Source organism: Pontivivens marinum (genome assembly GCF_900231835.1).
Lineage (GTDB): Bacteria > Pseudomonadota > Alphaproteobacteria > Rhodobacterales > Rhodobacteraceae > Pontivivens > Pontivivens marinum.
This window is the reverse complement of sequence record NZ_OCTN01000007.1, coordinates 1-57,671: the sequence shown is the minus strand read 5'-3', so window position 1 is coordinate 57,671 and position 57,671 is coordinate 1. Positions and strand designations below refer to the sequence as shown.

General features: G+C 59.3%; 56 protein-coding genes (1 of these 56 running past the window's edge). 13 read left to right on the top strand and 43 right to left on the bottom strand.

Annotation, left to right across the window (positions count from 1 at the left end; genetic code table 11):
• The 3 genes in view from CR254_RS14375 to CR254_RS14365 are tightly spaced (at most 12 nt apart) and all read left to right on the top strand, a layout consistent with a single transcriptional unit that may run on beyond the window.
• Positions 1-3,345 carry the 3' portion of an AAA family ATPase gene (locus tag CR254_RS14375; protein WP_097931172.1) on the top strand. 300 nt of this gene lie to the left of the window's left edge, so the window shows 3,345 of its 3,645 coding nt (coding positions 301-3,645); the start codon falls outside the window, past its left edge; the stop codon is at positions 3,343-3,345.
• 11 nt (positions 3,346-3,356) lie between these two features.
• Positions 3,357-5,315: an NAD(P)-binding protein gene (locus CR254_RS14370; RefSeq protein WP_097931170.1), complete on the top strand. Its 1,959-nt coding sequence runs from the start codon at positions 3,357-3,359 to the stop codon at positions 5,313-5,315.
• A gap of 12 nt (positions 5,316-5,327) precedes the next feature.
• Positions 5,328-6,320 (top strand): hypothetical protein, encoded by a 993-nt coding sequence (locus CR254_RS14365; protein ID WP_097931169.1) that lies wholly within the window; start codon positions 5,328-5,330, stop codon positions 6,318-6,320.
• Positions 6,321-6,365: 45 nt separating this feature from the next.
• Here CR254_RS14365 and CR254_RS14360 read toward each other — a convergent pair whose 3' ends face one another.
• Positions 6,366-8,294 carry an FAD-dependent oxidoreductase gene (locus CR254_RS14360; protein ID WP_180956024.1) on the bottom strand — a complete coding sequence of 643 codons (1,929 nt, stop codon included), beginning with the start codon at positions 8,292-8,294 and terminating at the stop codon, positions 6,366-6,368.
• Positions 8,295-8,376: 82 nt separating this feature from the next.
• Between CR254_RS14360 and CR254_RS14355 the strand changes: the two genes are divergently transcribed.
• The gene (locus tag CR254_RS14355) at positions 8,377-9,087 is read left to right on the top strand and encodes a Crp/Fnr family transcriptional regulator (RefSeq protein WP_097931165.1); all 711 of its coding nucleotides are present in this window, start codon (positions 8,377-8,379) and stop codon (positions 9,085-9,087) included.
• A 273-nt stretch (positions 9,088-9,360) separates the two neighbouring features.
• Here CR254_RS14355 and CR254_RS14350 read toward each other — a convergent pair whose 3' ends face one another.
• The 17 genes from CR254_RS14350 to CR254_RS14270 form a co-directional block, all read right to left on the bottom strand.
• Entirely contained in the window at positions 9,361-9,765 is a 405-nt protein-coding gene (locus tag CR254_RS14350; RefSeq protein WP_097931163.1) for a hypothetical protein, read from the bottom strand.
• Between the two features lie 30 nt (positions 9,766-9,795).
• Complete coding sequence (locus tag CR254_RS14345) at positions 9,796-10,485, bottom strand: ABC transporter ATP-binding protein (protein ID WP_097931161.1); 690 nt, start codon at positions 10,483-10,485, stop codon at positions 9,796-9,798.
• Positions 10,482-11,231, bottom strand: coding sequence for an ABC transporter ATP-binding protein (locus CR254_RS14340; RefSeq protein ID WP_097931159.1), 750 nt, complete (start codon positions 11,229-11,231; stop codon positions 10,482-10,484). Before CR254_RS14340 ends, CR254_RS14345 begins: the two co-directional genes overlap by 4 nt.
• The gene (locus CR254_RS14335) at positions 11,224-12,207 is read right to left on the bottom strand and encodes a branched-chain amino acid ABC transporter permease (RefSeq protein WP_097931157.1); all 984 of its coding nucleotides are present in this window, start codon (positions 12,205-12,207) and stop codon (positions 11,224-11,226) included. Before CR254_RS14335 ends, CR254_RS14340 begins: the two co-directional genes overlap by 8 nt.
• Positions 12,204-13,124: a branched-chain amino acid ABC transporter permease gene (locus CR254_RS14330; RefSeq protein ID WP_097931155.1), complete on the bottom strand. Its 921-nt coding sequence runs from the start codon at positions 13,122-13,124 to the stop codon at positions 12,204-12,206. Before CR254_RS14330 ends, CR254_RS14335 begins: the two co-directional genes overlap by 4 nt.
• 50 nt (positions 13,125-13,174) lie before the next feature.
• Positions 13,175-14,311 (bottom strand): ABC transporter substrate-binding protein, encoded by a 1,137-nt coding sequence (locus CR254_RS14325; RefSeq protein ID WP_097931153.1) that lies wholly within the window; start codon positions 14,309-14,311, stop codon positions 13,175-13,177.
• Positions 14,312-14,387: 76 nt separating this feature from the next.
• Positions 14,388-15,083 carry an urea ABC transporter ATP-binding subunit UrtE gene (gene urtE / locus CR254_RS14320; RefSeq protein ID WP_097931151.1) on the bottom strand — a complete coding sequence of 232 codons (696 nt, stop codon included), beginning with the start codon at positions 15,081-15,083 and terminating at the stop codon, positions 14,388-14,390.
• A 3-nt stretch (positions 15,084-15,086) separates the two neighbouring features.
• Entirely contained in the window at positions 15,087-15,824 is a 738-nt protein-coding gene (urtD, locus tag CR254_RS14315; protein ID WP_097931150.1) for an urea ABC transporter ATP-binding protein UrtD, read from the bottom strand.
• The gene (gene urtC, locus CR254_RS14310; RefSeq protein WP_097931148.1) at positions 15,821-16,921 is read right to left on the bottom strand and encodes an urea ABC transporter permease subunit UrtC; all 1,101 of its coding nucleotides are present in this window, start codon (positions 16,919-16,921) and stop codon (positions 15,821-15,823) included. The genes urtD and urtC overlap by 4 nt, the downstream gene beginning before the upstream one ends.
• The gene (gene urtB / locus CR254_RS14305) at positions 16,918-18,513 is read right to left on the bottom strand and encodes an urea ABC transporter permease subunit UrtB (protein WP_097931146.1); all 1,596 of its coding nucleotides are present in this window, start codon (positions 18,511-18,513) and stop codon (positions 16,918-16,920) included. Before urtB ends, urtC begins: the two co-directional genes overlap by 4 nt.
• An 83-nt stretch (positions 18,514-18,596) precedes the next feature.
• Positions 18,597-19,898 carry an urea ABC transporter substrate-binding protein gene (urtA, locus tag CR254_RS14300; protein WP_097931144.1) on the bottom strand — a complete coding sequence of 434 codons (1,302 nt, stop codon included), beginning with the start codon at positions 19,896-19,898 and terminating at the stop codon, positions 18,597-18,599.
• 417 nt (positions 19,899-20,315) lie between these two features.
• Positions 20,316-21,368: an ABC transporter ATP-binding protein gene (locus CR254_RS14295; RefSeq protein WP_097931143.1), complete on the bottom strand. Its 1,053-nt coding sequence runs from the start codon at positions 21,366-21,368 to the stop codon at positions 20,316-20,318.
• Positions 21,368-22,633, bottom strand: coding sequence for an MGH1-like glycoside hydrolase domain-containing protein (locus tag CR254_RS14290; RefSeq protein ID WP_097931141.1), 1,266 nt, complete (start codon positions 22,631-22,633; stop codon positions 21,368-21,370). The genes CR254_RS14295 and CR254_RS14290 overlap by 1 nt, the downstream gene beginning before the upstream one ends.
• 2 nt (positions 22,634-22,635) lie before the next feature.
• Entirely contained in the window at positions 22,636-23,844 is a 1,209-nt protein-coding gene (locus CR254_RS14285; RefSeq protein ID WP_097931139.1) for a carbohydrate ABC transporter permease, read from the bottom strand.
• A complete protein-coding gene (locus CR254_RS14280) occupies positions 23,844-25,088 on the bottom strand; it encodes a carbohydrate ABC transporter permease (protein WP_097931137.1) in 1,245 nt (414 codons plus the stop codon). Before CR254_RS14280 ends, CR254_RS14285 begins: the two co-directional genes overlap by 1 nt.
• 76 nt (positions 25,089-25,164) lie before the next feature.
• Positions 25,165-26,511, bottom strand: coding sequence for an ABC transporter substrate-binding protein (locus CR254_RS14275; RefSeq protein ID WP_097931135.1), 1,347 nt, complete (start codon positions 26,509-26,511; stop codon positions 25,165-25,167).
• Positions 26,512-26,565: 54 nt separating this feature from the next.
• Entirely contained in the window at positions 26,566-27,639 is a 1,074-nt protein-coding gene (locus CR254_RS14270; RefSeq protein WP_097931133.1) for a LacI family DNA-binding transcriptional regulator, read from the bottom strand.
• A gap of 280 nt (positions 27,640-27,919) precedes the next feature.
• On the opposite strand from CR254_RS14270, the gene CR254_RS14265 reads away from it, so the two are divergent.
• Genes CR254_RS14265 through CR254_RS14250 form a run of 4 tightly spaced genes read left to right on the top strand, consistent with a single transcriptional unit; the run spans position 27,920 to position 31,041 of the window.
• Positions 27,920-28,564, top strand: a complete 645-nt coding sequence (locus CR254_RS14265) for a GntR family transcriptional regulator (RefSeq protein WP_097931131.1) — start codon at positions 27,920-27,922, stop codon at positions 28,562-28,564.
• Positions 28,561-29,577, top strand: a complete 1,017-nt coding sequence (locus CR254_RS14260) for an AbrB family transcriptional regulator (RefSeq protein ID WP_097931129.1) — start codon at positions 28,561-28,563, stop codon at positions 29,575-29,577. The genes CR254_RS14265 and CR254_RS14260 overlap by 4 nt, the downstream gene beginning before the upstream one ends.
• Positions 29,578-29,621: 44 nt before the next feature.
• A complete protein-coding gene (locus tag CR254_RS14255) occupies positions 29,622-29,936 on the top strand; it encodes an ArsR/SmtB family transcription factor (RefSeq protein ID WP_097931127.1) in 315 nt (104 codons plus the stop codon).
• Positions 29,937-29,988: 52 nt separating this feature from the next.
• Positions 29,989-31,041 carry a permease gene (locus tag CR254_RS14250; RefSeq protein WP_097931341.1) on the top strand — a complete coding sequence of 351 codons (1,053 nt, stop codon included), beginning with the start codon at positions 29,989-29,991 and terminating at the stop codon, positions 31,039-31,041.
• Here the strand turns inward: CR254_RS14250 and CR254_RS14245 are convergent, their stop codons facing one another.
• Positions 31,042-31,647, bottom strand: a complete 606-nt coding sequence (locus tag CR254_RS14245) for a glutathione S-transferase family protein (protein WP_097931125.1) — start codon at positions 31,645-31,647, stop codon at positions 31,042-31,044.
• A 79-nt stretch (positions 31,648-31,726) separates the two neighbouring features.
• A complete protein-coding gene (locus CR254_RS14240) occupies positions 31,727-32,905 on the bottom strand; it encodes a winged helix-turn-helix domain-containing protein (RefSeq protein ID WP_097931123.1) in 1,179 nt (392 codons plus the stop codon).
• A gap of 169 nt (positions 32,906-33,074) precedes the next feature.
• Here CR254_RS14240 and CR254_RS14235 point away from each other — a divergent pair, with 169 nt between their 5' ends.
• Positions 33,075-34,235 (top strand): hypothetical protein, encoded by a 1,161-nt coding sequence (locus tag CR254_RS14235; RefSeq protein ID WP_145996752.1) that lies wholly within the window; start codon positions 33,075-33,077, stop codon positions 34,233-34,235.
• A gap of 3 nt (positions 34,236-34,238) precedes the next feature.
• On the opposite strand, the gene CR254_RS14230 is transcribed toward CR254_RS14235, so the two are convergent.
• The 23 genes from CR254_RS14230 to CR254_RS14120 all read right to left on the bottom strand — a co-directional run bounded on the left by CR254_RS14230 (position 34,239) and on the right by CR254_RS14120 (position 54,954).
• Complete coding sequence (locus tag CR254_RS14230) at positions 34,239-35,048, bottom strand: 4'-phosphopantetheinyl transferase family protein (RefSeq protein ID WP_097931119.1); 810 nt, start codon at positions 35,046-35,048, stop codon at positions 34,239-34,241.
• A 25-nt stretch (positions 35,049-35,073) separates the two neighbouring features.
• Positions 35,074-35,859, bottom strand: coding sequence for an outer membrane lipoprotein-sorting protein (locus tag CR254_RS14225; RefSeq protein ID WP_097931117.1), 786 nt, complete (start codon positions 35,857-35,859; stop codon positions 35,074-35,076).
• 60 nt (positions 35,860-35,919) lie between these two features.
• On the bottom strand, positions 35,920-38,244 hold the full coding sequence (locus CR254_RS14220; protein WP_097931115.1) for an efflux RND transporter permease subunit: 2,325 nt from the start codon (positions 38,242-38,244) through the stop codon (positions 35,920-35,922).
• A 37-nt stretch (positions 38,245-38,281) separates the two neighbouring features.
• Positions 38,282-38,707: a hypothetical protein gene (locus CR254_RS14215; RefSeq protein WP_097931113.1), complete on the bottom strand. Its 426-nt coding sequence runs from the start codon at positions 38,705-38,707 to the stop codon at positions 38,282-38,284.
• An 11-nt stretch (positions 38,708-38,718) separates the two neighbouring features.
• The gene (locus CR254_RS14210; RefSeq protein ID WP_097931112.1) at positions 38,719-39,147 is read right to left on the bottom strand and encodes a hypothetical protein; all 429 of its coding nucleotides are present in this window, start codon (positions 39,145-39,147) and stop codon (positions 38,719-38,721) included.
• A gap of 12 nt (positions 39,148-39,159) precedes the next feature.
• Positions 39,160-41,772, bottom strand: a complete 2,613-nt coding sequence (locus CR254_RS14205; protein WP_180956023.1) for a lipopolysaccharide core heptose(II) kinase RfaY — start codon at positions 41,770-41,772, stop codon at positions 39,160-39,162.
• Between the two features lie 19 nt (positions 41,773-41,791).
• A complete protein-coding gene (locus CR254_RS14200; protein ID WP_180956022.1) occupies positions 41,792-42,205 on the bottom strand; it encodes a DsrE family protein in 414 nt (137 codons plus the stop codon).
• A gap of 13 nt (positions 42,206-42,218) precedes the next feature.
• On the bottom strand, positions 42,219-42,545 hold the full coding sequence (locus CR254_RS14195; RefSeq protein WP_145996751.1) for a hypothetical protein: 327 nt from the start codon (positions 42,543-42,545) through the stop codon (positions 42,219-42,221).
• 11 nt (positions 42,546-42,556) lie between these two features.
• Positions 42,557-43,594: a beta-ketoacyl-[acyl-carrier-protein] synthase family protein gene (locus tag CR254_RS14190; protein ID WP_097931105.1), complete on the bottom strand. Its 1,038-nt coding sequence runs from the start codon at positions 43,592-43,594 to the stop codon at positions 42,557-42,559.
• Positions 43,591-44,070 (bottom strand): 3-hydroxyacyl-ACP dehydratase FabZ family protein, encoded by a 480-nt coding sequence (locus tag CR254_RS14185; protein ID WP_097931103.1) that lies wholly within the window; start codon positions 44,068-44,070, stop codon positions 43,591-43,593. The genes CR254_RS14190 and CR254_RS14185 overlap by 4 nt, the downstream gene beginning before the upstream one ends.
• The gene (gene fabG, locus CR254_RS14180) at positions 44,067-44,813 is read right to left on the bottom strand and encodes a 3-oxoacyl-[acyl-carrier-protein] reductase (protein ID WP_097931102.1); all 747 of its coding nucleotides are present in this window, start codon (positions 44,811-44,813) and stop codon (positions 44,067-44,069) included. The genes CR254_RS14185 and fabG overlap by 4 nt, the downstream gene beginning before the upstream one ends.
• An 11-nt stretch (positions 44,814-44,824) precedes the next feature.
• A complete protein-coding gene (locus tag CR254_RS14175) occupies positions 44,825-45,184 on the bottom strand; it encodes an ApeI family dehydratase (RefSeq protein WP_097931100.1) in 360 nt (119 codons plus the stop codon).
• A gap of 12 nt (positions 45,185-45,196) precedes the next feature.
• Positions 45,197-45,880 carry a DsbA family protein gene (locus CR254_RS14170; protein WP_180956021.1) on the bottom strand — a complete coding sequence of 228 codons (684 nt, stop codon included), beginning with the start codon at positions 45,878-45,880 and terminating at the stop codon, positions 45,197-45,199.
• A 4-nt stretch (positions 45,881-45,884) separates the two neighbouring features.
• Entirely contained in the window at positions 45,885-46,901 is a 1,017-nt protein-coding gene (locus CR254_RS14165) for a thioesterase family protein (protein WP_097931098.1), read from the bottom strand.
• Positions 46,902-46,903: 2 nt separating this feature from the next.
• Positions 46,904-47,728 carry an alpha/beta fold hydrolase gene (locus tag CR254_RS14160; RefSeq protein WP_097931096.1) on the bottom strand — a complete coding sequence of 275 codons (825 nt, stop codon included), beginning with the start codon at positions 47,726-47,728 and terminating at the stop codon, positions 46,904-46,906.
• Positions 47,725-48,510 carry a beta-ketoacyl synthase N-terminal-like domain-containing protein gene (locus CR254_RS14155; protein ID WP_180956020.1) on the bottom strand — a complete coding sequence of 262 codons (786 nt, stop codon included), beginning with the start codon at positions 48,508-48,510 and terminating at the stop codon, positions 47,725-47,727. The genes CR254_RS14160 and CR254_RS14155 overlap by 4 nt, the downstream gene beginning before the upstream one ends.
• The gene (locus CR254_RS14150; protein ID WP_097931092.1) at positions 48,500-49,657 is read right to left on the bottom strand and encodes a beta-ketoacyl-[acyl-carrier-protein] synthase family protein; all 1,158 of its coding nucleotides are present in this window, start codon (positions 49,655-49,657) and stop codon (positions 48,500-48,502) included. Before CR254_RS14150 ends, CR254_RS14155 begins: the two co-directional genes overlap by 11 nt.
• A complete protein-coding gene (locus CR254_RS14145; RefSeq protein ID WP_097931090.1) occupies positions 49,654-50,649 on the bottom strand; it encodes a beta-ketoacyl synthase N-terminal-like domain-containing protein in 996 nt (331 codons plus the stop codon). The genes CR254_RS14150 and CR254_RS14145 overlap by 4 nt, the downstream gene beginning before the upstream one ends.
• A gap of 1 nt (position 50,650) precedes the next feature.
• Entirely contained in the window at positions 50,651-51,865 is a 1,215-nt protein-coding gene (locus CR254_RS14140; RefSeq protein WP_219618024.1) for a beta-ketoacyl-[acyl-carrier-protein] synthase family protein, read from the bottom strand.
• A 75-nt stretch (positions 51,866-51,940) separates the two neighbouring features.
• Positions 51,941-52,192, bottom strand: a complete 252-nt coding sequence (locus tag CR254_RS14135; protein WP_097931087.1) for an acyl carrier protein — start codon at positions 52,190-52,192, stop codon at positions 51,941-51,943.
• The gene (locus tag CR254_RS14130) at positions 52,185-53,084 is read right to left on the bottom strand and encodes a beta-ketoacyl synthase N-terminal-like domain-containing protein (protein WP_097931085.1); all 900 of its coding nucleotides are present in this window, start codon (positions 53,082-53,084) and stop codon (positions 52,185-52,187) included. The genes CR254_RS14135 and CR254_RS14130 overlap by 8 nt, the downstream gene beginning before the upstream one ends.
• Complete coding sequence (locus CR254_RS14125; protein ID WP_097931083.1) at positions 53,081-54,106, bottom strand: beta-ketoacyl synthase N-terminal-like domain-containing protein; 1,026 nt, start codon at positions 54,104-54,106, stop codon at positions 53,081-53,083. The genes CR254_RS14130 and CR254_RS14125 overlap by 4 nt, the downstream gene beginning before the upstream one ends.
• The gene (locus tag CR254_RS14120; protein ID WP_097931081.1) at positions 54,103-54,954 is read right to left on the bottom strand and encodes an ApeI family dehydratase; all 852 of its coding nucleotides are present in this window, start codon (positions 54,952-54,954) and stop codon (positions 54,103-54,105) included. Before CR254_RS14120 ends, CR254_RS14125 begins: the two co-directional genes overlap by 4 nt.
• A 220-nt stretch (positions 54,955-55,174) precedes the next feature.
• Here CR254_RS14120 and CR254_RS14115 point away from each other — a divergent pair, with 220 nt between their 5' ends.
• From CR254_RS14115 to CR254_RS14100, 4 genes are all read left to right on the top strand, one after another.
• Positions 55,175-55,789, top strand: a complete 615-nt coding sequence (locus CR254_RS14115) for an acyl-homoserine-lactone synthase (protein ID WP_180956019.1) — start codon at positions 55,175-55,177, stop codon at positions 55,787-55,789.
• Complete coding sequence (locus CR254_RS14110; protein ID WP_097931077.1) at positions 55,782-55,964, top strand: hypothetical protein; 183 nt, start codon at positions 55,782-55,784, stop codon at positions 55,962-55,964. The genes CR254_RS14115 and CR254_RS14110 overlap by 8 nt, the downstream gene beginning before the upstream one ends.
• Before the next feature lie 275 nt (positions 55,965-56,239).
• The gene (locus CR254_RS18090) at positions 56,240-56,989 is read left to right on the top strand and encodes an autoinducer binding domain-containing protein (protein ID WP_219618023.1); all 750 of its coding nucleotides are present in this window, start codon (positions 56,240-56,242) and stop codon (positions 56,987-56,989) included.
• A 269-nt stretch (positions 56,990-57,258) separates the two neighbouring features.
• Complete coding sequence (locus CR254_RS14100) at positions 57,259-57,564, top strand: hypothetical protein (RefSeq protein WP_145996750.1); 306 nt, start codon at positions 57,259-57,261, stop codon at positions 57,562-57,564.
• The last annotated feature ends 107 nt before the right edge of the window (positions 57,565-57,671 follow it).

Genomic DNA, 57,671 nt, shown 5'->3' with positions numbered 1-57,671 from the left:
CATCACACCCTGCCAAAACCGCTACAATGCCGGATTAGCGTCGCCATTGGGGGCGCAGGCATTGACCGCTACACCCATGCGGGACGCGACGAGATCTGGCTGGCCACTGGACCGGCAGCAGAGCTGGCCGCCAAAATCAACGGCGATGCGGCCCCCGGCGCAACGGTTCTGGCCCGTGTAAGTCATACGACCGCCCGTGCCGGTGATGCGGAGCAGGCACGTCTGGTCCCCCGCCATGATCGCACACCGCTAACACGCGCATGGGGCGAAATCTCGGGCGAGGCAGACGCGCCTGCCTTTCGGGATGTGACGGTTCTATCCTGTGATCTGTCCGGCAGCGGCCTATCGAGCGACCTAACCGCGCAACAAGTTGCCGATAGGTTGAGCCGTATCTACCACCACATCATCCCTTGGGGCGGATTGCCGGTAAATATGGTGTCCGAGGAAAAGGGAATGGTCCTGCACGTCGTGTTCGGCCTTCCGCCGTTCGGCCCCGCCGGCCGCGAATTGCGAGCCATGCGTGCCGCATCTGCCATAACGCTGGACCCCCTGCTACGCTGCCCCGTCGGGGTGGTGGATGGCCGCATGTTTGTCAGCCCCCACGGGACACAGGCGATCCGCACGGTGTCCGCCATGGGCTGGCCCAGCTCGCTTGCCACACGGCTGATGCAGGCTTCGACCGATGCTCCGCTCGTGGATGCGCGCACGGCGGAACGTGCCGGCGGCAATATCGCGACGGAACTGGTTGGCCCAATGACGATCAAGGGCTGGACCGCCCCTGTTTCGGTCCTGCGCATTAACGAGCAATTCTCCGAATCCGAGGCCTCGTTAACCTCACCGGTGGCGCATTGGCTGGAAAACCCGCTGCATCCGCACCCGCTGCGCATTCTCAGCGGACCGCGTGGTATCGGGCGTTCACAGCACCTGCGCACATTGTGCACAATCGCCCATGCAGACGGGTGGAAGGTCATCCAACCCGCCCTGCGACCCGATGGCAGCCAGCTGGCATATGATGGAATTGCACGCGTCGCAGCGGAGGTAGCAGCCAGCCATTCCAGAAAAACGACCGCATTCACATCTGTCGAAACACGATTGCTACGCAATCTGAACCCGCTGCGCGATGTAATCCCTGCGATTAAAAACGCGGGGGATGATCCCTTGCCGACGGGTGAAGCACAGCGGGAATCGTTGGAGAATGCGCTGCATCGGATGATTATCGACACTGTCGGCACCGCACGCCCGACGCTGATCGCGCTGGACGATGCCCAATATCTGGACCGCAGTTCCGAGGCGATGCTGGAACGTCTCGCACGTGACGGGCTGCGCATCATTCTGGCAGTTCGCACGACAAGGGGGACAGAGCATCCAAACCCCGACTATGTCGTCGCGCCCCTGGATCTGCACGCAACCGAACGGATGATATGTGAACTGACCGGCGCCCCGATATGTGAGCCGGACACCGCGCAGGATCTGTTCAAGCGAACAGGCGGCAACCCCCTATTCCTCAAGGATCTGGTCCGTGACCTTACGATCAGCGGGCGGTTGGCTATGGCGGGGGGCGCATTGCGCCTGCCCACAGCGGAACCTGCTGATCCACAGCGTCGCACCATTGCACCTGTCACGCTCAGGGAACTGGCCGCAACACGTCTGGACAGTTGCAGCCCGACGGAACGGCACGTTTTGTCCATTGCCAGTGTGCTTGGCGCGCAATTCTCGCCTGTAATCCTGACCCGCCTGCCCGATGCGCCGCCGCCCGCGCAGATCGACGCGGCGTTGGGCACATTGGTTGAGCAGGAATTGCTGATCGACAATCAATTGGGCCTACTGAACTTTCGCGATGATTTGATCCGTGAGGCATCCTACGACGCACTGCCCTTTGCCGCGCGCCGAAAGCTTCACCACTACCTTGCCGAAGTATGCGGACCCGGCGATTTGGCGGATGAAGCCCGCCACTGGGCCGGTGCCGAACATCCCGAGCGTGCCTTTTCCTGCCACGAAAAACTCGCCAAAAACGCCAGCGCATTGTTTGCGCAGGATGAGGCGATTGCCCATGCATCACAGGCCCGACTGCTTGCCCAGAAACACAGCCTGCTATTGCATACGGAGCAACATGCCGAACTGCTGATGACCGAGGGCTCCGCCGCGCTAGAGGCCGTTGAGCTGCGTATGGCCGAGGCCCGCCTGAACGAGGCGCTCGCCACGATTGGCCGTCCACAATCCACGAACGCGCTGGCGCGGGCCGCACAGGTTTTGCCCGCATTGGGCCGCCAAGCATGGCACCGAACGCGCAGGCATGTGGCCCGCCACAACATCCCATATGCCGCGATGGCCGCAACCGCGCACCGAAATCTAGCCGAAATCGCCTATTTCGAGGGCCGCTTGGGCGAGGTTTTGCTACACACATTGAAATCACTGAACATCGCCGAGCAGGTTGGCCTGACTAGTGAGATGGTTGCCGGTTATTCCGCCCTGTCCATCGGGTTTGAAACCTCGGGAATTGCCAAACTCGCCGAGACTTACGCCAATCGCGCCCGTGAAACCGCGCTGGCCGGTGGTGACCCCCTGGACCGTGCATTTGCGTCACTCGTTGCGCTCGTCCTTTATGCAGGGCGGGGCGATTGGAAGCAGGTTGACCCCTCAGCAACGGAGGCGAAACGTCTTTACGCCGAGCTAGGTTCGGGTGGCCGCTGGCGGCAAAGCAGCGCAACGCATATCCACACACGTATGGCGCGTGGGCAGCTATTCGATGATGATGAGGAACTGGCGCAGCTTGAGGCGGGCCTCGATAGTCGTGTCAGTGCGCAAATCCGCGTCTGGGTCAAAACGGCCCGTATCGGCGCCGCACTCTCCAGCGGCAAATCTGTTCCTGATGAAGCATATCACACGCTGATCGGACTTGCCGGTCATCCGCAATTGAATGCGGCGGATGCGCTATTTGCATATTGCGCGCTGGCCTTGGCAGAACTGCTGAACGGTGATGAAAAATCCGCCCGCGCTCACACAAGACAGGCACTGGATTTGGCCAACAAGCACACCCCCGCTGCATGGCACCTGTGCACGGCGTTACGCTGGCTATGTTGCACGGCAACACTTCTGGGCGACGACCGCGAAATCCGTCAGGCCCGCCGGATTTTACATCAGTTTGGACGCAAAATGCCGGTCGCGGCGGCCGCTGCATCGTTTCATCGCGCATTCGATCAACGCAGCGTATCAAAACGCACTGAAATGTTGAGGATCGCTGCCAGATTGGCGCAGCACAATAACCTCGTCAATGACGCCGAGGTCTTCACCAAATTCGCCTATGCTGTTGGCCAGCCCTTGCCGGATTGGTTGAATGCATCCTGACGGAGCCTCGAATGGAAAAAGAGAAAATCGCGATCCTTGGGGGAGGATTCGGCGCACTGACCGCAGCATGGCACTTAACCGCAACGCCAAAGCTGCGCGCGCGTTACGAGGTTGAAATTTGGCAAATGGGATGGCGGCTGGGCGGCAAATGCGCCACTGGCCGCGACGATCGAAACCGGATTCTGGAACACGGCCTGCATTTCTGGTTCGGTTGCTACGACAATGCATGGGCCATGCTGCGCGATGTTTACGAGGAATGGGACAGGCCCGAAAACTGCCCATTCAAAACCGGTCTGGATGCGTTCGAGCCGCAAAACTACACGCCGCTCTGGACCCAAACGCAGGATGACGACTGGGGTTTTTGGGACATTACATGGCCGACAAATGTTGATGAACGTGGCTCCGGCGATGTGAACCTGTCCATTCGCGGTATGCTCAGCCAATTGGCGTCTCTGCTCAAGGAGCTGCTGCATTTCGCCTTTGACGATGATGATGACGAGGACCACAAGGCCGTTGGCCATCAGGACAGCGACCTGAAATCCGCACAGAAAAAAATCATTACGCCTGAAGGGTCCGACACCGAGGCACTGGAACATTTGCGACATGTGCGCGAGGCCTTCGCCCCCAAACGGCAAGAGGGGTTGCCCATCGGGGGTCTGTTCAAGGACCTGCTGCATCTGGGCGCAACCTTTGCCGCCGGCATCACATGGGATGTGCTGATCTGCGGCAAAAGCCTCGACGATCTGAACGCTATTGAGTTTCGCCACTGGCTGAAAAAGCATGGCGGCGATCCCGAAATTATCGACAACACCGCCGTGGTGCGTGCAATTTACGATTGCTGCTTTTGGTATCTGGAGGGGGATCACAAGCGGCCCTCGGTCGGTACAGGCACCGCGCTGCGCGTTATTCTGCGCATCCTGACCACCTATAAGGGGTCCGTAATGTACACAGTAAAGGCCGGCATGGCCGAGGCCGTGGTCGCCCCGCTATACGATGTGTTGCAGGCGCGCGGGGTGAAGTTCAACTTCTTCCACAAAACGACCGGTCTGCATCTGGACGCAGCAGAAAACTCCATTGCCAAAATCACCATCGCACAACAGGCGAAAACCAAGGGGCCCTATCAGGCGACCAAGGTTATCGACGGCGTTCCTACATGGCCCGCCCATCCCTATTGGGATCAGTTGGAAAACGGTGAGGCATTGCGCGACGCCGGTGTTGATTTTGAAAACCACTGGTCCCCGCCCTATCCGACCAAGGAGCTGACGCTAAAACGCGGCCGCGATTTCGATCATGTGATCCTTGGCATTGCGATGGGCGGCTACAAACCCGTCAACAACAGTGAGCCAAGCATCGCGCAGGAGCTGATCGATCAGGCGGGCCCCTTTGCCGATATGGTTCACAATATCGGACTGGTGCCGACATTGGCCGCGCAGGTCTGGCTACCGGAAACCACGCATGAGCTGGGCTGGGATGACCGGCCTGCCACTGTCTCCGGGCCAGAGCGGTTCGATATCTGGAGCGATATGAGCCAGCTTTTGCCTGTAGAGGGCGGAACAGGGTCTATCCATTATTTCTGCGGGGCCTATGCCTCCACCGCGTTCAAGGAACCTGCCCATAGCAACGCGCAGGAAAAGGCACTGGCCGATGTCACCGCGCAGTTCGAGGCTTGGGTCGCCGACTATGGCACCGTCGCGTGGTGCGCCCGCGCCCCTGCGCCGCTATTGCCTGAGCAAACCTATATCCGCGCCAATATCGACCCCGCCGAATGCTGCGTTGGTGCCGCCGCCGGTGAGGTGCAGTTCCGGCTGCCTGCTGATGGCAGCGGCTTTGATAATTTGACACTTGCCGGTTGCCATATCCGCACCGGCCTTAACACAACCTGCGTCGAATCCGCTGTGATGAGCGGTATGCAAGCCAGCCGTGCGATCAGCGGTCAGCCACGCAAAGTCGTTGGTGAACATTACCTCTGAAGGGGATTTAGCATGACTGATACCAGTCACTTGCCAAACTACATCGATCGCCTGGGCCATGGTGAAATCTGTTTTCCGCAACCGCTGCGATTGCAGGGCACAACTTCCTACGCCTTCGCGCTGGAGGCAAAGCAGGCCAATGTGCAAGCCTTTGTGGACAGCCAGCTAAACGCCGCCTGTGCGCCTGAATTGCGCTACGAAACCGTGGGCGACACGGTTCTGCTGACCTTTCTGGAGGTGGAATCCGCAACATCCCTCAGCCAGTCCATCGGCGTGCAGGGCGACCGCGAGGCGATGTTTTGGGTGCCATTGTGGGAATACCGCAAGGGGCACATCTTTCCACGGCTGACCTTCTGGGTACCGTATCTGCTGATCAACGTGGATACCGGTCTGGTCGTCGGACGTGAGATTTGGGGCTATCGCAAGACGATAGGCGACATTCAGTTGATGACCGACCCGGGAAACAAATTCGTTGCCCGCACCACGATCTTTCCCACCCTGTCCGACACCACCCGCGCGGTTGAAAACGCGGAGCTGATTACCGTCACAGGGACTGAGGTTGATGGCGTGCTAAAGGACGACTTCCACGACATTGCCGGTATGATGAGCGCGATTTGTGGCCAGATGCGCACACCAAATGGCATGATCGAAACCGTTGTCGAGGGCGCCGCCTTTGCATGGGATCTGGGTAAATTGGCGCTCGATTTTGTCATTCCGGTCGTGAACCTGAAGCAGTTCCGCGCATCCGAGGATTGGACCAAGGCGTGCTATCAATCCATCACCGAAAGCCCCGCCCATCTGGACAAGGTGCATGGCGGCGGCCTGTTGCCCGGTGAATGGTCCTGCACGATCCGCGATTGTGAAAGCCACCAGATCGCCAATGATCTTGGCCTAACCGGCACAAAGGATGGCGACCTGCTTACCGCTGATGTGCGTTTCGCGTTCTGGGTGAATTTCGACTTTACCACCCGCAATGGCAAAACATTGTGGCAGGCAATGTCCTGACGATATCCCCCGCTGGATGGTGGCATCCGGCGGGGATCATAGGTTTCAATGAACTCCCATCGCCTGCGCCAACGCATCGGCTGCGGTTTTACCTGATTCTAGCGCCGCCTCAGCCGAGCCACCATTGATAGATGTGATCGTCCAATCACCAGCGAGGCTCATATTTTGCACGCCATCCCAATCGGGAGGCAAACGATCAACGACGGTGCCCGGTGGCGTGCGGACATAGCGCTCGCTGGGCGACAGGTTGACGTGATCGAACGCGCTGACAATCGTATTCTGGTCGAAAACACCCGGTGCGGCTATATTGGGCCATAGAGAATGCGCATTCGCCTGCAACCATTCATGCGTAAATGCCTGACCTGCAAGGTTCGCCTGCCCCTGCAATTGCGGCGCATGGGTTGAGGTTGGGGGCAGGTTGGGCGGTAGCTCGGTCACGCTGACCAAGTATTGGCAGCTCTTCGCCTCCGCATTCGGCCAAACCTCATGCTCGATCAGGTGGGTCATATCAGCCCACGTCCCCAGCGGCGGCATATAGGCACCGGAAACCGGATCAGTGGTTTCAGTCCACCCTGCATCAGCCGTAGTACGATCCAGCCATAGCTGCACGGAATGCGTGGCGACAGATGCACGACCAACGGTGCGCAACATCTGCGCCCAATCCTCATTCTGTGCGGTCAATCCTGTGGTCAGCGCCGCAGAGGCCGCCGGCGGAATGGCAAGGATCACATGATCGAAATCACGGCCAACCTCCAGAACCTCCTCACCCACGCTAACATGGGTCCAAGCATCCTCGAAATTCGCATGGGGGGTGTCAGGTGCGAGCTGATCCCATAACGGCTCGCTCGGCCAGCAATCCAGCCCGTTTACGCGCACATAGGGATCGTAACGATCCGTGGCCAAGGCAGCCTGAACAGCCATGCGAACCCGCACAACCCTGTCCCTGTCAAATTCGATATCGCTAACCCTGCGGAACAGGCGGATTTCGCCGCCCTGCTGCTCAATACACTTGGCGAGGGGCGTGAACACGGTGTCGCCCATGCCGGCATTCATCCGCCACATCGGCGCACAGCGATAGCCCGCAACCAGATCGAGGATCAGCTTCAGACATGCACCCGCAGCAATATCCGCATCGGTAATATCGTCGCCGTCGCCATGGCGATAGGCAAATGCCAGATCATAGATCACGCGGATCGTTTCGGACCACGCCGCAGATTCACCCGCGCCATGCGACATCAGCCACGCACGAAAATCGAGGTGGTTGATCCGGTCCCATGCGTTCCAGCCGTGGGGCAGGATGTCTGCAAAATAGCCGCGCAGCACCGCGCCGCCAATCTCCAGCAGATCCTTGAACACATGCCAGCCCAGTGACCAATCCATGTCGCGCAATTCGTCCAGGAACCACGCCATCAGGCTCTCACGCTCCGCCGGTTCTGCGGGGGCGTGGCGCGCGGCATCTAGGGGCTCGGCCAGACGCTCGGGTCCGATCTCCCTGGATTTGACCTGCATCATCGCGGCCAGACGGTCAGGCGCGTGGCGCAGATCTTCCTCATCCCCGTCCCACGGCATGCCGGGCCAACGGGGGGCGGTCAGGGTATAATCCTTCCACCCGCGCCCGCCACCATCGCCCGGTGCGGCCCACAGAGTGACATGATGCTGGGGGGTAAAGGCGTCCTCGACCGACGCAAACACGCCATCATTTACCCCATCCAATTGGGCATAGGCATCGCGTAACAGGCCAAATGCAGTTCGGTAAAACCCTAGGAACAGATGCAGGCCGTGCTCCTCAATCCGTTGATGATCCTTTGCGTTACGGCCGCTGGCGCCCTTGCCGCCGATCCGCCAGCCCTGTGAGCATAGCGTCACATCAAATGCGGCGCGGCGTTCGGCCGTTGCGCCCAATGCGTAGGCCGCCGCAACCCCGCCGCATCCGCCACCCAGGATCAAAACTTTCGTTTTACTTGCCACAGTCATATTGTTTGTCCTATCTGAGCCACTTACAGCAGATAAACGTGTTAAGGGCAGTAGCACCAGTCTGCGGGCGGCAAGAAGGGCCATGACGATGATAAAGCGCAACGATCTTCCGGCGCATCTGGCAGAGTTTTCGATATTTGCATCACTCAGCGATGAGGCACTAACCGAACTTGCCAATCGAACAGATATTGTTCGGGCAGAGCGCGGCGAACTGGTGGTGCAGCATCTGGACAAGTCTGATGATTTCTACCTGATGCTTTCGGGCAAGATGATGGCCATTCTTATTTCCGGTCGCGGGCGAGAAGTCTCTCTGGGCGAAATGGAACGAGGTCACTACTTCGGTGAAATCGCTGCAATAGGCGGCGGCGACCGGTCCGCCAGCATTTTTGCCCGCACACCGGCTGAACTGGCCCGTATTCCCGGTCGCACCTTGCGCACGCTATTGGATGAGGAACCCACCGTTGCGCGCGTCCTGCTGGACGATATGGTGCAGCGCGTGCGCCAGTTAACCCAGCGCAGCTTTGAACTGACCGCGCTAAAGCTTGCTGACCGGCTGACACTGTTCCTCGTGCGTACGGGGCTAGAGCGTGGCGTTCTGACCGTTGGGGGTGAATTACGCCCCGCGCCGACCCATGCCGAAATCGCCGCGCGCGTGGGTGCCAATCGTGAGGCAGTCAGCCGCGAGCTTAGCTCGCTGGTACAGGTTGGCATCATCCAAACCCGTCGTGGGTGCATCACATTTGTCGATCCGGACCGGTTGTTGCAGGATGCCAAGGACATGGGCGACCTGTAAGGCGCGCCAGCAAATCAGGGATGCCGGAACATAAGCGGGGGGCGTGCTTATGCTCCGGCGAAACTGCACCAAGGGACGTCTCCGGTGCTGTTCCATGTATCAACGCGGCTGGCGTACAAGTCGGATCTGCGATTCAGACGCGCTGAGCCGTAGAACTGACAGGTATTGGGACAGCCGAATATAATCACCGCGTGATAAGCCACGTATATCTGACGCGCATATTTGCATCCGTGTCAAAACACACACCGGCAAAACTTCCCTTGCGCATGCAGGCTAAACGCCGGCACCGTCCACGGCGCAATGCAGTCGGGTGCGGGAAATTCTGCTGACGATCTGCACAGCTTCACTGACATCAGTGCTGCGCACGCTCAGTTCATTCCCATCGAGTCTAGGCACCCAGCAGTAGGTCTGATCGGAACTGTCTTCATAGGTAAAGCAGATTTCAGCGTCCTGCACTGTGATCTGCCCCTGCGTGCACGACCCGTCCCGACGCAGCCATCTGGTCGTGCCATCGCCGTTGAAATGCTCGATCCCGACCAGCCCGCTGGGTGCGGAAAACCACGCAGTTTGACCTGTCACAAGATCCAGAAAATCACGCGGGCTGATATTTTCCTGCGCCAGCACTGATCCTGCGCTCAGCATCATTCCTGTCAGAATTCCGATATATTTCAGCATCATCGAGCATTCCTCCGATCCAAAATTACGATGTCACACGCCCAGATATTTCTGCGCGATTGCGCCTTCGACCTGATGGATAGCACCGTCAAAAACCGTGTGACCACGCTCAAGTATAACAGCACGATTGGCCACGCGGGACAATTCCGCCAGCGATTTATCCACCACCAGAATGGACAGGCCGCTTTGCCCTGTTAGCTGCGCAATCGCCGCCCAAATTTCCTGCCGAACGATGGGGGCCAGCCCCTCCGTCGCCTCATCCAGGATCAACAGGCGGGGATTGGTCATCAGCGCCCGTCCGATGGCGAGCATCTGCTGCTCACCACCCGATAGGGTTGCGGCGCTTTGCCCTGCCCGCTCGGCCAAGCGGGGGAACAGGGCTGCAACACGGGCCTGATCCCATGGACCGGGACGGGCCGCAGCGATCAGGTTCTCATGCACGGTAAGATTGGGAAAACAGCGCCGCCCCTCTGGCACCAACCCGATGCCCAATTGCGCGGCGGCGTGGGATGGCAATGTGGCCAAATCCTGCCCTACAAACCGCAATGTGCCACTGCTTGCCGCCATCATGCGGCAGATGCAGCGGATTGTCGTGCTCTTGCCCATGCCATTACGGCCCATCAGGGCGACAACCTCGCCCTCTGCCACGGTTAGATTCACGCCGAACAGGGCGGGTGAAGCCCCATAGGCGGCGTGCAGGTCCTGTACCTCAAGCAAGCTCATGCTTCATCCCCCAGATAGGCGCGCCGAACCTCAGGATCATTACGGATTTCGGCAACGGAGCCACTGGCGATGATCCGGCCATAAACCAGCACGCTGATCCGGTCAGCCAGCGCAAAGACCGCTTGCATGTCATGCTCCACCAACAGGATCGGCGCCTCGTGCCGCAAGGGGTCCAGCAATTGGGTCATCACGGCCACGCCCTCCGCGCCCATGCCCGCCATGGGTTCGTCCAGAACAAACACTTTGGGCCGCATGGCGAGGGCCATTGCAATCTCCAGCCGCCGCCGTTCGCCGTGGGCGATGTCCGATGCCTCCACATCCAAGCGTTCGGCCAACCCGACACGCTGCGCATATTCCGTCACCTGCTGCATAGCATCGTTATCACGCGCGGCACGGCGCAGCATCGCATATGCCCGTCCTGCACGCGCCTGAACCGCCAGCAGGATGTTTTGTCGCACAGTGAAGCCCGCAATCACCTGGCTAATCTGAAACGATCGACCAAGGCCACGCCGTGCCCGTGCGCTTGGCCCTAGCCGCGTCACATCCTGCCCCGCAAACCGGATCGTGCCGCTATCGGGTCGCAGGCTGCCCGCGATTTGAGCAATCAGCGTTGATTTACCCGCGCCATTCGGACCGATCAGCGCATGGATTTCACCTGCACGCAAATCCAGTGACACGCCGTCGCTGGCCTTGAGCACGCCAAAGGTTTTCGAGACCTCGCGCAGGGACAGAACCGGTTCATCCATGGCCTGCCTCCTTACGCGTCAACACGCCGATAACACCGCCGCGCGCGAACAGAACAACGCCCAGCAGCAATAGGCCGAGGAACAGTTGCCAATATTCGCTAACCCCGCCCAACCAATGTTCCAGCAGGATAAACAGGCACGCCCCGATCACCGGACCGTACAACCGCCCAACACCGCCAAGGATCACAAAGATCATGATCTCGCCACTGGTGTGCCAGCTAAACATCGTAGGACTGACAAAGCGGCTAAGATCCGCAAACAGCGCACCGGCCAGCGCCGTGATTGCGCCCGAAATGACAAAGGCCGTCAGCCGCAACCGCAGCGGCGACAGGCCCACCGTCTCAACCCGCGGCGCGCTTTGCCGGACCGCGTTCAGCGCAAGGCCAAAGGGTGACGCCCCCAGCCGTGCACACAGCAACAGCACCGCGATCAACAACACATAGCACAGCGCGAAATACTGGATCGGTTGCAAGGTATTCAGGCCCGGAAACCCGTTGCGCACATAGATGCTCAGCCCATCCTCACCACCATAGGCGGGCCATGAAATCGCGAAATAGTAGAACATCTGACCAAAGGCGAGCGTGATCATGATGAAATAAACGCCAGAGGTTCGCAGGCTCAGCGCACCAATCGCCAATGCGGACAGCCCGCCCGCGATGATGGCAACCAGCCAGATGACCGGCATCGACTTGGTGCCCTCAATCAAAAATGGTTCGGTCAGGATCGGATCATAGTTTTGCCCATGACTGGCCAGAATGCCCATCGCATAACCGCCCACACCAAAGAACGCGGCATGGCCCAGACTGACCAGCCCCCCTGCCCCCAGCGCAAGGTTCAGGCCAACGCCCGCCAGCGCCAGAACCACCACGCGGGTTGCCAGCGTGACGGTGTAAATCTCACCAAACCACCACGCGCAAACGGGGACAGCCAGCAGCAGCGCGGCGATCAGCCAGTTCAGGTGCTTTTCCGCAATCATGACCGCACTCCAAACAGGCCGGAGGGACGGACGATCAGCACCACAGCCATCAAAATATAGATCAGCATCGAGGCCAGCGCCGACCCCAGCAGCATCGCATTGGCCGGTTCCATCACCTGCGCGAAGGCTATCGGAAGCAGAAATCCACCCATCGTGTCAGTCAGCCCAACCAGCAGAGACGCCACCAGTGCCCCCTTGATCGAGCCGATGCCACCGATCACAATCACCACAAAGGCGAGGATCAGCACCGGTTCCCCCATCCCGACCTGCACCGACTGGATCGCCCCGACCAAGGCCCCAGCCAATCCGGCCAGCGCAGCCCCCAGTGCAAAAACCAACGTGTACAGCTTGGAGATATCGACCCCCAGCGCGGCAATCATCTCACGGTCGCTTTCCCCCGCACGGATACGAATACCCAACCGCGTGCGTGAGATCAGCAGATACAGCCCCAGCGCCACCGCCAGTCCAACGCCAATAATGCCAAGGCGATAGGCCGGATACAGAATACCGCCGGGCAGCTCAACCGGCCCGCTCAGCCAATCAGGCGTGTCCAGAAACAGGGGAAAGGACCCGAACAGCCAGCGTGTGCCCTCGGAAAAAATCAGGATCAACGCGAATGTCGCCAGAACTTGGTCTAGGTGGTCGCGCGCGTACAGACGGCGGATCACCGCAATCTCAACAATCGCGCCTGCCGCCGCAGCCGCCGCCAGACTGGCCGCCAGGGCCAACAGGAACGATCCCGTCAGGCCCGCAACAGTGGCCGCCGCAAATGCCCCGATCATATAGAGCGACCCGTGGGCCAGATTTATCAGTCCCATCACCCCGAAAACCAGCGTCAGGCCCGCCGCCATGACAAACAGCATTACCCCGAACTGAAGCCCGTTCAGAGCTTGTTCGATCAACAGGATCATCGACATGGTGTAACCTCGGCTGTCGGGCCCGCGATCAGGCCCGACGCAGTATCAGATCAGAATTGGCATTCAGCGGCGTAAACGTCGGAATGATCGGTCAGTGCCGTTGCGATGATGGCATTGGTGTAAACATCACCCTCCAAAATCACCTCACGCACGTAGATATCCTGAATCGGGTGGTGGTTCGATGCGAAGGCGAAATCACCACGGGTACTGTCGAAATCGGCGGCCTCCAGTGCTGTACGGAACGCATCCTGATCGTCCACATCGGCAACGTCCATGGCCGAGATCAGCAGGTTCGCGGTATCAAACCCTTGGCTGGCATAGAGCGACGGCAGGCGGCCAAATTCGGCCTGAAAACTCTCAACAAAGGCGACGTTCGCCGCGTTATCGAGGTCTTTGCTCCACTGCGAAGTGTTGCGCACGCCCAATGCTGCCTCACCGACAGCCTGCAACACGCCTTGGTCAAAGCTGAAGGCAGGACCGACAACGGGGATATCAACGCCGCTATCTGCATATTGCTTGAGGAACGAAATCCCCATGCCGCCGGGCAGGAAGAAGTAAACGCTATCCGCACCCGAGGCACGGATCTGCGCGATTTCAGCCGCGTAATCGGTCTGACCCAGTTGGGTGAAAACCTCGCCCGACAGATCGCCCTCATATAGACGCTTGTACCCTGTCAGCGCATCCTGGCCCGCCGGATAGTTCGGCGCGAGGATAAAGGAGTTTGTGTAACCCGCATCGTTGGCATATGCGCCGGCGGCCTCATGCAGGTTATCGTTCTGCCATGCGACGTTGAAGTAGTTCTGGTCACACCCACGACCGGCCAGTGCGGATGGGCCCGCATTTGGCGACAGGTAGAATTTGCCCTGCGCAACCGCCGATGGCACCACCGCCATGGCAAGGTTGGACCAGACGATACCAGTCAGCACATCCACATCATCGGATTGGATCATACGGTCTGCCAGTTGTACGGCAACATCAGGGCGACGCTGGTCATCCTCGATCACCACCTCGATATCATCGCGACCCGACTGTTCCACAGCCAGCATAAATCCATCACGCACGTCGATGCCAAGACCAGCGCCGCCCCCGGATAGGGTTGTGATCATGCCAACCTTGACGTCTGCCAGCGCGGTTGTTGCACCCAATGCAGTTAGCACGCCAGCGGTCACAATAGTTTTCAACGTCATGGTCTGTCCTCACGGTGGTTTATCTTTTCGCCACTGTGACGACCTGCAAACGCTTTGTCAGCCCGCTTGTGCACGATCAGACGGCGATACGGCGCAGAACTTCGTCTTCGTCCATCTCGGCAGCGGTTCCGGATAGGGTAATTTCGCCGCGATCCATCACGACATAGTCGTCGGCCAGATCACGCGCGAATTCGAAATATTGCTCGACCAGAACAATCGCCATATCACCCCGATTGCGTAGGAAGGTAATAGCACGGCCGATATCCTTGATGATCGAGGGCTGAATACCCTCCGTCGGTTCGTCCAGCACCAGTAAATCGGGCCGCATGACCAAGGCCCGCCCGATGGCAAGCTGCTGCTGCTGCCCCCCCGACAGATCGCCACCACGACGGCTCAGCATATCCTTGAGGACGGGAAACAGCTCGAAAACCTCCGCCGGAATAGTGCGTTCGCGGCGGGGTAACCGTGCAAAGCCTGTTTCGAGGTTTTCCTTCACGCTCAATAACGGGAATATCTCGCGGCCCTGCGGAACCATAGCAATACCGCCACGCGCTCGCGCCTCGGATCGGGTGCGGGTCACGTCCTGCCCCTGAAAGCTGATCGTACCGGCGGAAACCGGATTGCGCCCTGCAATTGCGCGCAGCAGCGTGGTTTTGCCTACGCCGTTGCGCCCCAGAACCGTCATCACCTTACCCGGTTGCGCCGTCAGGCTGACCCCGCGCAAAGCCTGCGCGGCACCGTAATGCAGCTCGATATTATCCACGTTCAACATTTCTCAGCGCCCCAGATAAACTTCGACGACTTCGGGATTGGCCGAAACGTGGTCGATGGACCCCTCGGCCAGCACACGGCCCTGATGCAGCACCGTTACCTTGCAATTCAGGGCGCGCACGAACTCCATGTCATGTTCCACCACGATGACAGTATGCGTACCGGCCAGATCGCGCAGCAATTCCGCCGTGCGCATGGTTTCATCATCGGTCATGCCCGCCGCCGGTTCATCGACCAGCAACAACTCCGGCTCCTGCGCCAATAGCATCCCGATTTCCAACCATTGCTTCTGCCCATGGCTCAGATCAGCCGAGGGGCGCGCACGTTCGTCCGCCAAGCGGACCAGATGCAGCAATTCCGTAATCCGATCCGCATGCGCCGGTGTTTGGCGCGCAAACAATGTGGCAAAAACCGAGCGGTCGGTTTTCAGTGCGAGGCCGATATTATCCTCGACACTCAGACTCTCAATTACCGTCGGTTTCTGGAATTTCCGTCCGATGCCCAGACGGGCAGAGCCAGCCTCATCGGTTTTGGTCAGATCGACCTTCTCATTCCAGAACACCTCCCCCTTATCGGGGCGGGTTTTGCCGGTGATGATGTCCATCATCGTCGTTTTGCCCGCTCCGTTCGGCCCAATAATCGCGCGCAGCTCGCCTTTACGCACATGCAGGGACAGGCCGGTGATTGCCTTGAACCCGTCAAAGCTGCGCTCAACCCCGTCCAAGTATAACTGCGCGGTCATGGCGTCACCTCCTTGACCGGCTCGGTTCGTCGCAGCTTGGCCCAGCTTTCCTCGATCACGCCCAGCACGCCGCGTGGCATGAACAGGGTGACAAATACGAACAGGCCGCCCAGTGCGAACAACCACATCTCAGGAATCCAGCCTGTCAGCAGCGTCTTGGCCAAGGCGACAAAGATCGCCCCAATCGCCGCACCGACCAAGGTGCCGCGCCCGCCCAGTGCAACCCAGATCACAATCTCGATCGAGTTTGCCGGCGAAAACTCACCCGGATTGATGATACCAACCTGCGGCGTGTACAGCGCCCCCGCAACGCCGGCCATCATGGCCGACACAACAAAAACGAACAGCTTATACCCCTCAACACGGTAGCCCAGAAACCGCGTGCGGCTTTCCGCATCCCGAATACCGATCAGCACTTTACCAAGCTGGCTCAAGGCTATTGCCTTCGCAATCATCAGACCCGCAACCAAGGCAACCGCGCTGGCGATAAACAAACCGGCCCGTGTTGCATCGGATTGCAGGTCAAAGCCCAGCACATCCTTGAAATCCGTCAGGCCGTTATTGCCGCCAAATCCCATCTCATTGCGGAAAAAGGATAACATCAACGCATAGGTCATCGCCTGCGTGATGATCGACAGATACACCCCCGACACACGCGACCGGAACGCGAACCACCCGAAAACAAAGGCCAGCGCACCCGGCACCAGCATGCACATCAGCGCCGCAAACCAGAATTGATCGAAGCCCAACCAGAACCATGGCAGCTGCTCATAGCTCAAAAATACCATGAAATCGGGCAGAACCGGATCGCCATAAACGCCCCGCGTGCCGATTTCGCGCATCAGGTGCATGCCCATCGCATAGCCGCCCAGCGCGAAGAACGCACCGTGCCCTAGGCTGAGGATACCGCAATATCCCCACACCAGATCCAGCGCCACGGCCAGCAAGGCATAGCACAGATACTTGCCTGACAACTGCACCACATAGGATGCAACGGGTTTGCCCTCGATCGCCAGATTGCCCACCGGAATCGCAACAACGGCTATGAACAGCGCGATCAGGAAAAACCCCATGCGCCTGTCGATTAGTTTGGTCATGAATCCACCGCACGGCCCTTGAGCGCGAACAAGCCGCGCGGCCGCTTCTGAATGAAAAGGATAATCGCAACGAGGATCAGGATTTTTGCCAGCACAGCACCGACCCACGGCTCCATGAATTTATTCGCAATGCCCAGTGAGAATGCGCCCGCAAACGCACCCCACAGGTTTCCGGCACCGCCAAAGACGACGACCATAAAGCTGTCTACGATGTAGCTTTGCCCCAAATTCGGTGACACGTTGTCGATCTGGCTCAACGCTACGCCCGCCAAGCCAGCAACACCTGCGCCCAGCCCGAATGTCATCGCATCGACCCAACCGGTGCGAATACCGACGCTGGCCGCCATCGCGCGGTTCTGCGTCACAGCCCGCATTTGCAGGCCAATCGGCGTGCGCTTCAACACCAGCATCAGCGCGGCAAACACCGCCAGCGCAAATACCAGGATCCAGATCCGGTTCCACGTCATGGCCATCTGCCCGATATCCACAGCGCCCGACATCCATTCGGGATTACCGACCTCACGGTTGTTCGGGCCGAAAATCGAGCGGACCGCCTGTTGCAGGATCAGGCTGATGCCCCATGTCGCCAGCAATGTTTCCAGCGGACGACCGTACAGATAGCGCACAACCCCCCGCTCAATCGCCACACCAACCGCACCCGCCGTGACAAAGGCCAGCGGCACCGCAATGGCCAGCGACCAGCCGAACATCTCGGGGAAGGAATTTCGGATCGTCTCCTGCACCAGATAGGTCGTATATGCGCCGATCATCACCAGCTCACCATGGGCCATGTTGATGACGCCCATCACGCCGAACGTAATCGCCAACCCAATCGCAGCCAGCATCAGGACTGAACCCAGCGAGATGCCGTACCACAGGTTTTGCGCCAAGCCCCATGAGGCGATGGACCGCTCAATCTTATCCGTTGCCGCTTGGGCCTCACCCGCCAAAACGGGGTCCGTTAGTGCGGGCGACAATGCGGATAGCGCATCACGATCCCCACGGGCGGCCAGCGCTGCAATCGCGATCCGTTTATCAGCCTCGCCCGCGTCAGACCGCAGGACAGCCGCCGCGAGTGCTTGCTCAAAAACTGTCGTGACTTCTGGGTCGGTTTCAGCGGCCAGTGCGGCGCGCAGGGCGTCGATTTGCTCGGGGTCACGGGCGCGGAAGGCACGTTCGGCAGCATCCAACCGCACAGCCGGATCGACATTTTGCAGCCCCATCCGCCCGATGGCCGCTGCGATATCGCGGCGCAGGCCGTTATTGACGCGCACGTCGCGGGCATCGCGCCGTCCGACAACGCCGATACGCTCCTCGCTCAGCACATCATAGGCAACATCGTCATCGCCCTCATCCCGCACCGTTACGATGCGGCCGTCCTCACGCAGATAGCTAAGCTGACCGTCAGAGAGCAGTTCCAGCACGTTCAACGCACGGGGATCACCGCTGAGCGCGATGGCGTTCACCACCTGTGCACGATCATCGAAATCGCCATCAGGTAACGAGGTTACGAGGTCCTCCAGCCCCTGCGCCATCACGGATGCGGGCAGCAGGAACAGGATCGTCAATGTTCGACGCAACAGGCGGAGCATATGAAATTCCGGGAATGAAGTTCAGGTGCCGCAGCACCGAAAACCGGGGGCGCAAATGGCGCGCCCCCGAATTCTGCGCTGGCTTACTCAGCCGCACCGCCGCATGTGCCTGTCTCAACATTGAAGTTGCCGCAGGACATTGGCGCGCGCCAGTCGGAGATCAGGTTCGCACTATCAGGCAGGTAGTCGGACCATGCATCGCCAGCGACCAGACCGGATGTTTCCCAAACGATGGAGAACTGACCGTCATCCTGAATCTCACCCACCAGAACAGGCTTGGTGATGTGGTGGTTCGGCATCATCGCGGAATAGCCACCGGACAGGTTTGGAACGGTTTGACCGATCAGCGAGTCAATGACGGTATCGACATCGGTGGTGCCAGCAGCCTCAACCGCCTGAACCCACATGTTAAAGCCGATATAGTGTGCCTCCATCGGGTCATTGGTTACGCGATCTTCGTCGCCGATGAACTCAATCCAGTCATCGATGAAGTCGTAGTTGGCATCGGTATCGACAGACATGAAGTAGTTCCATGCTGCAAGGTGACCGACCAGCGGGGCTGTATCCAGACCGGCCAACTCTTCCTCACCAACCGAGAATGCGACGACGGGAATATCCTCGGCCGAGATACCCTGGTTGCCCAGCTCACGGTAGAATGGAACGTTCGCGTCGCCATTGATGGTGGACACCACCGCAGTTTTCATACCCTCGGAACCGAAGGCCGCAATGTCGCTAACGATGGTCTGCCAGTCGGAGTGACCGAATGGCGTGTAGTTGACCATAATATCTTCCTGCGCGACGCCCAGCGACAGCAGGTACGCCTCCAGAATACGGTTGGTTGTGCGCGGATAAACGTAATCGGTTCCGGCCAGAACCCAACGCTCGATGCCTTCCTCGGCGATCAGGTAATCAACAGCGGGGATTGCCTGCTGGTTTGGCGCAGCACCGGTGTAGAATACGTTACGCTGGGACTCTTCGCCCTCGTACTGAACCGGGTAGAACAGGATGCCGTTCAGCTCCTCGAATACTGGCAGTACCGATTTACGACTAACGGATGTCCAGTTGCCGAATACGGCGGAGACTTCCTCAACTTCCAGCAATTCACGCGCACGCTCGGCAAAGAGAGGCCAGTCGGATGCGGGATCAACGACAACAGCTTCGAGCGGACGGCCCAAAACGCCACCGGCGGCGTTCTGACGCTCAATCAGCATCAGCATTACGTCCTTCAACGTGGTTTCGGAAATAGCCATCGTTCCCGACAGCGAGTGAAGAATACCGACCTTGATCGGCTCACCGGACGGTGCGTCCTGTGCGAATGCCGGCGCCGCAATGCTGAGCGTGGTGGCGCACAGGGCAGCCTTGGCGGCGGAGGAGAATTTCATCATGTGTTTGTCTCACGATAGGACGCGCGCCTACCCGACCAGACCCGCATATTGCCGTAGCAAACAACAAGTCCTACCTATGGCAGGCAACGTCACGTTGCACCCGTGTGATGGCGAGCTCGGTTCCAAGCGTCTCGTCATCACACATCCCTTGCAATCACAGGTGGGCCTGCTCTTGCGTGAACTATCAGGGGGCTGTTCCTGAGATGCGGCAAGGATTTTTGCTCACACAATTGTCATAAATCGACATGTGATGAATTTTTAGGCGAGCAATTCGTGCGTTGTGCGAATTCTAGTCAAAAACTTCGTTCAAATGATTGCTGAATAGCGATGCTTGCGCTGCCTTAATGCAAAATGATGCTGAAACAAAAAACGGCACCGCATAAATACGGTGCCGTTTCTATGGTCGTACAGAATCGCTCAGTTAAGAACGGCTTGCCCTTGATCATCAAAGAAATGTAGGTGATCCGCACGGAATTGCAGTGCACATGCCTGACCCGGACGCAAATCGGTGTCACCATTAATACGCACAGTCACCTTTCCAGCATCGCCACATTCAACAATTACAAAAGTATCGGAGCCCAGATACTCCAACACATCCACAACTCCGTCCAAATGGCCGTCGCCCGCAGTGGTCATGTCGATATGTTCAGGCCGGATACCCAGTGAGGTTGCGGACCGTGAGCGCCCGTAGGCACCACCGCCCTGCCCAGGCAGAACGAATTGCGCACCCTCGGCCGTGCACGGCATCACATTCATGCGGGGGCTGCCGATGAACTGCGCCACAAACAGGTTCGCGGGCCGCTCATACAACTCACGGGGGGAACCGACCTGCGCGATATGGCCCCCATCCAGAACCACGATACGGTCGGCGAGTGTCATCGCCTCAACCTGATCGTGGGTCACATAGATCATCGTGGATTTCAGCGACTGGTGCAGCTTTGCAATCTCGTACCGCATCTCAACCCGCAGCGAGGCATCTAGGTTCGAGAGTGGTTCATCGAACAGGAACGCCGTTGGTTCGCGCACGATGGACCGCCCGATAGCCACACGCTGACGCTGTCCGCCCGACAGATCCTTGGGACGGCGATCCAGAAACGGCTCCAGCTTCAACACACGCGCCGCGTCGTTGACCTGCCGGTCCAGCTCCGCCTTGGGCACGCCTGCCGCCTTTAGCGAGAAGCCCATATTGTCACGCACCGACATATGCGGGTACAGCGCGTAGGACTGGAACACCATGGCCAGACCGCGTTTCGAAGGCGGCTCCGCCGTGGCATCACGCCCTGCAATCATGATCTGACCGCGACTGGTTTCCTCCAACCCTGCAATCATGCGCAGCAAGGTGGATTTACCGCAACCCGACGGCCCGACGAAGATGATGAACTCACCCTCGTCGATGCTCAGATCAACGCCCTTGATGACCTGAGCGTTGCCGAACCACTTCTCAACGGATTTCAGCTCGATTGATGACATTACGCAGCCCCCCTTACGGCATCAGCTTCGGCGCCTTGCCCTGCCCATGTTAGCCAGATTGCAGCCGTCCATGTGAAGTCAGCGCCGCCGCAGGGCGTCGCGTCATTCGGATCGAAATATTCGTAGAAGCCATGCTGCCGGATCAGGCTCTCCGTCTCTGCACGCAGCCGCTCTGCCAGATCGGTGCGACCGGAATCGCGCAATCCAACGGCAAGCAATGCGTTCAGCACCGGCCATGTCGGGCCACGCCAGTATTTGCGTGGGTTAAAGATAGCTGCCTCTGGATCAGCCGACGGAATGCCATAGCTGACGCTGTCCCAAACCCGCATTAACTGCGCGTCCAGCGTCGGATTTCCAGCATCGGCCAGATAGGCGAGGAACGCGCCTGATCCCAGAACATTCGCAAACTGTCCGGTGCGCAGATCGCGGGCATCATAGGCGCCCAGCTCCTCGTTCCAGATCAGGGGCAGTGCATCGCGCAGCGCCTTGGCCCAGCCCTCCAACTCAGTCACATCATGGCCAAGGGCGCGGCCCATCACGGCCAGATCCTCATCCGCGCGCAGCAGCATAAAGGTGATCCCCGGATCGGCCATCAGGAACGGACCGTCCGCAACGACTTGTGCCTGATCCCAGCCTGCATTCCGCCCGAAATTCACCATGGTGATATAACGGTCGTAATCTTCCTTGGTCGGACGCATCTCCGGATCAACATGACCGGTATCGCGGCGCTCATAAGGCCCGGCATCGGCGCCGTTCACGCCCGCCATGCCGATATCCCAATCGGGGCAATTGTCACGGCCCGACTCCCACGGATGGGTGATCGCAGCGGGACCGTGGGTGCAGCGCACCTCATGCCACCAACGGTGCCAAGCCAGCAGTTTGGGATACAAAGCTGCCATACGGTCGTGGCCTGCCTCCGGGTCCATCTCCCACACCAAACGGGCCATGGTTGCCGCAACGGGCGGCTGGGTGATGCCAGATGTCGGGGGCGTTTGCCCCGTGCGCCAAATCTCCGGTCCGGGGAAATAGCCCGGATCGGGCGTGTGGAAAATGATGTGAGGCACCATGCCAGTATCCCACTGGCTGGCCATCAGCGTATCCAGCTCATCCCATGCGCGTGGATTGTCAAAGGTCGCAAACCCCCACGCAGCAAAGGCGGAATCCCAGTTCCACTGGTATGGATACAGCCCGCGGGTCGGCAACGTGTAGCCGCCCCGATCGTTACCACGGATAATTGCGCGTGCCTGATCGTCTAAAGAAGACATATTCAGCCCTTAACCGACCCTGCGGTCAGCCCTTTCGTCATAAAACGTTCCAATCCCAAAAACAGCGCCATGATCGGCACAGTCGCAATGACCGAGCCCGCCATCAGGTGCTGTCGCGGAATTTCAGAGGAGTTGAGCGACGCGATCCCTCGCGTCAGCGTAAATTTCGATGGATCGTCCAGCAGCATGAAGGCCAGCAGGAATTCGTTCCACGCGATCATGAAGACATATAGCGACACACTAGCCATCGCCGGCAGGCTGAGCGGCAAGGTGATTTTCCAGATCACGGCGAGGCGGCTTAGCCCGTCCATCAGACCTGCTTCCTCAATCTCCGCCGGTAGTCCGCGGAAATACCCTTGCAGCATGTACAGCGCGACGGGGATCGTTGTGACCGGATAAATCATGATGATCCCGCCCAGCGAGTTGCGCAGCCCCGTCATCGAAAATGCGATGTAGATAGGCAGCGCCAGAACGATCATCGGCACCATGTAGATCATCAGGATCGAGCGTGAAAACGCCGCCCGCCCCCGAAACCGCAACCGCGCCACGGCATAGGCACCGGGCACCGCAAATAGCAGCGTGATGAACACCGTCAGCACTGAGATCACAAAGGAGTTGAACAGATAGGTGCCGAAATTGAACTGCGTGAACAGCTCATCATAGGACCGGAACAGCTCCATCCCCTTGCTAAGATCGATGGAGAAATCCAGTGGGTTCTGGATCAGCTCCGACTGGTTTTTCAAGCTGGTCAGGACCATCACATAGAACGGGATGATCACGATCGCGGTAAAGAAGATATAGCCGAAACCGGTCATGAACCGGATCACCGCCGCCTCGAACAAGTGCCGGTTATTATCGCCCGGCTGAACCTCATCCAGCATCAACCATAGGCCATATGCCGCAAAGCCAGCCGCCGCGACCGCGCCCAATAGGGCCGAGAACATCGAAACGCCCTCGCCCGTGACCAAGGGACCAAAGCCGATCAGGCTGGCAACAACCGTCACCACACCCGCCACAACTGGCCGCCAGACCGCGCCACGCAGGCAGCTCAACCCGATGACAACGCCCCAGATCAGCGATCCCAGCAGCGAGGGGCGAAATGCCGACCCCGTTGCGAACGACATCGCGATAGCAACCGTCGTTGCAATCACAAACACCCACAACACACCCAGCAATGGTGCAGTGATATATCCACGTCGCAGCATGTTCATCACAGCCCCTCCTCTTGCGAAATGAAGCGTAAAAACAGCAGCGAGAACGCCAGAAGACATCCAAAGATCACCACAGCCACAGCAGCGCCTGCGCCGATGTTCGAGATGGCAAAGGCTTGCTCATACACATTCACCGTCAGCGTCCGCGTGCCCGCATTACCGCCGGTCAGCAGGAAGATGTCGTCGAACTTGTTGAACGTCCAAATGAACCGCAGCAGGAATAGCACGCTAAGAATACCCAGCAATTGCGGTACGCTGAGATACCAGAACTTCTGAAACGGCGAGGCCCCGTCCATATCCGCCGCCTCAAACATATCGGTGTCGATGCTCTGCATTCGCGCCAAAATGAACAGGAAGCTCAGCGGGAAATAGCGCCAGATCTCGAACAAAGTCACCATGATCAGCGCCAATGGCTTCTCACCAAAGAAGTTGATGCTGGTCTGCGTCACGCCCATTTGCAGCAGCAACGCATTGGCCGAACCGGAAAACGGATCGAACAGCAATATCCACGCAAAAGCGACCGCAATCACAGGTGAGACATAGGGGAACAGATACAGCCCCCGCATAATCCCCTGCCCCTTGAACGACTTGTTCAACAGCAATGCAGCAAACAGGCCAAATAGCAGCGCCCCTACAGTGCCGAACACCGTGTAGAAAACCGTGACGCCCAGCACGCCCCAAAACTCGTCGCCGCTAAAGATGCGGGTGAAGTTGTCTAGGGTGAAGGTTCCATCGGTCAGCACGCTGGACGCAGAACCCTGTGTCAGTGCCGTACTGTCCTGTGGCCTACCGCCCGCATCCAGAAACGCCTGTTCGACAATCACGGGGATCATCAGGTTTTCGCGGTAGCCACCCTGCCAATCGCCCATCTCACAGCTCAGCGCCGAACCGTCCAAGGTACAGCGTGGGTCCAGCTCCGTGATGATCAGTCCATCCGGCACCACATCGGTGAAGCTAACGTCCGTAATAACCGTGTCCTGTGACGAATTGCGCAGGCGGTAGCGGATCGTCGCCTCATCACCGGCCTGTTCTGGGCCGCCGCGCAGGTCCTCACGCAACACCACCTCGGGCGCGCGCAGATCGGCGAGGCCAACCGGCTTCACACTGATCCAGAAAATGGCCAGCAGGGGCAGCACCACGACAAGCGCAACTGCGGTAATTGTGGGCAACAGCAATCCCCATGCCAGACGCGCTTCACGTCGGGCCAGGGGACCTGTGCCCTTTGGGGGGGCTAGGTCAGTCATTTGGGCAAAGTGCTCCGATCAGGATCACGCAGGGGAAAACGGGGCCGGCATAGGCGGCCCCGTTTCCGGTTTAGGCTTACTCGACGGAGGCGATAGCCTCGTTCAGCGCAACAACAGTTGCGGCTGCGTCACGCTCACCATCAATATATTCGCGGACCAAGCGGTTGATGACCTGCGAGTTGATGATCTTGGATGCCGCAGCAAGCTGCCCATCCTCAACACCCCAACGCTGTGCCACATCCAGACCACCGACGATTTCGTCGATCATCTCTTGGGCATACAGATCACCCAACGGCGCGCGGCGATCTACGCCAACGTCCAGTGTAGCCCACAGGTCCGTGAACTCGGTCGGGTTGTCCGCTGTACCACGACGTACCGGGAACTTGCCCTCAGGCGCGATGGCCAGAGTGGAGCCGTAGCCCTCACCCAGCGAATATTCCACGAACTCCATCGCCGCATCGGTGGATGCATCGGAGGTTACGCCGAAGTAACGGATATCACCCCATGCAGCGCCATCAGGGTTCGATGGACCTGCAAAGTTGGTCACAATACCCGTCGCCGCCGCCAGATCGGAGGAGGTAGGATCGTCGTTGATCGTGGGTGGAGCGCTGTCGCGTAGACCGGCCAGTTCATCAAGGATGAATGGCGACCAGATGATCATCGCCGCATTGCCCGAGAAGTACAGCGAGCGCGACTGATCCCAGTAAAGATCACCGGGAGGGGATGCCTCAGCGATGGCCTTGTAGAATTCCAGAACCTCGATCGTCGCTGTTTCATCCAGCGGCTGAACGCCATCCGGCCCAACAGGCGACACGCCATTGGCGAGGAACACGTGCTCCAGAACCTGGCTCATGAACCCCTCGTCAATCTTGGTCGCAGCAACAAATCCGTACATCTCTGGCGGGTTGTGCAGGGCATCAACAGCGGCCAGAACGTTGGCATAGGTGGTTGGTGCCTCTAGCCCGTTCGCCTCGAACAGATCAGCGCGGTACACGACCATCTGCGTCCAGCCATCCGCCGGAACCGAGGCAAAGCCATCAGCCGTCGCCGCCATGCCCAGCGCACCGGATGCGAAGGTATCAGCGCCCAGCGCCTCGATAATGTCGGTCGCGGCATCTGTATCCAGAATGCCGGCATCGGCCCATGGCAGGGCGTATTGCAGCGTGTGGTAGATCACGTCAGGCAGATCGCCCGCAGCATAGGCCGCAGTGGCGCGTGTGCCCAAATCGGACTCAGTCACGGGGATCACCTCAACCGTGTGGCCGGATGCAGCGGCGAAATCGGCGGCCATCTGTTCCTGACGGGCCAAACGCTCTGGCTGTTCCTCAGTTGTCCAGAACCGCAGTTCCTCAGCACTTGCAGCCGCACATGATAGGATCAGCGCAGTGGCCGCCCCTGACATCATTAGGGTCTTATGTTTCATTTGGTAGTCCTCCCGTTGAAATTGTTGGTCTAATTTGCACGCTGATATCTTTGTTCAGTCGTGCGAATGCTGTGGTGGCGGGCCCGCAGACCCGCGATCCAGAAATTGCGCATGGACGGTTTCACGCAGGTTCTCGACCGGCTCACCCATGATGCGGCGGATCAGCAGCGCGCTAAGCCGTTTACCCGCCTGTGTAAAATCGACCGAAAATGTTGACAGTGGCGGCGTCAAATACGAGCCATCCGGCGTGCCGTCATAGGCGATAACCGACAGGTCCCGCCCGATGGACAGCCCCTGCCCCGCCGCCGCGCGGTAAACGCCCAGCGCGGACATATCGACGGCACAAATAATCGCGGTCGGTGGCGTTTCACTGGACAGGATTTCCAACGCGGCAACCTCACCCTGTCCGATGGTCACGGCGTCCTCGCACATATGCGCGGGATCAATCGGCAGCCCCTCCTGCGCCATAGCGCTCAGGAAACCATCGCGCCGCAACGGGGCATAGGTGTATTGCATACCGCCATTGATAAACCCGATACGCCGATGTCCCAGCGCAGCCAGATGGCGCACGGCGTCATGCATCGCATCCTCGCCCAACACATCGAACCACGCGCACCCCGTCGGATCATCCGCGCGGCCAAACAGAACAAAGGGCACATCGGCAGCGCGCAGCAGCTCAACCCTAGGATCCTTGCTCAGCGTGCGAGGCAGGATAAAGCCGTCCGCCTTGCGATCCGAAATCATGGAGCGGAACGTTTCAAGCGCGGCGTCCTGACTGTCACTTGCAGCGATGGTCAGGGTCCACCCCTCCTGACTGGCGCCCTGTGACAGACCGGCCAGGAACTCTGCTAGAAATGGGCGTTGCGCATCGTGATCGGAAAGCTGGATCACCAAGCCCAGCGATTTGGTCCGACCGGTACGAATTGCCTGTGCGTGGCTCAACGGGCGATAACCCATCTTATCCGCCATCCGCCGCACCCGCAGGCGGGTCGCCTCGGAGATATCGGAATAGCCGTTCAGTGCCCGCGATACAGTCGATTTGGTCACGCCCAAGGCGTCGGAAACATCCGAAATGGTCACACGCAGACGCTGTGATCGCAGGTCATCATGATGTCGCTCAACCGCCAACTGGTATCCTCCTGCGACTCAAGCTCAACAACGAAACCGGTTTCGGCAAGCAATATCTCGCAAGAATTGCACGAGGCCAAAATCACATAGCACCTGACCACTCATGCGCTTGAGGTTGCCAAATCCTAGATAATCCAATCTTTTCAGTAAGTAGCGTGGCGGAGCCCAAGCAGCCTCATAGCGCTTTGAAATATGCACGAAACGCTGACCCGACCCAGCTTTGACTCCGATCAGCAATGGGTATAGCAAGCGTGTATCCAACTGGATACAAGGATTGACCATGCCCGAGACCACAGATATGTCACAGGGTGAGCTGGCCTACTCCCAGCTTTACGACGCCATTTCCCGTGGTGACTTTCACCCCGGCGAACGTCTGCGCGAAACCGATATCGCCGACCGGTTGAGCATATCACGCACCCCCATCCGAGAAGCCCTGCGACGGCTTGAGGCGGACGGTATTATCGAGCACCGCCCCCGCATCGGCGCCGTCATCCGGCAGCTCAGCCATACCGAGGTCGTGGAGCTATACGAGATGCGCGCTGTCCTGGAACGCACCGCTGCCGAGATGGCCGCAAAACATGCGCTTGAGGCTGAAACGGATGAGATGGCCGCGCTCAACACTGCGATTGAGGCCGCAGCACTGGACCCGCATCGTGCCGCGACGATCAACCAGCAATTCCACAGGTGTCTATATCTGGCGACCCGCAACCGTTTTCTGCTGGGGTCAACGCGCACTTTGACCAATGCAATGCTGCTGCTCGGCCCGACAACATTGGGCGATGATGAAAGGCTCGCGGTGGTTTGCGCCCAACATGCACAGATTATCGACGCAATCCGGCAGGGCGATGCCCAACGTGCAGGGGCGGCTGCGCAGGAGCACCTGCAAACATCCCTGAGGCACCGGTTAATGGCGATGCGCACATGATCCGCATCCTCGCAACTTTCACCATCGCTGGCGCTGGCGTTGCCACGTTTATCGCGCTTGATTTACCGCTGCCATGGCTGCTCGGCCCGATTTTGGCCTGCCTCGTGGCGGCATTACTAGGCGCGAAGTTGAAAACAATCGGCACGCTGACCACAGCGATGCGGGGCATTTTGGGCGTTGCGGTGGGGGCAACTTTCACGACGGCGCTGCTGGCATCCATGGCCGGCATGTGGCCGACGCTGCTTTTGATCCCTGTCATGACCGCGCTGATCGGTGCGATCGGGGTTCCCTATTTCCAGCGATTGTGGGGCTTCGATTTCCCAACGGCTTACTACTCTGCCATGCCCGGTGGCCTGCAAGATATGCTGATCTTTGGCGAGGAAGCAGGCGGTGACGTGCGCGCCATGTCACTGGTCCATGCAACCCGTGTTCTGTTCATCGTGGCCACCCTGCCCTTTATCCTGCGTGCCTATTGGGATGTTGATCTAAGCGTCCCGCCCGGTGCGCCTGCCTCCTCTATCGCGCTGTCGCAACTGGGGCTGATGGTGATCTGCGGGCTGGTCGGATGGAAGGTAGCGGAGCGGGTTGGCCTGTTCGGAGCCTCGATCCTCGGCCCGATGATCCTCGCCGCGATCTGCGCGCTGAGCGGCCTGTTGCAACATCGCCCGCCGGTGGAGGCGATCTATGCCGCGCAATTTTTCATCGGCATGACGGTGGGCGTAAAATATGCAGGCATCACCCTGAGGGAGATCCGCATCGACCTGACCGCCGCATTGGGTTTCTGCGTGATCCTGCTGGTGCTGACAGTCATCTTTGCCGAAGGAATCTACTTCTTCAACCTCGCCCCACCGCTGGAAACCCTGCTGGCCTTTGCGCCCGGTGGACAGGCAGAGATGGCGATTTTGGCGTTGATCGTGGGGGCCGATATGGCCTTTGTCATTGCACACCATGTTTTGCGCATCCTGATTGTCATTATCGGTGCGCCGCTTTTCGGACGGATTTTCGGGCGATAGCGCTGCCCGTTGACTAAACGAATAAACTAGTTATATTGATTCCTATGACAACACATTCAACCGCTGCCTTATCGCTTGCCGCCCTTGGCCATGACACCCGCCTCGCGATCTTTCGCCTGTTGGTTCGTGCCGGTCAGGATGGCCTGAATGTTGGGGAAATCGGTCATCATCTGGATATGGCCCCCTCAACACTCGCCCATCACCTGCGCGCATTAGTCGATGCCGGACTGGTCCTACAGGAACGGCACGGTCGGCAGATCGTGAACAGTGTGGATTACGACGCCATGCGACAGGTTGTGTCCTTCCTGACCGCAGAATGCTGCGTTGGCGTGACTCTGACACAGGAGGATGCAGCGTGACGAGGCGCTGTTTTCTCACATCAAATATAACTATATATCTAAGGATATCGAAATGAGTGACATCCCGCATCCCCAACGTACATCCCTGTCGGATATCATCCGCACAATCTGGGCAAAGGAAAAGGTCTGGCTGTTCGCCGCCGTTCTTCTAGCCGCCCTGCTCATCTTCGAGCCGGCCCAAGGGGTCAGCAGCGCCCAATTCACAGCAATCAACCTACGCGATGTTGCGCCATTCCTGCTGCTATCCATCGGGATTGCGGCCTATGCAGGGGCGACGGGGGCGGATGGGTTGATTGCGCGGGCCTTTACCGGATCGCCTGCGGTGATGATCGTAATCGCGGCGATTGCTGGCGGGCTCTCGCCCTTTTGCTCGTGCGGAGTCATTCCGTTGATTGCGGCATTGCTGGCCATGGGCGTTCCGCTATCGGCGGTGATGGCGTTCTGGCTGGCCTCTCCGGTCATGGACCCGTCAATGTTTGTACTAACCACTGGCGTTTTGGGGGTAGAGTTCGCGATAGCCAAGACGGTGGCAGCGGTCAGTCTGGGTGTCCTCGGCGGGGTTGTGGTGCACACCATGTCACGCGCCGGTGCGCTGTCCGACCCGCTGCGCGATGGCGTCGGCAATGGCGGCTGTGGTGGTGCATCTGCCCGCTCGCCCAAGCCTGTTGTCTGGGCATTCTGGCACGATGAAACACGGGTTCAGAAGTTCCTGCGTGAGGCGCTCAAAACCACGCTGTTCCTGGCCAAATGGCTAACCGTAGCATTTCTGTTGGAAAGCCTGATGCTGGCATGGTTGCCCGCCGATCTGGTCGCACGCTCGTTAGGCGGTACAGGTATTGCCCCCATCGGAATTGCGACTGTGGTCGGGGTGCCCGCCTATCTGAACGGCTATGCCGCACTGCCACTGGTTGGTGGACTGATTGGACAGGGAATGGCACCGGGCGCGGGCCTCGCCTTCCTTGTGGCTGGGGGCGTGACATCCCTGCCCGCCGCGATTGCTGTTTGGGCCTTGGTGAAACGGCCAGTGTTTTTCCTGTATATCGGAATCGCACTGGCCGGGTCATTCACCGCCGGGGTCGTCTTTCAACTGTGGACGACCTTGTGATCACACAGCGACAGCACGTTGCACGGCCGGACGCGCAAGCATCCGGTCGAAATATGCGTTCAGGTTTGCACCGCGATCAATCTCCAGACCGGGCATCCAGCTCAGCAGATAGAACGCTGCTGCATCCGCCGCGGTAAAGGTATCGCCCAGCAGGTATTCGTTATCGCCCAAGCGTCCGTCCAGCTCCGCCAAACCCTTGACCAAGGCGGCACGCCCTGCGGTCTGAACCTCGGCCTGACCCTCGGGTGTTTCGGCAAACAGGCTGGGGCGGATCACCAGCGTCGCGCCGCGCATGTGCAGGCTGGCGACGATATAGTCGAGTAATTCCAGAACCCGCGCCTGACCGGAAACATCCTCGGGCATCAGCTTTGCGTCGGGATATGTGCGGCTCAGCCAGAAAGCGATGGTCTGAAATTCGGTCAGCACACCCTCATCATCACGCACGATCGTAGGCACCTTACCCAGCGGGTTGATCGCCAGATATTCGGGGCGGCGCTGCTCACCCTCCCGGACATTTACGATGTTCAGATCGTACTCAATGCCCAGCTCCTCCAGTATGATGTGGATGCCTAGCGAGCAGGAACGGGGAGAGTGGAAAAACTTCATTGGAAACTCCAAGGGGCAAATTACATGCCCATACTCATCGCAATGCGCGCGCCGTTTGCCCAGATGTTTTCGCGCAACTTCACGTTTGCGCGATTTCAGCGTCCCAAATTACAGCATCAACCCCGACGAAGCGGCGCATCCGGTCCAGTTCCGCCCGCAATTTCTGATGCTTGCTATCAGGCCAGCGCACGCCCTGCTCGGGCCAGAAATTCAGAACGGTCAGCGTAGATTTCTTACGATCCGCCTTCACCTCGATCCGACCGACAAAGCGTTGCCCCTCCAGAATGGGAAACACATAGTAGCCCCAGATACGTTTGGCGGCAGGCACGAACATCTCAACCCGATACTCGAACCCGAACAGGCGGCTTAGCCGGTTGCGATCCCGAATGACCGGATCAAACGGGTTGAGGATACGCAGGCGTGAGGTGACGGGCTGCATCTCTGCCAAGCGATCCTCGATATTTTCAGAGGCAAGGGCGCTGACCCAATCGCCCTGCGCGGTCTGCACCTGCACGGGGCGCAGCGTGGCATGCATGCGATCCAGCCAGCCCTGCACATCCTCACGACTGACGGCATCCCAGTATCGCTTTACATCCCCGGCACTGCCAAAACCCATTCGGTGCAACGCCCCATTGCACAGCCAATCGACCTGCTGCTGATCAGTTGGCGCATCCAGCGGTGCTGTTGGGAAAATCCGGTCGGCCAGATCATAATACTTCTTGAAGTTTTGCCGGTGGCTGGTTGCCAGCTCGCCCGTGTACCACATGTAATCCAGCGCCAGCTTATGCGGCGGACGCGACCACATCTGTTTAGGCCCCGCAATTTTTGTATCGAAGGCGTGTGTGGACAGCGCGCCCTCACGCCGGATGCGATCCTTTATCACCTGACGCGCTGCCGCATCGGGTAAGCCGCGAAACCAGCCAGCGCGGTCCAGCATATCCTTTTTACGCTGAAACTGCCGCTGCCACATTGGCAAGTAGTCCATGGGAATGACGGATGCATCATGAGTGAAGTGCTCGAAAACAGCTCGATCCGTCGCCAACACGCGATCCAGCATCGGCTCGCGGTAATTCTGGTTACGGCTCCACAGGATATGGTGATGCGCGCGGGCGACAATCTGAATGGAATCCAGTTGCACAAACCCCAAATCACGAATGGTGCCCAGTACATCAACCGGTCCGGTTGGCGATGCCGCCAATCCCTGCGCGTTCAACCATAGCTGGCGTGCTTGCTTGTTATGAATACGAAGAGCCTGCATGCGTCCCTACCCAGTTGCGAACACATAGTGAACGGCATCTATCCCGCCAAGTCTAGCCGCGTCATGCTGTTTTGACTTCAAAACCAACATCCCCCCCAATGCAGGTAGTAGCCGCATCACGCAGGGTCCGTAGGGTTGGGCGCATCTGTATCAGGTGCGCGAGGCGATTATGTCCATTGCTCGAATTCTTATCGTGGCCTGCGCAACTGCGCCCACGGCCCTGTTCGCACAGGACATCACATATTCGCTGGGCACCGAGGTTTTCGGAACATTTGACGGCAGCGATACCAACCAGAAATCGGAATTTCAGCCCCGTTTGAGCTTTGGCCTGAACGCCGAGCATCGGTTTGCGAACGGTCTTGAGGCATCATTGCATGTGCAGGCACTGGCTCGCATCGGCGGGGGGGGCGGCGACCTGTACGTGCCAGAGGCGACGCTGGACTACACGACCGGCGGCTATGACCTGATGGTTGGGACGGATATTGAAAGCTGGGGCGTGACCGAGGCGGCGGAGCTAACGGACATCCTGAACCAAGTTGATCTGGACCGAAATCTGGCAGGCGACACCCGATTGGGCCAACCGACGCTGCGGGTCTCGCATCTGTCCGACTGGGGCTGGGTTGCGGCATATTACCTGCCCTACACGCCAGAGCGTCCCTATGCCGGCGTGTTTGGCCTCGACGCACTGCCTGTGACCTATGAAACCTCGCAGGAGGAATGGGAGCCCGGATTTGCCCTACGCTATGCGCACAATATGGGGGATTACGACTTTGGCGGCTTCGTGTTTCACGGGCTGGACCGTAGCCCTTCGGTGATCGCGGGCGCAGGCGGGCCGGAACTGCTTTACCCTATTACCACCCAAATCGGGGCCTACGGACAAATCTCGCTCGGCTCTACGTTCCTGCGGGCTGAGGTGCTGCATAACTCGGATCGTGTCGGGTTTGATGGCACCATACGGGCAGAGCTGGGCTATACTGTCGAGGTGGAGCACGAGATTTACGGCCTGCTGGACGGGCAAACCGATCTGGCGCTGCTGGCCGCCTATACCGGTAATTCACGCGATGACAGCGTGCAGTTATTGCAGGACGATTTCAGCCTTGGCGCGAAACTGACATGGAACACCATCGCCTCGCCCGAACTGACGTTACTGGCCACGATGGATGCCGGCAACGGGACGAGCTTTGTGACATTGGGGTATGAACGACGCATAAACGACGCCATGACGGTGGAGCTGGAAGCAGTGACATTCTTTAACGTCGATGACACCGACACGCTAAGCCCGCTGGACGATGCGGGATATATACGCGCCGCGATGACCTATCGGTTCTGACCGTCAGGCCACTGGCGCCATAAAGGGTTGGGTCTGGCAATAACGCAGAGCGTGCAATAGATGCGCCCCCCCATCCGGACCCATTTGGTGGACCCTAACCGCTGATTTGCGGATCGCACCCATCGGACTGCACAGGGCCATGAACATCGCGTCGGGCAGTTCCAGATGGGCAAAGGACCAGCGGCGTTGATCACAATCCCCACCGGGCAGCGCGTCAAACCGGATGCAGCCGGTGCGATTCACTGAAAATCCGATTTGATCCAGATGGGTGCGAAACCCCTCGCCCGTTGCCTTGATATACGCCTCCTTCAGCGTCCAGCTTAGAAAGAAATGCCGTGCCTGCTCATGGGGCTGCGCACCGCACAGGGTTGCGCGCTCATAGGCAGTAAAAAAGCGGTCGGCCACCATGTCGCGATTGCACCGACGCACAGTGGTTTCCAGATCAAGCCCCACAATCGCATCACGACACAGCGCCAGCCCGATATGCCCGTCGCAATGCGACAGGCTGAGATGCAGCGGCGCCCGCCCGTCGGCAGTGGCCAGCTCAACCTTGCCGTTATCGCCACGAACAAACTGCAAATCCTGCGCGGCCTGATCGACATATTGCCCGATGATCCGGCGCATCAACACGCGACCCGCGCTAAAGCGTTGGCGTTGCAGGGCGTTGCCCATTCCGGCCAGTCGCGTCCTCTCCTCACCCGACAGCAGGGACAGGCTGTCGGGGCATGGCACGCAAGCATCCAGCGAGGATAGCCAGACATGAACACCGCCCCCGCTCAGGGGCTGCGCTGTAAATCGTGTCCAGTCATCCATGATGCACTCTCCTGCCTAAGATGCGTCAGCCCAGTCGGGTCGGACTGAACTGCGACGGGTCCAAACCAACGCCGAACGCGATCTGGTCAAAGCGCATCGTCGTTTCGCGCCCATTGGTCAGGTTGGCCATTGCCGCAGTATGCGCCCGCCAGAATTGCCCCTGATACAGGGTGTAATCGGTGAAGGTCAGCGTCTTGAAGTGCACACCGGCGCGGTTCGTGAACTCCGCCTTGAGCGGGCGCAAATGCTCCGTATCCAGCCAGACATTCACCGCGCTATAGCCCGTATGATCGTATACAGGCACCTGCCGGATTACATGGCAGGGCTGATCGGCAAAGGCTTCCTCACGCGCATATTCATAGGTGTATTTCCCGACCTTAAAGCTGGTCAAATCCTCATAGGTGAATTCACTGCCCAGAAACGCGCCGGACTTGTTGCGCGATGAAATCCGCCGGACCTGACCGCTGGAGGGCAGGTATAGCCACTGGTCATCAGGCTGCACGGCAAAGGAATGCGATAGGAACTTGGTGCCATCCAGATCGCGGGGCAGATCGAATTCGGTCAGGGACATATCGCCGTCGCCATCTGTCTCTAACGCGCTGATACTCATCTGGCGCACGCTTTCGCCGCGTCCCGGAACCATCAGGGTCATCGTGGCGACCGACACGCTGTCACGCCAGCCACGGTCACGGTCATAGCGTTGCTGGGACAGGTCCAGCCCCCGTTCCTGCGCGCACGCCATTGTTGGCAGCATTGCGGTCAGGGTTGTTCCGCCCATCAGGCCCAGCATGGTCCGTCTGTTATAGGTCATCGTTCAGGTCCTTTCCGTTGCAGGTCACGGGTCGGCGCGGATGCCCCGACCCTGTCAGTGTCATTCAGCGGCGTGAGGAACGGCGGGTGCACGTGGCGCGGGTCGGGTATCCGCCCCGAACAACGCGCGGCGCAGAACTGCGGGCAGCAGCAGCAGATCACATGCCAGTGCCAGCGCCATGACCAGCGCGGTCAAAATCCCCAACCCCTCGTTCAAGCGGAAGCTAGAGAACGCCAGTAACGAAAACCCAGCCACCAGAATGATCGTGGTGTTGATGACCGGCCGCCCCGTATCGCGCAGCGTGCGGATCAGCGTGCCGCGAAAATCGCCGGGTCGCATATGTTCGCGGAACCGCGTCATCAGGAACACGGTATCGTCCACCACGATGCCAAAGGTCATGACCGTCACAATCGACACCGCCAACCCGACCTGCCCGTCCATCATGCCCCAGATGCCAAAGGCCAGCAGAGCGGGCAACGTGTTGGGGATCAGCGAAATCAAGCCCAGCTTCACACTGCGCAGCGCAATCATCAGCAGTACCGACACGGCGGCAAAAGCCAGAAGTGTGCTCCACAACAGAGCGCGCGCATTGCTTTGCCCGATATGCGCAAACATCGACATCGGGCCGGTGGGCCGACCATAGGCGACGGTGCTGGCATTCGTGTCGATCCAGCCCTGAATGGCATCCTCCAGTATCAGCAGGTCCGAGCTGTCCAGATTATCCAACACAATCGTCACCTTGGCCGCATCACGGTCAAAGCTCAGCATGCTTTCCGTGCTTTGACCAAAGGGCAGCGACAGCTCGTGCAGCAGGTTCAGTTCCACCGCTTGTGTCCGCGTATCGGGCAGCGCATATGCGGCTGCATCATCAGCGTTCAGCGCCATATTCAGCCGCTTTAGCGTATCGGCATAGGTCGTGACGTGCCGCACATTGGGCTGTGTTTCCAGCCAAGCTCCGAACTCGTCCAACTCCGCCAGAAAACCCGGATCAAAGACCGAACCGGAGATCGCGTCAGCGCGGATATAGGCGTGGTGCACACCGGTCAGATCGGCATTGATCGCCATCGCATCGGTCCGAATGATATGACCCGCGCTGAAATACTCGATGAAATTGTCGTTGATCCGGTTCAACGGCAACGCCGCCAGCGCACATAGCGACAGCGCCCCGAAACCAACGGCCAGCGCGGTGGTACGCCCCGCCACAAACCGGCCCAGCCCGATCATCTGGCGATCAACCCGCCGCATATGCCGCGCCGATCCTAGAGAGAAGAATGACAGGAACGCAGGCAGGAATGTCAGCGACAGAACCAGCAGCGCGATCAGGCCGAATGTCAGGATCATGCCCAAATCGCGCAATGGGGGCACTTCGCTCCACATAATCGCCAAGAACCCGATACCAGTGGAGGCCGCGACCAAGCATAGGGGCACCGTATTGCGCACCATCGACGACGCAACGGCCGCGCGACGGTCGGTGAATTGGCGCCCCGCCTTTTGCACACCGAACACGATATGCATGGCCTGCGCCACCGATAGCGTCATCAGCACGGTTGGCGCAGCGACGGAAATTGCCGTCAGCTTCACCCCCAGATAGGCCGCTCCACCCAGCGCAATCATCCAACTGCACGTCATCAGCAACAGCACGCCGAACGTCGCAGCGACCGAACGGGTCAGCACCCCCGCCAGGATCAGAACCAGCAGGTACATTCCGGCATATAGAACCTCCAGATCGCCCTGCGCGGCAACGTCAAACCCGTGATCGATCACGATGGATCCGGTCATATGCGTGGTAAAGTCATCGCCCGCGATTTCCGCCAATAGCCGGGTTAGCGCGGCCATGAACTCCGCCTTGCCCAGTTCGGTCACGCCCGCATCGCTGATCAGGATGTTAATCCCAGCCATCGCCGCATTGTCCGAGGCAAGCAAGCCATTCACCGACACCTCGGCCAGTGACATCTGGCGAAACTGGGCCGCCTGCTGTGCGGTCATCGCGTTTTCCAGTGTCACCATATCCGTGACGGCGATCGTATCCTGACCCGCATTGATGAATTGGTGATTGGCGAGGGATTCCACCCGCTCCACATGGGGCAATGACCACAACGCGTTGGTCAGACCCGCCAGCCGTGTCAGGCCGTCCGGCGTAAAGATGTTCCCGTCATTCGCACGCACAGCAACGAACACATTGTTAGTGCGCACAAAGGTGTCCTGAACCTGCTCAAACGCCAACAGGTTTTCGTCATCCGCAGGGAAGAAGTCGCGGTAATCGTTGGAAAAGGCTAGTTTGCCCATCCCCGACCCGATCAGCACCGTGACCAGCACGGTCGCGATCAGGACGACGATCCGATAGGATAGCAGCCGGTCATAAAAACGTGCGAGGCGCGATGTCATGGCAATACTCCTTGAAAGGGTCGGGTTTGGGAACGCTTCAGGCCGTGCGACCGGCGATATAGGTCGTGTAGAATGCTGCCGCGTGCACAACGCCAATCGCCAACGATGCGAACGAGGAATACAGGTCGAACGCGCTGACCTGCGTGGACATGAACGGCACCGCAAACACCACCGATCCGCGCAGCAGATAGATGGCTGTAATGCCCAGTAGCGCCCACATCGTTAACGGCAGGACCAACCGCCCTGCGCCGGCCAAGTTATATGCAGCAAAAACGAAGAACACCGCCGTCACCGCCGACGTGACCAAGGCGGGAATCCACGATCCCGCACCATCCTGTGTGGCCATCCATTCCCCCGCTCCGAAATAGCGGTAGGCCCGTTCACCGATCAGAATGATGATGATGTGCAGCACAGCGATACCGACATTGATCGCCGCGCAAATCGTCCAGAGGGTCGAGGTCATTTGAGTTTCCTTCACCAGAACCAAGCTTTGTCATGTTGTGCGATCAGCGCGGCCATGCCGGGGGCCGTCTTAACCCCCGACAGCAGCCGCGCCGTGGGGGCAAAGCGGTCTAGATCGCCCTGCAACACCCAGATTTGTGCGCCCTTGGCCAACAGGCCGCCAATGGCGTCGGGAAAATGTCCGACGGTTGTGATCTGCAACGGCCCGACCTGCAGGTCCTGCCGCCCCTGCCCGTCCAGCGCGCAGGCCACGGCGGGTCCGCACAGCAACAGGTTGTGGTTGGCCCCCATGGATTTCATGCATTCCGACAACCAAACGATGTTGCCGTATTGCTCCTCCAACGCGCCGCGAAAGCCATGTTCGACAATCGCCAGGGACGAGGGACGCACCCGCGCCGCACGCTTTTTCCTATGCGGGGCTGTGACCGTTTCAGATGACATGATCTGCCCCCGTCAGCGCACGAACATGCCAAGACCGTCCATCTGGTCCAGGCAGCTCTCGAACGCATCGGCGACATGCGCCAGATCGTCCATGCTATGTGCGTCGGAAATCAGGAAGCCATGCAGCTCTGGCATATACACGCCACGGCTGCGCATCAGATAGGCCAGCGCCAGCGTCGCCTTGAAATTGGCGCCTTGCAGGGCCTCACGGAAATGCTTGGGCATTTTATGGGTGAACGAGACTGAGAACATGGAATATCCCGCCTTGAGGTTCATGTTCAGCCCCCGCACCGCCGCCGCCGCCGTTAGCCGGTCGCGCAGATAGGCCGTCTTGTCCGTCAGCCCCTGATAGATCGCCGGATTCGCCTTTAGATGGCGCAGAACGGCCAGACCGGCGGCGCAGCTTTGGTAATTGCCGCTCATCGTGCCGCCCAGAAACGCGCGCTCCTCGTAATCGCGGAACGGATCGCCGGTGGTGCGGCCCAGCTCCAGAATGTGCGACTTGCCCACGATGGCACCGGCGGGCAAGCCGCCGCCCATAATCTTGCCCAAGCAGGTCACGTCAGGCACCACACCGGCAAGGGTCTGCACCCCGCCATAGGCCACGCGGAAACCGGTTACGACCTCATCAAAGACCAGCGGGATGTCTAGCTCGGTGCACAATTCGCGCAGTTGTTTCAGGTAGTTGACCTCGATCTTACCCGATCCGGCCTGCATCGGTTCCAACAGCACACAGGCGATATCGGCGGCGTTTTCGCGGATCACCTCCAACGAGCGGGGGTGGTTGAACTGCACAACTCTGGTGTTATCCACCACGTCCTGCGGCGTACCCTGACAACCCGCGACGGGTTCTGGATCAGCGGTTTCGCCCTTAACGCGGAACCATGAGGACACCATCGCCTGATCCGAAAAGCCGTGATAATGCCCCTCACACTTCACAACATAGCGGGCGCGGGGGCGATAGGTGCGACATAGGCGCAGCGCGTGGATCACCGATTCCGTGCCGGAATTGGACATGACTGCAAGATCGGAACCGGGAAACGCCTCAACCAGCGTTTCGGCAAGATCAACCTCCAGCGCATGGCCCAGCGCGTTGATATTGGTGGTTTCCGCCGTCTTTTGCTGCGCCTCAACGGCGACGCGGTTGCCATAGCCCAGAATGTTGGGGCCATACCCGCAGGACAGATCGATCAGCGAATTGCCATCCACATCGATGATCCGCGCACCCGCGCCATGCTCGACAAAGACCGGATAGTTGGATGGAAAGAAGTACCGGTCCAGATGGGTTGATGCCACCAGCGATCCCTTGGCCCGCTGCCGCAGGGCCAGCGCATTGGGGCAGTTCTGACTGTACCATGCATCCAGATAATCGCGAATTTCATCACTGACAAAGGGCGAGTATTGATCCGAGAAGTTCCGCGCATTTTCCCAGATATCGATGGTCGGGTCCATCTGCGTGGCAAAGCCCTCACACGACATCATCGCCAGCTCCGCCTTGGTGAAGTTCGGCGTATAGGTCGCGCCATAGGCATTGATCACCTGTGTGACGTCATTAAAAAACGCCATCGTGTTCCAGTTGTCAGCCTGCTCCTGAAAGTGATGTTGCAAAACTGCGGCCATGTCGGTGCAATATCCCGCATCATCCAGCAGTTGCACATCTGACAAAACGAAGCATTTGGTAAAACGGCGCACGGCCAATTCCCATTGATGGTTCGTTGCCGCGTAATAAAACGACGACAGGCCCCACTTTTCATCTTCGCTCAGATAGGCAACGATACCAAAATCGATGAAGGTAATCTTACCATCCTGCGAGAAGATCATGTTGCCCGGATGCGGATCGCCATGCACCACGCCGTCAAAATACAGCATCGTGTAGATCGCGTTTTGCAGGCGGGCGGCCATCTGCTTGGGCGAGACGTCGATCTTGGCATAATCCAGTGCGCGCACGCCCTCGACGAACTCCATGACCAGAACGTCCTCGCGGCACAAATCGGGATAGGGCGCGGGCGTGCCGATATATTCGTGGTTCAGGAAGTTACGGCGCAGGGCCTGCAAATTCCGCAACTCGATGCGAAAATCCAACTGGTCCGACAGCAAGCGCCGGATTTCGGCCATGCGGGCGCGGGCGTGCATCTTGCGCATCTTGGGCACCAGACGGTCCATCATATTGGTCACGAAGGTAACGAACCGCAGCGACCGCATCATCTGTGTTTTCACCCGACGGCGGCGAACCTTTACGGCCACAACCTCACCGGTTTTCAGGCGCGCACGGTGAACCTGCGCGATGGAGGCCGAGGCAACTGGCATCTCCTCAATACTGGCAAACACATCCTCCAACCGCTGGCCATAGGCGGCCTCCAGCGTGGCGCGGGTGGCGGCGAACCCATCAGCAGGCACATCATCCTGCAAGGATTGCAACGCACGGACCGCACCGATTGGCATCAGGTCCGACCGTGTGGACAGGATTTGACCCAGTTTGATGTAAAACGGCCCGCCCGCCATCGCCAGTTTGGTCAGGAAGCTGCCCATACGCGCGCCTTCCTCGCGCACCGGACCTGCCTTTACGGCGCGGGTGGCGTAGTAGCCCATGACCATCATGCGCAGCGGCTGTATCATCCTTGTCATCGTGGCTCTCCTGACGGGGTTACTTGGTTCCCAGCACCAGCGCCTGATCGGCCTGATGCAGATAAGTATCGAATGAGAAGGGCAGCTTGATTTCCGGCCCTTCGATCTGTTCAGAGGCGCCGCGTTCCTCCATGCAATAACTGCAAACATACCAACGCAATGTGTCAGGATGTGCGGCCAGCAGACCCGCCGCCATTTGCGGCATGGTGTGTGCGCAAACATGTGACGGACTGTCCGGATGGATCGGGTCGCCATCACGCCGCATCAGGCTGCTGGTGATCGAGGTCGCATTGCCGCAGGTCCACACCGTCACATCGCAGCCCTGCGCCAAGGCGGCAGGCAGCAGACGGAAAAATGTGGTGGTCCAATCGCTGCTATAGGGGCTGCCCATCAGGCCCAAAAACAGGCTTTCAGCGGGTTTGATCAGCGTCATTGCGATCCCTTCCTCAATGCCAGACCGGCTTGGCATCGCCAGCCAGCAGATGTTCGGTAAACAGGTCGATCCCTGCGACGGTCACGTCGGGATGCGCTGTGGCATCAACCCCGCGCTGGATCATCGCAAAAGCATCGGCATAGACTGCAATCCGCGGATGCGCCGCGCATGCCGCCAGCGCCTGCTGATCGGTGAGCTGCAACAGTTGCGTTGCGTCCTGAAACAGCCACAGCGTCACATGCGCCCCGACATCCGCGGCCGCGTCCAGCGCCAGCTCCACCCCACGCAGGCGGGCGCAGTCCAGCGGCGTTCGGGTCTCAACGATCAGCAGGTGTGTCATGACCATCCCCCTCAGTAGGTCATGACGTAGGAGCTGAACGACATGCCCGAGCTGCCAATCCAGCAGCCCAGTTTATCGCCCCGCTTGACGCGTCCCGCATCCACATCGCGTGCGATGCTGGCGGGCATGGAGCATGTGCCCAGATTGCCGAATTCGGGGAACAGATAGCTGATTTTGCCGCCTGCCCCGACCTGCTCGGCCCATGCCTGATAGGCGTTCACATCGCCGCCTGTATGGGCATAGATCGTCTTGAGCTCATCAAAATGCGGTTCGATCTTTTGCAAGATATCGACCATATAGGAAAAGCTCTGGAACACCCGCGAGCTAAACGCCGTGAATGATCCCAGGCCGTTCAGCGCGATCAGCGAGCTGTCCATGCAGCGGCCTTCGTACCCCTCCAGCGGGATCGTGCACAAATCCGCGCCCTTCTTGGTTGAGATGTAATGACGTTCCCAATCGGGGCCGTCCGCGCTCAACACTGTGGCTGCCGCGCCGTCACCGCCGCAAAACGCACCGAACGAATACTCGAGGCTTTTGAAGTTCTTGAGCTGGAAGTTGCTGGGATAGGACACGCCGCCCTGCCGGAAATAATCCTCGGCATTCACGATCAGCGCGGTTTTATAGCGACCCGCCTTGAAGAAGCTCTCGGCGATGTCACAGGCGCGGCTCCACGCCATGCAGGCATCCATCACGTCGAAACAATCGACATGATCCATGTCCAGCGCCTGCGCGATGAAGTAGCTGTCAGCAGGTTCCAGAAACCCGCGTGCGATGCCGCAGAAAATCAACACGTCGATATCATTGCGGTCGATACCGGATTCCGCGATGGCCGCATCCGCGGCGCGGATCATCAGGTCCAGCGGCTTCTCGTCCTTCATCCAGTACCGTTGCTTAACCCCGATGGAGTTCAGCATGTACTCGACCGAGCGCAGCGCCGTATCCAGATCACCGTCGAACGTCTCGGTGCTGGTCTGACGCACCACGTCGATCACGTCGGCATTGGACATCTTGGTTTCGGGATGGACGAATTTGACGGCTTCGATCTTCATGATCCTGCCCCTTCGTTGAGAATTTTGCAGATCAGGCTGTCCATCTCCATGCAGGGCGCGCCGTGCAGACGCGCAATGCCCGAGGCGATGAACTGATCGTCGATGACGCGCTCGATGCGCACCTCCAGATCCAGATGCGACCCCAGCGGGATCGGCGCGTGATAGGTCACGCCCGACACATTGCCGAGCAGCACCTTGGGCGCGGTTCCGTCAGGTTGTGACAGGTTGAACAGCGCGATGGCCAATTGGCCAAGGCTCTCGATCACAAAGGGCATCGGCCATTCGGTTTCGCCGTTATGCAGCAAATATGGCTCGACCGATCCGACCGCCTTGCACCCGGTGGCGTGGCGCATCGGCTGCCATGTATCGATCCGGTCCAGCAACAGGAACGGAAACCGCTGTGGCAATATCGCCTGCAATGCCGCACCGCGCAGGGGCTCAGCCGTATCGTGCGAAATCTGGGTCGAGACGTTCACAGTACCAGCCCCCCATCCACGACAAGGGTTTGCCCCGTAATATAGGCCGCCCGATCCGAGGCGAGGAACGTCACCGCATTGGCAATATCGGCGGCCATGCCCATCCGCTTCATCCCAATCTTGCCCAGAATGTCCTTCTTGGCCTTCTCGGTCATGTCAGAGGTCATGTCGGTATCGATAAAACCGGGGGCCAGCGCGTTTACGCGGATATTGCGGCTGACCACCTCCTTGGACAGGGACTTGGTCATTCCGATCAGGCCCGATTTGGCAGCGGCGTAATTCACCTGCCCCGCATTGCCGTAAACACCTGCAACCGAGGATACGTTCACAATCGCGCCGGACCGTTGCAGCATCAGCTTCATCAGCACCTGCTGGGTCATGGTGAATACGCCGGTCAGATTGGTATCGATCACGCTGGACCATTGGTCCAAGGTCATCGCCGCCATCAGCCCGTCCTGCGTGATGCCCGCATTGTTCACCAACACGTCGAGCTGCTCCAACCCGTCCAGATGCTCGTCAAAAAACGCACGCACATCATCAGCATTGGCCGCGTCGCATCTCACGGCGGTAAAGTGCTGGCCCGGATATTTCTCGGCCAGTTCCCGCGTCAGGGTACGTGCGACCTCGTCATTGGAACGGTAGGTGAACCAGACATCGGCGCCCTGCGATGCGAACTCGGCCACGATGGCCCGTCCGATCCCGCGGCTGCCGCCGGTGACGGCAACATTCTTGCCCTTGAACATCGGTCTACTCCTCAGGACAGATCGAAAAGAAAATCGGATTTGGCGACCAGCCGCTCACCTACATGCAGGCGGCTTTTGATGACGGCGCGGGCGGAATCCTTGCCTACCCTGGGCGCGTCACACGCAATGTGCAGCACGTCACCGGGGCGCACGGGGGATAGATAGGACACCCGTTTGATCCCCTTGGCACGCCGTTCATGCCCCGTCAGATGACTGGCCAGACCCTCGGCCAAATGCTGCATCAGGTTCAGCGACATCACGCCCGGAAAGATCGGATCGTCCGGATAGTGCCCCAGCGCAAAACCGGTGGAGCCGCTAACAGCGTGGCGCGCGGTGCCCGCAACGTTGGAATATGTCTCGTTGGTCAGCATGGTGATCCTTCCTCAGCCGCATCCGCCGGCGTGATCGAATTCAAGGGGGGTGGTCGCCAGCGCACCGGCTGGAACCTGTGCATCCAGATCCTCGTCGATGGCCGCCAGGAAATCGGGCAACCGGTCGATGCCCCAGAATTGTGTGCGCCGCTTGGTGAACATCGGGGTGCCGAACACGTCCTCCATCCAGACACGGTGCAGGGCGGCGACGCCCTCGGAGCTAATCTCGGCGTCCTGCGGGGCGTCACATACGATCTGTGTCTGGCGTGCATCCATGCCCGCCGACCGGCAAATCTGTGCGATGGTTTCGGTGCGAGAGATATCCAGCCCCAGTTCCCACCGCGCACGGTAGACCTGCCAGAAAAATGGCAGGCCATGACCCAGACGCCGTGCCGCGAGGAACCCCAGATGGGATGCCTCCCACCACGGGTCCGGGTCCACAGGCCAAACATGCGAGACCCCGAACCTAGTCGTCAGCCGCTTTACATCCTTTAGGATGTAGCGATGTTTTGCGTCGCTCATCGGGGTGTATGGAAACACCCCGCCCTGCGCCTGCAATGCGGCACTTCGCACCGCATCCGGTTCGAAAAACGGCACCAGCTCCAGCGCGTCACCAGCATCGATAAGGCGTTTCAGCCCCATCGACGCCAGCCACGAATAGGGGCTGCGAAACGAAAAGAAATAGGTCCCGCGCATCGGCTCAGTCAGCCTTGACGAGGTTACGATGGATCGACTCTTTCGTGTCGTCATCAAACGCCACCAGCGACCAATCCGTGCGGTCGTTGATCCGCGCATAGCCGTGGGTGATGTGACCCGTCGCCGTTTGAACCAGCTTACCGTCACGCACCACATAGCAGTTCATGGCGTGGGTGTAGGTAAAGTCGCGATAGGTATCGACCAGCGTGTAAACGGTATAGAGGGTCTCCTCCATCATCGCCTCGGCCAGCAATTGTGCGCGGGCGGTTGGTACGACGGGAATCCATTTCTTGTCGTGCAGCATCTTACGGATCGAGATGCCGTTGGAGGCTAGGAATAGATCCTCGGCTTCCTCCAGATGACGGATATAGCCCGAATGCTTCATGCGCTCGTTGTAGTGGCAGTAGAAATACGGGATGCGCCACGCCCAAACCATCGAGGTGCCGTGCAACTCCTTCAACGCGGCAACCACAGGGTCCTCGCCATTGATCTCACCACGACCGTCCAGCAGATCGGGCGTCGCAGCGGCCAGGTTCATGAACTTGGACAGATCGCCGGTCGGCTCACGGTCGATCGTTTTGACTGTGATCGGGCCCAGAGCCTCAACCGGACTAGCGGCGATATCGGCGGTGACGGGGCTGTCATCCTCCTTGATCTGCACGCCAACGCGGCAGACCACGGCCTTGACCTCTTGCTCGCCACGCTGGGCGAAAACGTTGACCAGCAGGCGCAGTTCACCGTCGATATCCATCTCTGGATCACTGTCGATTTCGGCGCGAACCTGATCGTCGATGTGCAGGGCGTGCAGAATGCGCGCCTCGCTGTCCACGATCTCCAGGCACAGGCCGTGCTCCTCGTACAGCGCACGCTGGCGCAGATCGTTCTGACGGAAGAAGTCGATGATGGCTTCCTCAACCACGTACATGACGTGCTTAAAACCGATCCATGTGCAGATATTGTTCCCCTCGATCCGTGGGTGAATCGTGGAAATTGTCGGTTTCAGGGAATTGATCCAGGTCATTGTCAGAGCCTTTCAGTTACAAGTTCAGGAGTAGAAAGTGTGGTGGTGAGAAAGTCCGAGATCCGCGCCGCCGTCCGTGCCGCGTCCTCGATCAGCGCGAAGTGGTTCAACCCCTCCAGCGCCTCGAAACGGGCACCGGGGATGCGCGCGGCCAATGCGGCCACATCCTCCACCGGCAGCGAGAAATCATCGGCACCGGTCATCACCGCGCAGGGCATATCCAACGCGCTGAGGTCCAGTTTCGGGGTTTGCGACCATGCCATGAAAAACATGACCCAGCTCGACGGGCTGTATCCGTCCAGCAGGCGGTTCAGGATCGTTTCACGCGCGGCGGGCGACAGGGTGCGCCCGGGCATCCGCGCATCGATGCTGGTATTCAGGAACCGCTCGAACTCGTTGACGTAGCGCACAAAAAGCGGCCAGCTAAACGCGCTGTAATCCGTTTTGTAATAGGGCGATAACATCACCACGGCGTCCACATCGGGCAGACGCTGTGACTGGATCATCGACATCAGCGCGTTGGACCCGAAGGAATGGGCCAGAATCACCTTTGGCCCCTCAGGCAATTGGGCCCAGCCCTTGCGCAGAACTTCACCGCATTCGGGATAGCTGTACGGCTCGCCCACACCCGCATGCCATTTCAGGCTGAGCTGGTTATAGCTGCGAAACCGGCTGTCCAGCGCACGGCAAACCGGCTGCCACACGTCGGGCGTATCCGCGATACCGTGGATCGTGACCAGATGCCGCGCAGCACGGGGATCGGCCAACTCTGGCAAAATCCGGTGCGCGCTGGCCGGTATGTCGAATGTGGGGACCATGCCGTTCATGGCGCCACCACACACCAAGTATGCGCGCCCATCAGCACGGGGCTGTCGCATTCCGCTGCCAGCAACAGACGCAAAATGCCCTCCGCGCCGCTTGCCTCGCCGCAGACACGTTCCGTTGCGGCGCGGTCCGTGGCACTGAATGCTGCATCCATCACCGGCCGCACGCGGGGTGCATCGGCCTGATCGCCCAGCAATACCGCCGCCGCGCCGTGGAACCTGTACGCGACATCGGGGAATAGCGTGCGGATATCGGCGTTATCCACCTCAACCCCCACAACGACCACACGGTCGGCGCGCCCTGCGGCCAGCAATTGTTGCGCCAGCCCGATTGCATCCTCGCCCGAGCGGTCGCCGTTGCACAGCATCAGGTTGGTGCCGCGCAACTGGAACACAATGGCAATTGTCGCGGCCACCGCGTTGGAGGACGCATTGGGCAACGCCATCGCACTGGTCGCGTGCACATGCTCTGCCTCGATCTGGCGGGCGACCTGCACAACTGTGTCGATATTGTTGAAGTTCGAGGACACGATCACGGCTGTCCGCTCACGCTGTTCCGGCGTACCCAATGCATCACCCAATCCGGCGACGGCCATCAGCGACATCAATGTCGCTTCGTCCTTGTATCGCAAACCCTTGCGGTCCAGTGCCTTGGCAACAGTTTTATAGGTCAACTCAACCGGTGCGGCGGGACGCTGGTCCCGAAGTGACACGTCCAACTGACCGGGGCGATAAACCGATCCGGCAATCAGCGTGTATTCCGTTTGGCGCATATCAAGCGGCATCACGGTTCTCCTCATATCGGGACAGAAGCACGACAGAATTTACACCGCCAAAGCCGAAGGCGTTGACCTGCGCGATGCGTGTTTCCACCTGCTGCGCGGCACCTGACAGGCCAAAGCCTGCGGCCTCATCCACCGGATTGGTTGTGCCCGGGGTGGGGGGGATCGCACCGGTGCGCAGGGCGTGAATGGCCGCAATCACCCCGATGGCGCCCGATGCGCCAGAGGTATGGCCGGTCATCGCCTTGATCCCGCTGATCGCAGGCTTGTCCGCCACATCGGCAAAGGCTTGGGCCAGCACCGCGCTCTCGGTTGAATCGTTCAGGCCGGTGCCAGTGCCGTGGACATAAATCGCATCCACGGCATCCGGCCCGATGCCAGCGCGGGTATAGGCATCATGCAAAGCGCGGCTGATACCGGCAGCATCCGGCGCGGTTTCATGTACCGCATCCGTGCTAAGCCCGACGGCCATCACCTGTGCCAAGGGGGTACGCCCCGCCGCACGGGCGCTATCCTCCGTCTCAACAATCAGGGCCACGCCCCCATCGCCCATCAGCACGCCTTTGCGATATTTATCAAAGACCTGCACCGCCTCGACGCTTTCTGGATTCACGCGATCCAGCAGCCCGAACATCGAGGAGGTCAGCGTGTCACATCCCGCCGCAATCGCCATCGGCGCGCCCATCCGCACCGCATCCATCGCCAGTGCCAGCGCATAATTCGATGCAGCACAAGCGTTCGAGATGGTCAGCACCTGCTCCGCCGCGGGCATCACGTCGCGCACCGCAGCGGTGAAATCCAGATCGCCAACCGCAATCCGATCACCCGCTAATGCTGCCAATTCCGCCGTGCGCAATTCACGCAAACCGGTGCCGACATAGACGGGCACGGACATGGTGTGCACATCGGGGCCAGCCATAGTGACAGCCTCACGCAATGCGCGGCTTAGAAATGCGCTGGAACGACGACGTCCGTCGCCCTCACCCTTTTCCGCACGCTCATAGGCGATGGTCGATCCATATTGCGAGGGGCGCAGATGTTGCAGCGTGGCATTGCCCTGCCGCCCTGCGATAAATGCGTCCAGGCATTCGGGCGCAGTGTCGCCCACGCAGGTACATGCCCCTACGCCTGTAATGACGATCCGGCTCATTTCGGTCCCTTTCGGATGAGGAGAGCAGCGATATTGCCGTGCCGTTCCTGCGCCACGAGCAGCCCAATGCCCCCCGATGACAAAGCCGCCAAAAGCTGCCGCAATTGCAGGGCGTTATGCCCACTTCCGCCATTGCCATAGACATCGAATGTTGCCATTGGCGCGGCATCGGGACCCAGCGTTCGGGCGATTGCCTCACGCTCCAACGCGCGCTGATCGGGCCAGCAGGCGGACATCACGCTGGCATCAACCGCATCGGCGGTCACGCCTGCACCGTCCAGCACCTCGGCAATCAGATCGGTCAGCGCATCCGCCGACCCCGCATCGGGGTCAAAGGCGATGCGCACGCCCAGCACCTCGGCCAGCGCGGTGCGGCCCTGTGCCTGTGCCTGCGCAGCCGTTTCCAGCGCGACAAAGGTGCTGCATTCGGCAAAGCGTGGCTCCGTCCCCGCCTGTCCCGCGATCAAGGTCGCGGCCGCCTCGCCCACCTCGGAATGTTCCTCAACACCACCGGCCAGCAGCATCTGCGCGCCGCCACGGCGCAACTGGATGTGGCTGTATTCCAGCGCAGCGAGGAAGCTCATTTCGTGGCACGAAATCGTCGTGTTCGGACCGCGCAACCGATACCAAATCGCGGCTTGGCCAGCAGCGCAGTTCATCACCGTATTGGGAAACAGCGCCGGATTGACGAAATCGGGCCGGTCATAGGCAAGCGTCTCGTAGGTAAAGCGCACAATACTGTCGATGCTGCCCTGCGCGGTGCCAACCACGATCCCCACATCATCGCGCGGGGTTTCACGGTCGATCCCCATTGTGGGCATCAAATCGGCCATGCCGCCAATGGCCAGCGCGGTCAGCCGGTCCATATTGCGCGTACCCTTCTTTCCCAGCGTCTCGCGGGTTTCAAAGGACAGGCGGCTAAACGTGGCGGGCGGGGTGGGTGTGTCGGGGCCAATATGGCTCAACCCGCTGATGACGATTGCATCGGTCATGTCATGCTACCTCCCGATCCAGCGCGCCATAGACGGTGATCGCGTTGTTGCCGCCAAAGGCGAAGCCGTTGTTTTGCGCGATCCGCACCTGTTGCTTGCGCGATGCGTTTGGTACGCAATCGGGAATACAGTTCGGATCGGTCGTATCGTGATTGATCGTGGGCGGCAGGAACCCGCGCCCGATGGCCAGAATGCACGCGATCGAGGCAATGGCGCTGGCCGCCCCCATCGAATGCCCGACCATGGATTTGATGGAGCTGGTGGGCGGAACATGGGCGCCGAACGCCGCCTTGATCGCCTGACTTTCCACCGTGTCATTGGCCGAAGTACCGGTGCCATGGGCGCAAACGTAATCGACCTGTGATGGCTGAACGCCGGCATTGTCGTGGGCGATGCGGATGCAACGGGCCACGCTTTCGGCATTCGGGCTGACCATGTGATCGGCATCGCAGCTCAACCCGTAGCCCAGCAGCTCCGCATGAATGCGTGCGCCCCGCGCCTGCGCTGAGCTAAGCGTTTCAAGGATCAAGATGCCCGACCCCTCGCCTGTTAAAATACCTTGCCTGTTCAAATCGAAGGGCTGGCATTTTTCCGGTGCGATGGTGCCGAGGCGACTAAAGCCTGAATAGGTCTTGCGGCAAACACTGTCCGATCCGCCGCACACGGCGATATCCGCTTGTCCTGCCCGCAGCATGTCAAAGGCGTTGCCAATGGCGTAATTTCCCGCCGAACAAGCGGTAGAGATGGTGCGCGATGCACCGCGCAGCCCGAATTCACGGCTGATCGCGTTGGACAGATTGCCCGCCGCCGATTTCTCGATCAGCTCGGGCGGGGCGTCCATCAACCCGCTTGCAACCCAATAGCGGGCCAATTCGTCCAGCGTCTGGCTCTCACCATCGGTGGTGCCAATGGTAACGGGGATGCGGCGCCCCTTTAGGTCCGCCTCGTCCAGGCCCGCATCTGCAAACGCCATACGCGCCGCCCCGATGGAGAATTGGCTAGAGCGTCCCAGCGCCCCAACAGGCGTGTTGCGCACATGGGCCACCGGATCGAAATCCTTGACCTCGCAGGCTTGCGGCGCGCCGAAACCGGACACGTCGAAATTATGTGCGGGCGCGCGGCCCGAATGCCCTTCAATCAGGCCCCGTTCGAAATCGTCCAAAGTGCAGCCAATGCTGCTGACGACGCCGAGTCCGGTAACGACGATCCGTTCCATGTGCTTCATTCCACGTTGATGGCCGCGAGGCGACCGGCCCCGTGCGGGCCGGCTGCGATGTTGGGAAGGGGGGCGTTACCAGCCCGCGTGCTGCGCCACGACGCCGTAAACACCGTCGAGATTGACCATTTTGGGCAATTCTTCCTGCGGGATCTTGATCTTGAAGGTCTTTTCCAGCGTCGCCAAAATCTCGATCGCGCGCAGGCTGTCCGCGTCGTGATCTTCCTTGAACAGGCTGGTCTGTGTGACCTCGTCCTCTTCCAGTTCCAGGATGTCGCAGACCAGTTCCTTGATGGTCTCCATACGGCTGTTTTGTGTATCAAGCATTGTTTAACCCTCTTGGTTTACAGGATAATTTGAACAGATGCCCGTTGCCGGACAGGATTAGAATGCTGCCGCCGGTCCCGTTCAGGATCGCGAGGGTCAGCAGACTAAACAGATGCATGTCCGCGATCAGCACATCTGACAGCGTGCTGGCGGGCATGAATTCAAAGGCACAGCGCGCGTGCTGTAGCGGCCTGATCAACGCGCGCAATTGCGGCGTGTCGGCAGCGATCAGGGTGACCTCACCTGCGATGGCTGCAATCTCACGCAATAGGGCCGTATCGGCATCGCCTTGCAGGCGGGACCAGCCGTCGAACACGATTTCGGCCACGGCGCTGTCACCATGTTCCAGATCCAGCGACCACAACACCGCACCATCGGCGGAACCGGGTACATGCTCGACTTGCCCAATGACGCAGGCCCCGACATCGCCCCGCGCCATCGCGGTTGCCGCCTGCCACAGGCAGATCAGGGCAGAATCATCGCCACCGGTCAGCGTCATAACAGGGCCGGTAATGCCAAAGATCCGCGCCAACGTTCCCGCCGGACCATTGACCGAGGCGGACGGCGCGCTGGCCGCACCGGGCAATACATCAGGGCAACCGTTCAGACCGCGCACGATCTGGCGACGATGCTCCGTATCCGCGGACCCCGTGCCCAGATACAACGCCGCATCTGCCCCGCCGCGGATCGCATCACCAATCCGTTGCGCCGCCGCCAGCGCATATTTCGTCGGATGCGATAGATAGCGATGACCCTTGCGGCCCAAATGCGCGGTGGCATCAAACCACGTGCCCATATCAGGCACCGGCGCGGCAGGGATGCCCCCATTCACGCCCATCCAGCCCGGCGTCATGGCGGATACGGCGCGGATATGCAGCACGGGGGCGGTCATATCGCCCCCTCGGCGCGGCTCATCACCACGGCGGCGTTATTGCCGCCAAAGGCACTGGCCCCGATCAAAGCGGCACGCGCCCCGCCCTCGTGCAATGCCTTAGCCGCCACCGCCATGGAAAACGCCGAACTAGCCCCGCAAGTATGGCCGATATCGCCCTTTAGCAGCACCATCCGACCCCGAGCGTCATCCCCGAACAGCGTGTCCAGCAACCGCGCCTCGATCGCGTCGTTCAGCTTGGTCCCCGTTGCATGGGGCACGAAAAGGTCGATCTCTGCATGCTGATGCCCGCCCTGCGCCAGGGCCTGATCGACCCCACGACGCACAGCGCGGCCCTCAGGCTCGGGCGCGGTGTCGTGATAGCCGTCACAGGTCAGGGAAATACCGCTGAGCCGTGCATAGGTGCGCTTATTCCCCTGCGGCGTGTCGGTCAGCAGCAATGCCGCTGCCCCCGCGCCCAGAACGGTGCCGTTACGACGCTCGGTAAAGGGGAAGCACCCCGCAGGGTCCAACGCCATCAAGGACTTAAAGGTATATTGCGAGCTATCGCTCTTGGACTCGACCCCGCATAACAGAACGTGCCCTGCCCCCTGCGCCAGCAGATCCCGCGCCAGCGAGGCCGCATAGGACGAGGACGAACACGCCGTCGCCACGGTCAAAACCACACCGGTCAAACCCATCGCATCAGCCATCTGTCGTGCCAAATCATAGGGACGGGCCGGTGCCTCCGTATCCGCCTCCAACGCGCGGGTATCCCCCGCGCCGGTTGCCAGAACCAGCGAGACCGGAACCTCAGCCGGTGAGATTTCGGCATCGTCCAACGCCGCCCATGCCGCATCCAGACCCAGTGCGAAACCGTCCCGCACTTCGTCTTCCTCCAGCGTTCCCTGGAAAAATGGAGTCTCGCCGATTTCGGAATAGGCGAACGCACCTGTGGCGGCCATCAAGGCGCGCTTGCACCCCAGATCGGCCACATCACGGCCCAATGCGGAAACAACTCCGATGCCTGTGACGCGGATCATGACGCCACCGCCAGTCGCACGACATAGATTTTGGCAACGGAGGTGATTGACCGATCCCCCACCCGCGCCTGCCCTGACAGGATCGCCAACGTGTCGGTCAAGGTTTCGATCCGCGTGACGAAATCGATGACCTCACCTGCCATGGCGACACCGTTCAGGTGAATACCATCCAGCCCGGCGACCAGAATGACATGACCCGGATCGGCCATATCCCAGCGTTGCGCCAGCAACGATGCGGCGGCCTGCTCGATCCCCTCGATCACGCCGCCCACCGGATAGCGGGCTGTTTCAGCGCGATCCAACTTGCGAAAACAATAATCGGAATAGGAAACGAACTTGCGCGCCACCCCCCGATCCGTCGCACTGTCCTGCCCCACCAGATCGATGGCCAGCAATGGATAGCGCTGCGGCAGATAGTCAAAGGCAGGATGCATTTGCGGCGCAGGGTTCGGCGCATCCAACTGCTGTGCCAGCCCCTGAACCCGCTCAAATCGCAGCGTCGCGACCTGCTCGTCCCCGCGCGTCACCGAGATTTTGGACCGGTCATCACCATGCACTGCGGCAAAGCGAATGCGGTCACCGGGGCGGATGCCCTGCCCGAATTTAGAGCGTGCAATCTGCCAACCGCACTGCATCAAGGACGGCAACCCACGGTGCGCTGCAACCATATCGCAGCAAAGCTCCGTCAACAGCGATGCAGGTACGACGGGATAGTCGGGATAGTGTCCCGCGAATACAGGATCGTCGCCGCGAAAGTCCAATTCAACCACAGCCGTGCTGTTAATTGCGCCGATCATATTACCAACGCCAACAGATTGTGAAAATGTGAAGTCGAAATAGCCTGACACGCGCCTTCTCCTTTCCACAGATCAGCGCTGTCGCACCTTTTCTGTATTTTCAGAAATATACGGGCAGCGTATCGCCGACCGGACTTGTTTACGTCTTGTCATGACATTGGCCGAGAGCAGCTCTCGCAAACAACTACCTAAACCGGTGGTTGAGTAGATGTGCAGCGAACACTTATGCAGTGCAGCACTCTTTTCGTTTACCCTTCCGAAAGGAACCGTCATGAGAACCATCGTTATTCACTCTGGAAATCTCGACCGGACGCACCGCTATTGGCTGGAGCATCACAAGCTGCGCCATGAGATTTTCGTGAACCGTCTGGGTTGGGATATGACCTGCCATAACGGCATGGAATATGATCAGTTCGACACAATAGCCGCGCGCTATGTTGTGGTTGTGGACGATGCTGACAGGGTACGCGCGGTGTCACGCCTGGTGCCCACCAGCTCACCCTATATGATCGAAACGCTATGGCCGGATTGGTTAGAGGGCACGCCCCCAAACAACCCTAACGTGTGGGAAGCCAGCCGATTCGGTTGCTGCACCAGCCTGACCACGCAACAGCGCAGCGAGGCAATTCGCCTGATGCTGGCAACGATCTATAACCTCAGCCGATCGCATCGGGTCGAGAATTTGTTGATGGTCATGCCCAGCTTTATCTTCGAACGAATCATCCGCCCCTGTGGCTATGACGTTCAATATATCGGCGCGGAACGTGTAATCGACCGCCTGCGCACGCGCCTTGCCAGTGTTCCAATTGGTGAGGCAATAACCGCCCCCCTACCCTGCCATACCGCCCCCCGCGTGGCACAGGTAATGGAATTGCCCAATGCCTGATGACGATCGCCGCAATATATTCATCGCGATCCGCTATCTTGCACGGGAGGCTAACAAAGAAAAAATGAAGGATGTCGCCCTGATTTTACGCCGCGCTTTGCGGCTGGATCGGGGCGCCACGGAGGAAACGCCCCCTGAAAAATCCCCACAAAAGGACGATCCAGATTCGTCGTGATGAGCGGGAAAATAAAATTTAAATCATTCCTGAAGCTCCACTAATTTATTTCCCTATATTCTGTCGACACTCACCTGGGTGAGGAAGCACCCAACTACCACTTTCAATCTTAGGTTGTGCTTTGTGTCATTGGGCACCTTCTTTCGTCTTAAAAATCCTGTACATAGCGTGTAAGTTTTCTCAGTAGCGTAGCGTAAGCCGCCATTGGTTTGGCGAGGAGATGATTTGAAGTGGAACCCGGCATCTGCTGGACATTGCAGTGAGATTTACAGCCAATGGTTGAGAAAATATCCCACACGCCGGGTTCAGCGTATCTGCTGACCTATAACCGCGATCCCTTGGCGCCCCCATTATCACAATACGAGCTGGGTCAGAAAATCTGCCTCGATATGGGCTTTGACCACTTTGCGGTTTGCCATGTCGGGCGTACCAGCATGGATTGCAAACAGGCTGGCGCGAACTGCTTCGTGACCAATTTCCCGACCGCTTGGGTTGAGAAATATACGCTGGAAAAGCTGTTCCATTCCGACCCCATTCTGGCCTTTGCGCCGCGCACAACACGGGCAACCCCGTGGGCCGACCTTGGCAATCTGGGCGCATTAACCCCTGATAATCGCAAGGTTCTGGACATCGCAGCGGAACATGGCATCCGCTCGGGCCTGTTTATGAGCGCGCGAAACTTTGCCGGTGACATGCAGATCGTTTCATTCAGCAACACATACCTACGCGATTTTTCCGCGCAGGAACGACACTGCGCCACGCTGGTGGGTCTGGCGCTGGCCGATGCTGCCGCAGAAACAGGCAACACACAGCCTGAAACAAAGGAAGCGGAATTCACCGCCCGCGAACTGGAATGCCTGACATGGGTGGCCGTCGGAAAATCCTCACACGATACAGCTATGATTTTGGGGATCAGCAACAACACAGTGGATTTCCACGTTAAAAACGCAATGGCCAAATTAGAGGCGTCCACCCGCACCCTAGCAGTAGTTAAGGCATTACGAATGGGCCTCATAAATCCATAATTCAATCAATTAAAATCACGACTGACTGCCAAACAATACCGCAATATCTTTTTAATAATAAATTTGACTAAACGACGCCGAAAATAACATGATGATCGATAATATCAAATATCACCTGTTAGGCGTAAATTTATGTCAAGTATCGAGGCAACCGTCCAAAACTTATCCGCTAGAATTCGCGAACACGGAAAAACAATCAGCACTGAGGAAGCCGCGAAAACAGCTATCGTTTTGCCTTTGATCTGGGCGTCACCGCGATCGAAGCCGTCTTGGCCGAGGCTGAAAACGAAACGCTCGCTTACGATCCGGCCACAGGCAAGACAACGATGCAGGATCCCACGCCAGTAAAGAAGGCGCCACCAAAACTCCGGACACAGATCGTGCAGCTCGCCAAAGGGCTCGCCTTCGTGGAGAGCAATCTCTTCGCGCGCATCTTCCGATTGGACGAACAGATCAGCAGGATGCGGGCGTTCCTGACGCGGAACGATATCGAGCGGCAGCAGAAGCGGGACGCGCAACAGATCATAGACGATGTCGCGGACGATGAACCGGGGATGGGAGGAATGACCAAATGAACTTGGTGGGCTTGACCTGCTCCCCATTGAGTCCGCTAATTTAGGTTAGCTCTGTTCAGGTTTTGGTCTTCCTTTGACCGGTTAACATATTCGGCTGGTGTTAGGCC

Excerpts from the sequence above, each read along its gene's own strand:
- CR254_RS14370 (WP_097931170.1), top strand. The coding sequence starts at position 3,357 with ATGGAAAAAGAGAAAATCGCGATCCTTGGGGGAGGATTCGGCGCACTG.
- CR254_RS14365 (WP_097931169.1), top strand. The coding sequence starts at position 5,328 with ATGACTGATACCAGTCACTTGCCAAACTACATCGATCGCCTGGGCCAT.
- CR254_RS14360 (WP_180956024.1), bottom strand. The coding sequence starts at position 8,294 with ATGACTGTGGCAAGTAAAACGAAAGTTTTGATCCTGGGTGGCGGATGC.
- CR254_RS14355 (WP_097931165.1), top strand. The coding sequence starts at position 8,377 with ATGACGATGATAAAGCGCAACGATCTTCCGGCGCATCTGGCAGAGTTT.
- CR254_RS14350 (WP_097931163.1), bottom strand. The coding sequence starts at position 9,765 with ATGATGCTGAAATATATCGGAATTCTGACAGGAATGATGCTGAGCGCA.
- CR254_RS14345 (WP_097931161.1), bottom strand. The coding sequence starts at position 10,485 with ATGAGCTTGCTTGAGGTACAGGACCTGCACGCCGCCTATGGGGCTTCA.
- CR254_RS14340 (WP_097931159.1), bottom strand. The coding sequence starts at position 11,231 with ATGGATGAACCGGTTCTGTCCCTGCGCGAGGTCTCGAAAACCTTTGGC.
- CR254_RS14335 (WP_097931157.1), bottom strand. The coding sequence starts at position 12,207 with ATGATTGCGGAAAAGCACCTGAACTGGCTGATCGCCGCGCTGCTGCTG.
- CR254_RS14330 (WP_097931155.1), bottom strand. The coding sequence starts at position 13,124 with ATGTCGATGATCCTGTTGATCGAACAAGCTCTGAACGGGCTTCAGTTC.
- CR254_RS14325 (WP_097931153.1), bottom strand. The coding sequence starts at position 14,311 with ATGACGTTGAAAACTATTGTGACCGCTGGCGTGCTAACTGCATTGGGT.
- urtE (WP_097931151.1), bottom strand. The coding sequence starts at position 15,083 with ATGTTGAACGTGGATAATATCGAGCTGCATTACGGTGCCGCGCAGGCT.
- urtD (WP_097931150.1), bottom strand. The coding sequence starts at position 15,824 with ATGACCGCGCAGTTATACTTGGACGGGGTTGAGCGCAGCTTTGACGGG.
- urtC (WP_097931148.1), bottom strand. The coding sequence starts at position 16,921 with ATGACCAAACTAATCGACAGGCGCATGGGGTTTTTCCTGATCGCGCTG.
- urtB (WP_097931146.1), bottom strand. The coding sequence starts at position 18,513 with ATGCTCCGCCTGTTGCGTCGAACATTGACGATCCTGTTCCTGCTGCCC.
- urtA (WP_097931144.1), bottom strand. The coding sequence starts at position 19,898 with ATGATGAAATTCTCCTCCGCCGCCAAGGCTGCCCTGTGCGCCACCACG.
- CR254_RS14295 (WP_097931143.1), bottom strand. The coding sequence starts at position 21,368 with ATGTCATCAATCGAGCTGAAATCCGTTGAGAAGTGGTTCGGCAACGCT.
- CR254_RS14290 (WP_097931141.1), bottom strand. The coding sequence starts at position 22,633 with ATGTCTTCTTTAGACGATCAGGCACGCGCAATTATCCGTGGTAACGAT.
- CR254_RS14285 (WP_097931139.1), bottom strand. The coding sequence starts at position 23,844 with ATGAACATGCTGCGACGTGGATATATCACTGCACCATTGCTGGGTGTG.
- CR254_RS14280 (WP_097931137.1), bottom strand. The coding sequence starts at position 25,088 with ATGACTGACCTAGCCCCCCCAAAGGGCACAGGTCCCCTGGCCCGACGT.
- CR254_RS14275 (WP_097931135.1), bottom strand. The coding sequence starts at position 26,511 with ATGAAACATAAGACCCTAATGATGTCAGGGGCGGCCACTGCGCTGATC.
- CR254_RS14265 (WP_097931131.1), top strand. The coding sequence starts at position 27,920 with ATGCCCGAGACCACAGATATGTCACAGGGTGAGCTGGCCTACTCCCAG.
- CR254_RS14260 (WP_097931129.1), top strand. The coding sequence starts at position 28,561 with ATGATCCGCATCCTCGCAACTTTCACCATCGCTGGCGCTGGCGTTGCC.
- CR254_RS14255 (WP_097931127.1), top strand. The coding sequence starts at position 29,622 with ATGACAACACATTCAACCGCTGCCTTATCGCTTGCCGCCCTTGGCCAT.
- CR254_RS14250 (WP_097931341.1), top strand. The coding sequence starts at position 29,989 with ATGAGTGACATCCCGCATCCCCAACGTACATCCCTGTCGGATATCATC.
- CR254_RS14245 (WP_097931125.1), bottom strand. The coding sequence starts at position 31,647 with ATGAAGTTTTTCCACTCTCCCCGTTCCTGCTCGCTAGGCATCCACATC.
- CR254_RS14240 (WP_097931123.1), bottom strand. The coding sequence starts at position 32,905 with ATGCAGGCTCTTCGTATTCATAACAAGCAAGCACGCCAGCTATGGTTG.
- CR254_RS14235 (WP_145996752.1), top strand. The coding sequence starts at position 33,075 with ATGTCCATTGCTCGAATTCTTATCGTGGCCTGCGCAACTGCGCCCACG.
- CR254_RS14230 (WP_097931119.1), bottom strand. The coding sequence starts at position 35,048 with ATGGATGACTGGACACGATTTACAGCGCAGCCCCTGAGCGGGGGCGGT.
- CR254_RS14225 (WP_097931117.1), bottom strand. The coding sequence starts at position 35,859 with ATGACCTATAACAGACGGACCATGCTGGGCCTGATGGGCGGAACAACC.
- CR254_RS14220 (WP_097931115.1), bottom strand. The coding sequence starts at position 38,244 with ATGACATCGCGCCTCGCACGTTTTTATGACCGGCTGCTATCCTATCGG.
- CR254_RS14215 (WP_097931113.1), bottom strand. The coding sequence starts at position 38,707 with ATGACCTCGACCCTCTGGACGATTTGCGCGGCGATCAATGTCGGTATC.
- CR254_RS14210 (WP_097931112.1), bottom strand. The coding sequence starts at position 39,147 with ATGTCATCTGAAACGGTCACAGCCCCGCATAGGAAAAAGCGTGCGGCG.
- CR254_RS14205 (WP_180956023.1), bottom strand. The coding sequence starts at position 41,772 with ATGACAAGGATGATACAGCCGCTGCGCATGATGGTCATGGGCTACTAC.
- CR254_RS14200 (WP_180956022.1), bottom strand. The coding sequence starts at position 42,205 with ATGACGCTGATCAAACCCGCTGAAAGCCTGTTTTTGGGCCTGATGGGC.
- CR254_RS14195 (WP_145996751.1), bottom strand. The coding sequence starts at position 42,545 with ATGACACACCTGCTGATCGTTGAGACCCGAACGCCGCTGGACTGCGCC.
- CR254_RS14190 (WP_097931105.1), bottom strand. The coding sequence starts at position 43,594 with ATGAAGATCGAAGCCGTCAAATTCGTCCATCCCGAAACCAAGATGTCC.
- fabG (WP_097931102.1), bottom strand. The coding sequence starts at position 44,813 with ATGTTCAAGGGCAAGAATGTTGCCGTCACCGGCGGCAGCCGCGGGATC.
- CR254_RS14175 (WP_097931100.1), bottom strand. The coding sequence starts at position 45,184 with ATGCTGACCAACGAGACATATTCCAACGTTGCGGGCACCGCGCGCCAC.
- CR254_RS14170 (WP_180956021.1), bottom strand. The coding sequence starts at position 45,880 with ATGCGCGGGACCTATTTCTTTTCGTTTCGCAGCCCCTATTCGTGGCTG.
- CR254_RS14165 (WP_097931098.1), bottom strand. The coding sequence starts at position 46,901 with ATGACCTGGATCAATTCCCTGAAACCGACAATTTCCACGATTCACCCA.
- CR254_RS14160 (WP_097931096.1), bottom strand. The coding sequence starts at position 47,728 with ATGAACGGCATGGTCCCCACATTCGACATACCGGCCAGCGCGCACCGG.
- CR254_RS14155 (WP_180956020.1), bottom strand. The coding sequence starts at position 48,510 with ATGCCGCTTGATATGCGCCAAACGGAATACACGCTGATTGCCGGATCG.
- CR254_RS14150 (WP_097931092.1), bottom strand. The coding sequence starts at position 49,657 with ATGAGCCGGATCGTCATTACAGGCGTAGGGGCATGTACCTGCGTGGGC.
- CR254_RS14145 (WP_097931090.1), bottom strand. The coding sequence starts at position 50,649 with ATGACCGATGCAATCGTCATCAGCGGGTTGAGCCATATTGGCCCCGAC.
- CR254_RS14140 (WP_219618024.1), bottom strand. The coding sequence starts at position 51,865 with ATGGAACGGATCGTCGTTACCGGACTCGGCGTCGTCAGCAGCATTGGC.
- CR254_RS14135 (WP_097931087.1), bottom strand. The coding sequence starts at position 52,192 with ATGCTTGATACACAAAACAGCCGTATGGAGACCATCAAGGAACTGGTC.
- CR254_RS14130 (WP_097931085.1), bottom strand. The coding sequence starts at position 53,084 with ATGACCGCCCCCGTGCTGCATATCCGCGCCGTATCCGCCATGACGCCG.
- CR254_RS14125 (WP_097931083.1), bottom strand. The coding sequence starts at position 54,106 with ATGATCCGCGTCACAGGCATCGGAGTTGTTTCCGCATTGGGCCGTGAT.
- CR254_RS14115 (WP_180956019.1), top strand. The coding sequence starts at position 55,175 with ATGAGAACCATCGTTATTCACTCTGGAAATCTCGACCGGACGCACCGC.
- CR254_RS14110 (WP_097931077.1), top strand. The coding sequence starts at position 55,782 with ATGCCTGATGACGATCGCCGCAATATATTCATCGCGATCCGCTATCTT.
- CR254_RS18090 (WP_219618023.1), top strand. The coding sequence starts at position 56,240 with ATGGTTGAGAAAATATCCCACACGCCGGGTTCAGCGTATCTGCTGACC.